The organism is Geodermatophilaceae bacterium NBWT11, from assembly GCA_014218215.1.
GTDB lineage: Bacteria > Actinomycetota > Actinomycetes > Mycobacteriales > Geodermatophilaceae > Klenkia.
In genome coordinates, this window is sequence record CP043652.1 from 744,144 (window position 1) to 801,814 (window position 57,671).

Sequence of the window (57,671 nt, forward strand, 5' to 3'; positions counted from 1 at the left end):
GTCCGGGGTCGGCGGCCGCGCACGCCGCCGGCGGCGCGGTGCACCTGACCGGGGACTGGCCCGGGCTGCGCCGCGACGTCGACACCCCGGCGCACCTGGTCGACGCACGCGCGCTGGGCACCGGTCCGCGCAGCCGGGCGGACGCCCGGCCCGGCGCGTGCGCGTGATCGTCTGCCGTTCACCCGCGTGCGGCACGATGACGGCGTGTCCGAGACCCAGACCCCGCCGCAGACCGACACGGTGCTGCACGCCGACCGCTTCCTGAACCGCGAGCTGTCCTGGCTCGACTTCAACGCCCGGGTCCTGGAGCTGGCCGAGGACGACGGGGCGCCGCTGCTGGAGCGGGTCAAGTTCCTCTCGATCTTCGCGAGCAACCTCGACGAGTTCTTCATGGTCCGCATCGCCGGTCTCAAGCGCCGGCAGAACACCGGCCTCACCGTGCGCTCCCCCGACGGGCTCACCATCCGGGAGCAGCTGCACCGGATCGCCGAACGCACCCAGGACCTCGTCGCCCGGCACGCCGCGGTGTTCGTGGAAGACGTCGGGCCGCGCCTTGAGGAGCACGGCATCAAGATCGTGCACTGGGGCGAGGTGGCCGACGGCGAGGCGATGCGGCTGCGCGAGTACTTCCGCGACCAGGTCTTCCCGGTGCTCACCCCGCTGGCGGTCGACCCGGCACACCCCTTCCCCTACATCTCCGGGCTCTCGCTGAACCTGGCCGTGTCGGTGCGCGACCCCGAGACCGGCGCGCCGCGCTTCGCCCGGGTCAAGGTGCCCGACAACGTGCCGCGCTTCGTGCCGGTGGCGACCACCGAGGACGAGTCGGTGTTCCTGCCGCTGGAGGACCTCATCTCCGCGCACCTCAACCAGCTCTTCCCGGGCCTGGACGTCATCGACCACCACCTGTTCCGGGTGACCCGCAACGCCGACGTCGAGGTCGAGGAGGACCGCGACGAGGACCTGCTGCAGGCCCTGGAGCGCGAGCTGGCCCGCCGCCGGTTCGGTCCCGCCGTCCGGCTCGAGGTCACCGAGACGATGGACCCGCAGATCCTCGACGTGCTGCTGCACGAGCTCGAGGTCTCCCCCAGCGACGTGCTGCACGTGCCGGGTCTGCTCGACCTGGCCTCGCTGATGGCCCTCTACGGCCTGGACCGGCCCGAGCTCAAGGACGAGCCGTTCGTGCCGGCCACCCACCCGCGGCTGTCCGAGGGCGAGACGCCCAAGAGCGTGTTCGCGACGCTGCGCGAGGGCGACGTGCTGGTGCACCACCCCTACGACTCCTTCGCCACCAGCGTGCAGCGGTTCATTGAGCAGGCCGCCGCCGACCCGCTGGTGCTGGCGATCAAGCAGACGCTGTACCGCACCTCGGGTGACTCCCCGATCGTGCAGGCGCTCATCGAGGCCGCGACCGCCGGCAAGCAGGTCGTCGTCCTGGTGGAGATCAAGGCCCGCTTCGACGAGGAGGCCAACATCAGCTGGGCCCGCTCGCTGGAGCGCGCCGGCTGCCACGTCGTCTACGGCCTGGTGGGTCTCAAGACGCACTGCAAGACCGCGCTGGTGGTCCGCCGGGAGAACGGCGTGCTGCGCCGCTACTGCCACATCGGGACCGGCAACTACAACCCCAAGACCGCCCGGATCTACGAGGACCTCGGCATCCTCACCGCCGACCCGCGGGTGGGCGCCGACCTCACCGACCTGTTCAACACCCTCACCGGCTACTCCCGGCAGACCACCTACCGGTCGCTGCTGGTCGCCCCGCACGGCATCCGCGCCGGCCTGGTGGAGAAGATCCGCCGGGAGGCCCGGCACGCCGCCGAGGGCCGCGCCTCGGGCATCCGGATCAAGGTGAACTCCCTCGTCGACGAGGAGCTCATCGACGCCCTCTACGAGGCCAGCAACGCCGGGGTGCCGGTGGAGCTGTGGATCCGCGGGATCTGCGCGCTGCGCCCGGGGGTGCCCGGGATGAGCGAGAACATCCGGGTGCGCTCGATCGTGGGCCGCTTCCTGGAGCACTCCCGGGTGTGCACCTTCCTCAACGACGGCACGCCGGAGTGGTGGCTGGGCAGCGCCGACCTCATGCACCGCAACCTGGACCGCCGGGTGGAGGTGCTGCTGCGGATCGGTGACGAGCAGGCCCAGGCCCAGCTGGAGCGGATGTTCCAGAACGCCATGGCGCCGGAGACCCGCAGCTGGCAGCTGCGCGCCGACGGCAGCTGGGAGCGCACCGGCGAGCGCGACCACCAGGCGATGATCATGGCCGGTGAGCTCGCTGGCTGAGCGCCTCACCCCGGCCGCCGGGGGTGCGCTCTGGCGGCGTGGTCCCGGCGGGGTGCTGGAGACCGCGGTGGTGCACCGGCCCAAGTACGACGACTGGTCGCTGCCCAAGGGCAAGCTGGACGCCGGGGAGCACCCGCTGCAGGCCGCCGTCCGCGAGGTCGTGGAGGAGACCGGGCTGCAGGTCGCCGTCGGCCGGCGCAGCGTGCAGACCCGGTACACCCACCGGGCCGGCCCCAAGCGGGTCGACTACTGGACGATGCAGCACGTCGCCGGGGACTTCGTGGTCAACGACGAGGTCGACGAGCTCCGCTGGCTGCCCGTGCCCGAGGCCAGCCGGCTGGTCACCCACCCGCACGACGCCGCGGTGCTCACCGACCTGGCCCGCGCCGACGTGCCCCGGACGCCGACCCTGCTGCTGGTGCGGCACGCCAGCGCCGGGGAGCGGTCGGACTTCGACGGCCCGGACGACGACCGCCCGCTGGACGCCCGCGGCCGCTCGCAGGCCCGCCGGCTGGCCCAGGTCCTCACCGCCTTCGGTCCCACGGAGATCCTGTCCGCTCCCCCGCTGCGCTGCCGGCAGACCGTCGCCCCGCTGTCCCGGGCGCTGGGCCTGCCGGTCGGCGAGGTGCCCGAGCTGGGCGAGGACGGCTTCGGCGCCGACCCGCAGGCCGGGCTGGACGTCGTCCGTCGTCTGCTCGAGCCGCGCAGCACCCCGGGGGTGACCGTGGTGGCCAGCCAGGGCGGCGCCATCCCGTCGGTGCTCATGGCGCTGGGGGTGCAGCACGCCACCACCGGCGGTGCGCTCTGGCCGCCGGCGGCCAAGGGCAGCGTGTGGGTCCTCGGCGGTCACCCGGGGGCGCTGCTGGCCGACTACTACCGGGACTTCCCGGTCGACCCGGACGCCCCGGCCTGAGGGGTCAGCGGCGGCGGCGCAGTGCGAGCGTGCCGCCGCCGGCAGCGAGCACCACGACGCCCACGGCGACCAGGGCGGCGGTGCTGCTCCCGCCCTCGTCGTCCTCGGTGCTGGCCGCGGCCTCGCTCGGCCGGGCCTGCTCCGGTGTCGCGGTGGCGGGCGCCGCCGTGGTCGCCGGCGCGGCCGTGGTGGGCACCGGTCCGGCGTAGCCGAAGGCGACCGTGCCCTCCAGCCGGTGGCCGTCGGCGGAGGTGACCGCCCAGGTGACGGTGTGCGGGCCGGTCGCCGTCGGCGCCACCAGCACGGTGACCACCGCGCCGTCGGCGGTGGCCTCCCCGGTGGCCACCGCTGCCCCGTCCGGGCCGGCCACGGTCACCTCGGGCCCCCGGACGGCGGCGCTGAACGTGAGCGTGACGGCCGCCAGCGGCTCGGTGACCGTGCTGCCCTCGGCCGGGGTGGACGCGGTCAGGCCGGTGTGCGCCTGGGCGGTGCCGGCGGCGGTCAGCCAGGCGGCCAGCGCGAGCAGGAGGACGAGGACGGACCGGCGGGGTCGGGAGGTGGACACGGGTGTCCAGTCGCCGCCCGACCCCGCCGGGTTCCCGACGGTCAGACGACCGGCAGGGTCCGCGGCAACCAGGCCGGGCGGGCGGCCTCGAAGGCGGTCACGTCCTCGAGGTGCCGCTCGGTGAGACCAACGTCGTCCAGGCCCTCCAGCAGCCGCCAGCGGGTGTAGTCGTCGATGTCGAACCCGACCGTCCGATCGGCCCAGCGGACCTCCTTGGCGACCAGGTCGACGGTCACCTCGAGGGTGGGGTCGGCCTCGCTGGCGTCCTGCAGCGCCTCGACGTCGGCCGCGGGCAGCTGCACGGTGAGCAGACCGGACTTCGTCGAGTTGTTGCGGAAGATGTCGGCGAAGCGGGCGCTGACCACGACCCGGAAGCCGCCGTCGAGCAGCGCCCAGTTGGCGTGCTCGCGGGAGGAGCCGGTGCCGAAGTCCGGGCCGGCGACCAGGATCGAGGCGCCGGCGTACTCGGGCTTGTTGAGCACGAAGTCCGGCTCGTTGGTGCGCCAGGCCACGAACAGCCCGTCCTCGAAGCCGGTGCGGGTGATCCGCTTGAGGTACTCGGCCGGGATGATCTGGTCGGTGTCGACGTTGGTGCGCCGCAGCGGGGCGGCGGTGCCGGTGTGGGTGGTGAAGGCGTCCATCAGAGCGCTGCTCCCTGCAGGTCGGCGGGGGCCGTCAGCCGCCCGGTGATCGCCGTGGCGGCCGCGACGGCGGGCGAGACCAGGTGGGTGCGCCCGCCCTTGCCCTGCCGGCCCTGGAAGTTGCGGTTGGACGTCGAGGCCGACCGCTCCCCCGGGGAGAGCTGGTCGGGGTTCATCCCCAGGCACATCGAGCAGCCCGCACCGCGCCACTCGGCCCCGGCGGCGGTGAAGACCGCGTCCAGGCCCTCGGCCTCGGCCTGCTGCTTGACCCCGATCGAGCCGGGGACGACCAGCATCCGGGTGTCGGCGGCGACGTGGTTGCCGCGCAGCAGCTCGGCGGCGACCCGCAGGTCCTCGATCCGGCCGTTGGTGCACGAGCCCAGGAACACGGTGTCCACGCTGATGTCCCGCAGCGGGGTGCCGGCGGTCAGGCCCATGTACTCCAGCGCGGACTCCGCGGCGGCCCGGTCACCGGCGTCGGCGATCTGCGCCGGGTCGGGCACCGAGGCGCCGATCGGCAGGCCCTGGCCGGGGTTGGTGCCCCAGGTGACGAACGGGGTGAGCGACGCGGCGTCGATGACGACCTCGCGGTCGAACACCGCGTCGTCGTCGGTGCGCAGCCGCGCCCAGGCCTCCAGGGCGGCGTCCCAGTCGGCGCCCTGCGGGGCGTGCGGGCGGCCGGCCAGGTAGTCGATCGTCGTCCGGTCGGGGGCGATGAGCCCGGCGCGGGCGCCGGCCTCGATCGACATGTTGCAGATGGTCATCCGCGACTCCATCGACAGCGCCTCGATCGCGCTGCCCCGGTACTCGATGACGTGGCCCTGCCCGCCACCGGTGCCGATCTCGGCGATGACTGCCAGGATGACGTCCTTGGCGCTGACGCCCAGGGGGAGCTTGCCGTCGACCCGGACCGACATCTGCTTGGCCGGGCGCTGGGGCAGCGTCTGGGTGGCCAGCACGTGCTCGACCTCGCTGGTGCCGATGCCGAAGGCCAGCGCGCCGAAGGCGCCGTGCGTGGAGGTGTGGCTGTCCCCGCAGACGATCGTCATACCGGGCTGGGTGAGCCCCAGCTGCGGGCCGATGACGTGCACGATGCCCTGGTCGCGGTCGCCCATCGGGGCGGTGCGCAGGCCGAACTCCGCGGCGTTGTCGCGCAGCGCCTGCACCTGGGCCCGGCTGACCGGGTCGGCGATGGGCGCGAGCAGGTCCGTGGTCGGGACGTTGTGGTCCTCGGTGGTCATCGTGAGGTCCGGACGTCGCACGGTGCGCCCGGCCGCGCGCAGGCCGTCGAAGGCCTGGGGGCTGGTGACCTCGTGGACGAGGTGCAGGTCGATGTAGAGCAGGTCCGGTTCGCCCTCGGTGCGCCGCACCACGTGCTGTTCGTAGACCTTCTGCGCCAGGGTCTGCCCCACGGCTGCGCCTCCTGTGTCCGGTGACTTGCCATCCCACTGTGCGGGATGAGAGTGTCAGCTCGTGGGACAGCCTAACCCCGTTGCCGTGTTGGACAAAGCCGTCGCGATCCTGCACGCCGTCGCGGCCGAACCGGCCACCCTCGCCGAGCTGGTGGCCCGGACCGGACTGCCCCGGGCCACCGCGCACCGGCTCGCCGTGGCCCTGGAGGGCCACCGCCTGGTGCGGCGCACCCCCGACGGCTCCTGGACCCCCGGCCCGGTGCTGGCCGAGCTCGCCCGGGGCGGCGCCGACCGCACCGAGCAGCTCGCCGGCGCGGCCACCCGGCACCTGGTCGCGCTGCGCGACCTCAGTGGCGAGAGCGCCCAGTTCTACGTCCGGGACGGCTCGGTGCGGGTCTGCGTCGCCGCTGCCGAGCGGCTCTCCGGGCTGCGCGACACCGTGCCCGTCGGCGCCCGGCTGCCGATGACCGCGGGCTCCGCGGCCCACGCGCTGCTCGCCTTCGCTCCCGCCGACGAGGTCACCCCGCTGCTGTCGGCGGCCAGCTTCACCGCCCGCACCCTCCTCGACGTCCGCCGCCGGGGCTGGGCGCACAGCGTGGCCGAGCGCGAGCCGGGCGTCGCCTCGCTGTCCGCCCCGGTCCGGGACGGCGCGGGCGGGGTGCTGGGCGCGGTGTCGGTCTCGGGCCCGGTCGAGCGGCTGGGCCGCCGGCCCAGCCCCGCGGTGGTCGGCGCCGTCCTCGACGCCGCCGTCGCCATCGGCCGCGCCACCCGCTGACGAGGGAAGGACCCCGTCGGTGACGAGAAGGGCGGCGGTCTCAACGGGTGTGTGCAACGGCCTCGTTGAATGCTTCGGCGGGAGTCTTCCAGTCCAGGGTCTGTCGGGGTCGGCCGTTGAGTCGTGCGGCGATGGCGTCGAGGTCGTGCTGGGTGAAGGCCGTGAGGTCGGCGCCCTTGGGCAGGTACTGGCGGAGGAGGCCGTTGGTGTTCTCGTTGCTGCCCCGCTGCCAGGGGCTCTTGGGGTCGCAGAAATAGACGTCGACGCCGGTGGCCACGGTGAACTGTGCGTGGGCGGCCATCTCCTTGCCCTGGTCCCAGGTCAGGGACCGGCGCAGCTGGGCTGGCACCCGCCTGATCGCTGCGGCCAGAGCCGGGTGGACCTGCTCGGCCTTCTTGCCTTCCGGTAGCGCCACCAACGCCACGAACCGGGTGGTGCGCTCCACCAGGGTGGCCACTGCACTGGGCAGCTTGCCCAAGACGAGGTCGCCCTCCCAGTGCCCGGGGACCGCCCGGTCGGTGGCCTCGGCGGGTCGTTCGGAGATCGGGACCATCCCGCGCAGCTGCCCACGCCCGGAAGGCAACTTGGCCCCGCGCGGGTGCCGGGTCGCCCGACCGGTGCGCAACGACCGGGTCAACTCACGGGCCAACCCGCCCCTGGCCTGCACGAACAAGGTCAGGTAGATCGTCTCGTGGGAGACCCGCATCGCCTCATCGTCGGGGAAGTCCACGACCAAGCGTGACGCGATCTGCTGCGGTGACCACTCCAGGGCCAGCCCACGCTGCACCTCCGCGCGAAGCCGCCCGTCGATCGCCAGCTTCGCCGGCTTGGGTCGCAGCGCCCGACGATCGGCCGCGGCATCGGCTGCTGCGGCCCGGTAGGCCTCCCGCCCGCCGTTGCGGGCCAGCTCCCGGCTGATCGTGGAGGGCTCCCGCCCCAACACACGCGCGATCGCCCGCACCGACGCCTCGGCGGCGATCCCGCGGCTGATCTCCTCCCGCTCGACCACGCTCAACGCCAGCGGCCCCCGCCGCCGCGCTACCGGCCGTCTGCCACCACACGCCGTGACATGCCGGTGCACCGTGGCATGCGACAGCCCCAATGACCGGCCGATGCCACGCAGTGACTCACCGGCCCGCCATCGCGCCCACAACTGATCCTGCTGCTCCACCGACAGCCCCGACGACCTCACCGGACCACCCCTCAGACCACGACACCGTGATCATCTGCAGAGGCTGTTGCATCCACCCGTTGAGACCGCCGCGCTTCTCGTCAGCTGAGGCGGTGGGCTCCCGGGCCGGGGACGGCGACGAAGGTGCGGTAGGTGCCGCCGGCGGGCTGGACGGCGGCGGTGACGGCGTCCAGGGAATCCGTGTCGACCAGCACGATCGCGCTGCCGCCGAAGCCGCCGCCCACCATGCGCGCGCCGTGCGCGCCCGCGGCCAGCGCGGTGTCGACGACGGCGTCGAGCTCGGGGGTGGAGATCTCGAAGTCGTCGCGCAGCGAGGCGTGCCCGGCGGTGAGCACGGGGCCGATCGCCCGGGGGTCGCTGCCGTCGGTGAGCAGCCGGACGACCTCGAGCACCCGGTCGTCCTCGGTCACGATGTGCCGGGCGCGGCGGCGCAGCACGTCGTCGGCGATCGTCGCGACGGTCTCCACGGTGGCGTCCCGCAGCGCGGTGACCCCGAGGTCGGCGGCGGCCGCCTCGCACTCCCGGCGCCGGTCGCCGTAGCCACCGTCGGCGTGGCTGTGGGTGTGCCCGGTGTCGACCACCAGCAGCGCCAGGCCGGCCGCGGCCAGGTCCAGGGGCACGTGGGCGGTGGAGCGGTCCCGGGTGTCCAGGAAGAGCGCGTGACCGGCCCGGCAGAGCAGCGAGGCCGACTGGTCGAGGATCCCGGTGGGCGCGCCGACGAAGTCGTTCTCGGCCCGCCGGGCGACGTCGACGAGGTCGTCCACGGCGAGGTCCGGGCGGAGCAGGTCGCGCAGCGCCAGGGCCACCGAGCAGGTCACCGCGGCCGAGGACGACAGGCCGGCGCCGGCCGGGACGTCGCCGTCGACGAGCACCGACAGCCCGCCGGGCAGCTCGAACTGGGTGGCCACGCCGGCGACGTAGCCGGCCCAGCCCCCGGGGTTGCCCGGTCGCAGCTCGGTCATCGGCAGCTCGACGTGCACGCCGGGCTGCTGCACCGACGCCACCGAGAGCAGTCCGTCGGTGCGGCGCCCGACCGAGGCCAGCACCCGGTGCGGCAGGGCGATGGGCAGCACGTAGCCGCCGTTGTAGTCGGTGTGCTCGCCGATCACGTTGGCCCGGCCGGGGGCCAGCCAGACACCCTCGGGGTCGGCGCCGAACAGCTCGCGGAAGGTCACGGCAGGACCACCTGGCGCAGCTCCTCCGCGACGCCCTCGGGCGAGGTGTCGGAGACGAAGGCGCCCATCCCGGACTCCGAGCCGGCCAGGTACTTCAGCTTCCCCGGGGCGCGGGTGAAGGAGAACAGCTGCAGGTGCAGCCACCAGTCCTCGCGTCCCTCGTGCACCGGGGCCTGGTTCCAGGAGGAGATGTAGTTCATCGGGGCCTCGAAGCGGTGCGCGAACCGGCCCAGCACGTCCAGGTACAGCTCGACGAAGGCGTCCCGCTCGGCGTCGGTGAGCGCCGCGACGTCGGGCACCCGACGGTGCGGGAAGAGCTGGAGCTCGTAGGGCCAGCGGGCGGCACCGGGCACGAACGCCGTCCAGTGCTCGTTGGCCGCGACCACGCGGGGGCCGGTGCGCTCGGCGGCGAGCACGTCGGCGAACAGGTCGCCGTCGTACGCCCGGGCCTGGGCCAGGACCCGCTGCACCCGGGGGGCGAGGAACGGGTAGGCGTAGACCTGCCCGTGCGGGTGACCCAGGGTCACCCCGATCTCCTCGCCGTGGTTCTCGAACAGGAACACCTGCTCCACCCCCGGCAGCGCCGACAGCACCTCGGTGCGCTGCGCCCAGGCGTCGACGACCAGCCGTGCCCGCTGGGCACCCAGGTCGGCGAAGGAGCGGTCGTGGTCGGCGGTGAAGACGATGACCTCGCAGCGGCCCTCCCCGGGCCGCAGGGCCACCAGCGGGTTCCCCTCGGCGTGCGTGGGCACGTCCCGGTCGACCTCGGTCGACAGCGAGGGGAAGCGGTTCTCGAACACCGCGACCTGGTAGTGGGCCTCGGGCACCTCGGTCGCCCGCTCCGGGGTCGAGGGACACAGCGGGCACTGGTCGGTCGGCGGCAGGAACGTGCGGGTCTGTCGGTGGGCGGCGATGACCACCCACTCCCCCAGCAGCGGGTCCCAGCGGACCTGGGAGCGCGTCGCCACCGGCGGGAGGTCCCGCGGGTCGACGGCGTCACGGGACACGGGCGCGTCGTCGAAGTAGACGATCTCGCGGCCGTCGGCGAGGTGGCGGGTGGTGCTGATCACGATTGTGAACGCTAACACCCGCCACCCGGACGCCCTAGATGGTGGACACGGACCCCGCGTCCACCCGGTAGTTGCTGCCGTTGACGAAGCTGGCGCGCTCGGAGCACAGGAAGGTGATCACGCTGGCGACCTCCTCGACCTCGCCACGGCGACCCAGCTCCATGCCCGGCCGCTCCTCCTCCAGGAAGGACTCGATGGCCTCGTCGACGGAGGTGCCGTTCTCCTCGGCCCGCTTCTCCATCATCGCGTCGGTCATCGGGCTGGCGATGAAGGCCGGGGACACGGCGTTGACCAGGACGCCGTCGGAGCCGTAGCTCTTGGACAGGCCCTTGGTCAGGCTGAGGACGGCGGCCTTGGCCGCGCAGTAGGGCAGCTCGTCGACGTAAGGCTGGACGGCGTCCTCGCTGGCGAGCAGGACGATGCGCCCCCAGCCGGCGGTGCGCATGCCGTCGACGAACGCCCGGACGACGCGGACGACGGCGAAGAAGTCGATCTCCAGGGTGGAGCGCCAGCCCTCCTCGTCGATCTCGTGGAAGAGCCCCTGCGCGCCGGTGATGCCGGCGGCGTTGACCAGGATCTGCGGGTCGCCGATGGCGGCGACGACCTCGGTCTTGAGGCGGTCGACGTCGGCGGCGTCGGTGAGGTCGGCGGCGATGGCGGTGACGCCGTCGCCCAGCTCGGCAGCGGCCTTCTCGAGGGCCTCGGCGTCCACGTCGGTGATGACGACGCGCACGCCCTCGGCGAGCAGCATGCGGGCGGTCTCGCGGCCGATGCCGGAGTCCGCTCCGGTGACGAGTGCGGTGCGGCCGCTGATGCCGAGGTCCATGGGGTCTCCCGTGGTCGTGCACCCGTGGGCCGGGTGCGTCCGGGGGTCTTCCTCCCCCGGACGCACCAGGCTGACACCCGGTGTCACCCGGCCACGCAGCCCCCATGACACAGAAACACCCTCCGACCCGGGTGGGTCGGAGGGTGTCTGGTGGTGCGGTGTAGCCCCGAAGGGATTCGAACCCTCGCTACCGCCGTGAGAGGGCGGCGTCCTGGGCCGCTAGACGACGGGGCCAGAACTGTGTGCAGATGTTACCTGAGGAGATCACGCTTCCTCGCTGGGGTACCAGGACTCGAACCTAGACTAACGGAACCAGAAACCGTCGGGCTGCCAATTACCCCATACCCCATGGGCTGTGCTGTTGTCAGCGCCTCTCAGCGCCGTCGGAGACACTACCCGATGCCCTCCCGGGCTTCACGCACCCCCTGCCGCGACCACCGCGGGTCGGGCGCCGGCGGACCCGGCGGCCCGCCGAACGGGGGCAGCGGCGGGGCCGGCACCCAGGTGGGCTGCCGGGCCTGTGTCCCCCGGAGGTCGACGGCCGGGCTGACGAGCTCGGGCCGCAGCACCGCGCGGGAGCGGGCGACGAGCCAGACGTAGGCGCCCATGGCGACCAGGTCGAGCAGGGTGACCAGCAGCCCGATGCCGGCCGGGGGCACCGCGGTGGCCACCTCGTCGCCGAGGAGCCCGATGGTCAGGAAGACCACCACGTTGTTCACCGCGTGCAGCACGATCGCCGCCTCCAGCCCCCCGGTGAGGTTCGTGACCCACGAGGCGGCGAGCCCGAAGGCGAACCGGTCTGCGAAGGTCAGCACGTCCGGCGGGGCGTGTGCGGCCGAGAAGAGCGTGGCCGTCACCAGCGCGGCGATGACCGGCCCGGCCTTCTCCGAGCGGATCCACGCGGTGAGGGCCTGGGTCAGGTAGCCGCGGAAGACGTACTCCTCGGCGGCGGACTGCAGCGGCGTGGTCAGCAGCACCACGAGCAGCAGCCAGACGTAGCTGGAGTCGGGGCCGGTGATCGTGCCGGACTCGGCGGTCAGGCTGATCCCGATGGTCACCAGCACGCCGACGCCCAGGGTGAGCAGGGCGCGCCAGGTGAGCGGTCGGAACAGCCGCCAGCGCAGCCGGCCGGTGACCGACGACGACCAGCCCGGCCGCATGCCGTGCGCGACCGCCCAGCAGGCCCAGACGATCGGGATCGCGACGATGAGCGACAGGTTGGTCATCAGCAGCACGCCGGGGTCGACCAGGTCGAGCAGGTTGGCCTCGGGCACCACGCCGGTGACCAGCACCGCGACCACGACGAGGACGGCGGCCACGGCGTAGAGCACGGAGAACAGCAGCAGGCCCAGCACCGGACGCCACCAGGCCCAGTCGCGGGCCCGCATCAGCCGCTCGTAGGGCTGCGGTCGGTCGAAGGGCGGGGCCCCGGGCGGGGTGACCGGTCGACCTCCCACCGGCCGTGGCGGCAGCGGTGGCGGCGGCGGGGCGGGCACCCAGCCGCGGGGCACCTGCGCCGGTGCCCCCCACCGGCCGGTGGGGGCGGGCCGCCGTACTGCCAGGGCTGCGCCTGACCCTGCTGGGAACCCGCTCCGCCGGGCATCACGCGCTCGCGCGCTCCCGGGCGACGGCGAGCCGGGCCAGGGTGGTCTCCCGGCCCAGCAGCTCCATCGACTCGTAGAGCGGCGGGCTGACCGTGCGCCCGCTGATCGCGACCCGGACGGGCCCGAAGGCCTGCCGCGGCTTGCGGCCCAGCTCCTCGACCAGGGCCTGCTTGAGCGCGGCCTCCAGCTCGGGGGTGGTCCAGTCGGTCAGTGCGGTCAGCGCCGCGGTCGCGGCGTCCAGCACCTCCACGGCGTCCGGTCCGGACAGCTGCTTGGCCACCGCCGCCTCGTCGAACACGACGTCGTCGGTGAAGAGGAACCCCAGCAGGCCGACGGCCTCGGAGAGCACGACCATCCGCTCCTGGGCCAGCGGCGCGATGGCGTCGAGCACCCGTTGCTGGTCGGCCGTCGGCGGCTCCGCGACCAGGCCGGCGCCGGCCAGGTACGGGGTCACCCGGGTGACGAACTCCTCCACCGGCAACGCGCGCAGGTGGGTGGCGTTGATCGCCTCGGCCTTCTTCAGGTCGAAGCGGGCCGGGTTGGGGCTCACCCGACGGACGTCGAAGGCCTCGACCATCTCCGCCATCGAGAACACGTCCCGGTCCTCGGCGATCGCCCAGCCGAGCAGCGCCAGGTAGTTGGCCAGGCCCTCCGGGAGGAAGCCCCGGTCGCGGTAGAGGTCCAGGTTCGACGTGGGGTCGCGCTTGGACAGCTTCTTCGCGCCCTCCCCCATCACCAGCGGCAGGTGCCCGAAGCGCGGGGCGCCCTGGGCCACCCCGACGGCGGTGAGCGCCTCGTAGAGCGCGAGCTGGCGGGGGGTCGAGGACAGCAGGTCCTCCCCGCGCAGGACGTCGGTGATGCCCATCAGGGCGTCGTCCACCGGGTTGACCAACGGGTACAGCGGCTGGCCGCCGGCCCGGGCGAGCACGAAGTCCGGCACGGCGCCGGCGGCGAAGGAGACCTCGCCGCGCACGAGGTCGTCCCAGGCCAGGGCGTGGTCGGGCATCCGGAGCCGGTAGACCGGCGAGCGGCCCTCGGCCCGGAACGCGGCCTTCTGGGCGTCGGTGGTCTCCCGGTCGGCGCCGTCGTAGCCCTGCTTGGGGTCCTGGCCGGCGGCGACCCGGCGGGCCGCGACCTCCTCGGGGGTGGAGAACGACTCGTAGGCGTGCCCGCCCTCCACCAGCTTGGCCAGCACGTCGCGGTAGACCTCACCGCGCTCGGACTGCCGGTAGGGCCCGTGCGGGCCACCGACCTCGGGGCCCTCGTCCCACTCCAGGCCCAGCCAGCGCAGGCTGTCCAGCAGGTGCCGGTAGGACTCCTCGGTGTTGCGCGCGGCGTCGGTGTCCTCGATGCGGAAGACGAACTGCCCGCCGGTGTGCCTGGCGTAGGCCCAGTTGAACAGCGCGGCCCGCATGACGCCGACGTGCACCGTGCCGGTCGGCGAGGGGCAGAACCGGGTGCGGACCGGAGCGGTGGGGGCCGTCACGACGCGGTGGAGACGGTGTCGGCGCCGGTGACGGTGTTGGTCAGCTCGCCCAGCCCCTCGATGGCGCAGGTGACCGAACCGCCGGCCCGCAGCGGGCCCACCCCGGCCGGGGTGCCGGTGAGGACGACGTCCCCGGGCAGCAGGGTCATCACCTGCGAGATGTAGGAGATCAGGGTGGGGACGTCGAAGAGCAGCTGGCTGGTGCGACCGTCCTGGCGGAGCTCGCCGTCGACGGTGGCGGTGACCGACAGGTCGGCGGGGTCCTTGCCGATGCCGGGCAGGTCGGTCTCGATCCACGGGCCGATCGGGCAGAAGGAGTCGAAGCCCTTGGCCCGGGTCCACTGGTTGTCGCTGCGCTGCATGTCCCGCTCGGTGACGTCGTTGCCGATCGTGTAGCCGAAGACGCTGGACAGCGCCTGCTCCGGGGTGACGTGCCGGGCCCCGCGGGCGCCGATGACGACGGCCAGCTCGGCCTCGTGGTGCACGTTGGTGCTGCCCGGCGGGATGCGGATCGCGTCGCCGGGCCCGATCACCGAGGTGGAGGGCTTGAGGAAGAGCAACGGCTCCTTGGGGGCGTCCCCGGTCTTCATCTCCGCCACGTGGTCGGCGTAGTTCTTCCCGACGCACACCACCTTGCTGGGCAGGATCGGGGAGAGCAGCCGGACGTCGGCCGCGGCGTGCCGCTGACCGGTGAAGGAGATCTGGCCGAAGGGGTGGCCCTCGATCTGGGCCACCTGGCCGTCCCCGTCGAGGACGCCGAAGGACATGCCGGACGGTGAGGCGTAACGGACGATGCGCACGGGTCGAGGTTACTGACCTGGTGCCACCGGCTCCCTGCGGCCAGGATCGGGCGATGGCCTCCCGCATCACCGCCGTCGCCGTCGACGCCCTGGACCCGCCCGCGCTCGCCGCCTTCTGGGCTGCGGTCCTCGCCTGGGAGGTGGTCGGCGAGGAGGACGGCGTGGTCAGCATCGCCCCGCCGGGGCAGCCGGAGAAGGGCCCGGTGCCGGGGCTGGACTTCCTCCCCACCCCCGACCCCACGCCCGGGAAGGTGCGGCTGCACCTGGACCTGAACGCCACCGACCGCGACCAGGCGGCCGAGCTCGGGCGGCTGCTGGCGCTGGGGGCGACCCGCGCCGACGTCGGTCAGGGCCCGCCGTCCGAGGAGATGACCTGGGTCGTGCTCGCCGACCCCGAGGGCAACGAGTTCTGCCTGCTCGCCTCCACGGTGGCACCGCTCAGCGCACGCTGACCCCGTCCGGCCGACCCGGGGCTCAGCCGGAGGCGAGGGCCGCCAGGCGGTCGCCGACCTCGGCGGTGCGCAGCGGGGAGCGCTTGTCCCGGGTGGAGAGGTCGAAGGCCACCGCGGCGTTGACCTTGCGGGCCTGCTCCGGGCGCCCCAGGTGCTCCAGGAGCAGCCCGACCGACAGCACCGTCGCGGTGGGGTCGGCCTTGCCCTGACCGGCGATGTCGGGCGCCGAACCGTGCACCGGCTCGAACATCGACGGGTTGGTGCCCGAGGCGTCCAGGTTGCCGCTGGCGGCCAGCCCGATGCCACCGGTCACCGCAGCGGCGATGTCGGTCACGATGTCGCCGAACAGGTTGTCGGTGACGATCACGTCGTAGCGGCCGGGGTCGGTCACGAAGAACATCGCGGCGGCGTCCACGTGCTGGTAGGCCACGGCGACGTCCGGGAACTCCGTGGAGAGCTCCTCCACCGTGCGCGACCACAGCGACCCGGCGTGGCTGAGCACGTTGGTCTTGTGCACCAGCGTCAGGTGCTTGCGCGGGCGGGTCACGGCGCGTTCGAAGGCGTACCGGACCACGCGCTCGACACCGAAGGCGGTGTTCAGGCTGACCTCGGTGGCCACCTCGTGCGGGGTGTCCTTGCGCAGCACGCCGCCGTTGCCCACGTAGGGGCCCTCGGTGCCCTCGCGCACGCACAGCATGTCGATCTCGCCGGGGGCGGCCAGCGGGCTGGTGACGCCGTCGTAGAGCTTGGCCGGGCGCAGGTTCACGTGGTGGTCGAGCTCGAACCGCAGCTTCAGCAGCAGCCCCCGCTCGAGGATGCCGGCGGGCACCGACGGGTCGCCCACCGCACCCAGCAGGATCGCGTCGTGCTGGCGCAGCTCGTCGAGCACCGTGTCGGGCAGGAGCTCCCCGGTGCGCTGCCAGCGGGCGGCTCCGAGGTCGTAGTGGGTGCTCTCGACGTCGGGGGCCACCTCACCGAGGACCTTGAGGCCCTCGGCCACCACCTCGGGTCCGATGCCGTCTCCAGGGATCACAGCCAGCCGCATGGGGCCCGAGGCTAGTGCCCGGCACGGACGGCGTCCCCACCCGGACACACCGGCGCCCCCCGCACGGGTGTGCGGGGGGCGCCGGGTGCGCGGTGGTGCTACCGGGTCAGCCGGCGGGCGGGGCGTCCGCGGGCGTCTCGACCGGGGCGTCGGCCGGGGTCTCGACGGGTGCCTCCGCGGGCTCCTCGGCCACCGGGGGCACCGTGGTGGTGTCCTCGGGCGCCGGCTCCACCGGGGTGGTGTCGGCCGGCGGGACCTCGGTGGTGGTCGAGGTGTCGGCCGCCGTCCCGGCGATCGGGACGGTCTGGGTGCGGCCCGCGCCGGTGCTGTTCTGGCTGAGCAGCACCATCGCGGCCTTCTCCCCGCCCACGGCGGTGTCCGCGGCGTAGGACGCGGCGTCCTGGGTCACCGTGATCTCGGTGCCGTCGGCGGCCGGGACCACGATCGCGGACTCGCCGTCGACGTCGAAGGACAGCCCGGGGGCGGTCGGGTCGAAGCTCATCGCCTGGGGCGCGAGCTCGGGCAGACCACCGGTGGTGACCGTGCCGACGTCGTCCACGGTGCCGTTGGCGCTGGAGGACTGGACACCGAAGGTGATCCGGCCCAGCGGCTCCGGGAACGCCGACAGCGGGACGCTGAGCACCTGGACGTCGGAGTCCATCGCGTTGGTGTCGACGAGGCCGTCGTAGACGTTCATCGGCGTCACGACGGGCTCACCGCCCGGCCCGACGAGGTTGAAGTCCCGGTCGGTCAGGACGACCAGCGGCACGTCGTAGTCCTCGATGCGAGTGGTGGTGACCTGGTAGTCCCAGACCCCGTCCCCGGTCGCGTCGAGGAACACCCCGTAGTTCACGGCCGTCTGCGCGGTGGTGAAGCGCCCGTGCGCGGAGACCGCGAAGTACAGGCCTGCGTCGTCGTACTGCAGCACGTCGGAGGCGACCCCGACGCCGGCCAGGTCGACCGACCGCTCGAGCTCGGTCTTGTAGCAGTCCGAGGCGGGGGCGGTGGTGCACTCGGGCAGCTCCGGGCTGTAGCCGAGCTGCTCGAACCCGCTGACCAGCGAGGTATAGCTGCTGGGGTCCAGGGCCGGGCCGTTGGCCACGCCCTCACCGGCGAGGGTGATGGACGAGCCGTCCTCGGCTGCCGTGGCGGCCAGCGTGGAGGAGGGCTTCGGGTTGGCGTGCACCGGCACCCGCAGGGTCTCCCCGCGGTTGTTCTGCGGGGTGAAGAAGACCCGACCGCTGGCCTCACCGACGAACTGGCGGCCGTCGTCGACGACCATCGTCGGGTCGGCGACCTTGAGCAGCTGGTCCTGGGTGGCGGTCATGGTGACCGTCACCGTGCGGCTCTGGCCCGGGGGCACGGTGAGCCGCTGGGCGGACAGCGCGTACCGGACGCCCGGCTGGGCGACGAGGGCGTCGTAGGACACCCGGTAGACCGCGGCCCGGTCACCGGTGTTCTCCACCGTGATGGTCCGGCTGTCGCTGACCTGCTCGGCGTCGACCTCGACGACCCCGAAGGACGCCGACACGACGCCCGAACCGGCCTCGGCGTAGGCGAGCACCTCGTTGGCCAGCGCCGCCGACGCGTCGATCCGGCCGGCGCCGACCCGGTTGGGCCCGTAGACCTCGCCGGTGCCGTCGGGGCCGGTGGTCAGGTCGTGGCCGGCGGTGTTCATCAGGTCGGCCTTGACCTGCTCGGTGCTCCACTCCGGGTGCGCCGCGCGGATCAGCGCGGTGACGCCGGCGGTGACCGGGGCGGCCATCGAGGTGCCGGAGAGGGTGGCCCCACCGGAGCCCTGCCCGACACCGGCGGAGAAGACGCTCACGCCGGGGGCGGCGACGTCGGGCTTGACGCCGTCGGCCTGGCGGACCCCGCGGGAGCTGAAGGACGCGAGCTGGTCGACCTGGCCCGGGTCGGTGGTGACCGAGGAGGACTTCAGGCCGGGGCCGAAGGTGACCGTGACGGTCGTGCCCGCGGCGACGGCACCGGCGAGGGCCGCACCGTCGGTGGCGGTGACCAGGATGCCCGGGATCTGCGGGACGCCGGTGATGCCGGTCTCCAGGGCGTCGCCGTCGTCGACGATGACGAAGCCGATGGCCCCGGCGTTCACCGCGTTGGTGCCCTTGGCGACCGAGCCGCAGGTGAACCCGTCGGCCTCGATCAGCAGGATCTGGCCGCTGGCGTAGCCGGGCGGCAGGGCCGCGCAGCCGGACTCGTTGCCGGCCGGTGCGGCGATCAGGTCACCGGTGACGTCGGGCTTGATCGTGCCGCCGTCGTCGGTGTCGCTGTAGGCGATGGACCGCAGGCCGGGGCGGGTGCCCTCGACCAGGCCCTCGGGCGAGACGACCTGCCAGCCGTCGAGCACCGCGTAGCCGTCGTTGCTGGCCGCCACCGCGATGCCGCGGGGGGCGTTGCCCGGCGAGCCACCGATGTCGTAGCTGTCGGCGGCGTTGCCGGCGGACAGCACGGCGAGCATGCCGAGCTCCATGGCCCGGTCGATGGCCATCGAGTCGGCGTCGTCGGCCAGGCCGTAGTCCGAGCCCAGGGAGAGGTTGACGACGTCGAGGTGGTCCTCGGGGTTGCCGTCACCGTTGGGGTCCAGCGCCCACTCGATCGCCTGCATGGTGACGTCGGTGGAGCCGTCGCAGCCGAAGACCTTCAGCGCGTACAGCTCGGCACCGGGCGCCATGCCCGGCCCGATGGACAGGTCCGAGGGGACGCCGTCGTCGTAGCCGCCGCGGTAGGTGGTGCCGTCGGCGTTCACGCCGTACCCGGCCGACGTGCCGGCGACGTGCGAGCCGTGGCCGTTGCAGTCCAGCGGGTTGTCGTCGGGCATGGCGACCGGCTGGTAGGCCGGGCTGGCCGGGTCGGCGTTGTAGCTGTCGCCGACGAAGTCCCGGCCGCCGACGACCTTGGCGTTGGGGTAGATGCCGGCCGGGGCGGGCTGCGCCTCGTAGGCCTGCAGGGTCTCGTACTGGTCGACGCTGCCGCTGCCACCGAAGTCGGTGTGGGTGTAGTCGATCCCGGTGTCGATGATGCCGATGGAGACGCCCTCGCCGGTGTTGCCGAGGTCCTCCCAGGCCTGCACGGCCTCGACGACCGACGCGGCACCGGTGTTGCTGATCTGCTTGGGCGCGATCGCGTGCACGGCCACCACGTCGGGCAGTGCGGCCAGCGTCTCGTAGTCCGCGGCGTCGGCGCGGACGGCGACCCCGGAGAGCACGGTGGTCGTGGAGTACAGCACCTCGGCGGCGGGCACCGCGGCCGGCACCTCGCTGGCGACGGCGGCCGCAGCGGCCTCGGCTGCGGGCTGTGCGGCCGCGGCGGCGACACCGGCGGCGGCCTCCCCCGAGCCGGGCAGCGTCTCGGCGAACACCTGGGACGTCGAGGGCGTGCCGGTCTCGACGAAGAAGGAGGTCGGTCCGCTGTCGGGCAGCCCGGCGGGGCGGCTGCCGTCGCGGCGGGCGTCGAGCTGGCCCTGGACCTGCTGCAGCTGGTCCCCGGTGAGGGTGACCGGCTGCTGGCCGGCGCGGGCCGCGATGTCGGCCGGGGCGGCCAGCGCGTTGCCGGCCCCCGCGGTCATGGTGAGGGCCGCCGCGATGGCGACGACCCCGCTCCGGGCGAGGACGCGGTCGCGTCCGGCCCGGGTGGTGCTGTTCGTCCTGGGAACCACGTGCACCCCTGTCAGCGATGAACCGGATGTGCCGGTGGCTGGGCCCCCCGTGCACACCCCGTGTGCACCTGGTCGCCACCTGCGAGGAAAAGCGTGGTCGTGAGCCTCGCTAATCGACAATGGGCCACCTGGCCCAGTCGCGACCCAGAAGTGCCTGCAGACGGCCCAACGGACCGTCCGGTGCCGGTCGAACCGCCCGGGAGTCGCGCAGACGGGGGTACGTGATGCGCAGACGGAGCAACCACGACCCGCCGGACGTCGTGGTCGACACGCGTTCAACCACCCGGCTGGCAGTCTGCTGTCCGTCCGGTGCACACCGGCCGGACACGCGGCAGCGGCGCCGACCCCGGGTGGGGTCGACGCCGCTGAGGGCCGCGCGGGTGGGTCAGATCGGGTTCAGGTCCGCCGCCCGGGCCTCACGGGCCCCGATGCGACCGGCGATGTCGGCGAGCAGCTCGCCGGTGACCTCGCTGTCGACGGTGACGGCCATCAGCGCCTCCCCGCCCTGTGTGGTGCGGCTGACCTGGGCGCCGGCGATGTTCACCCCGGCCTCGCCGAGCGCGGCCCCCACGGTGCCCACCACGCCCGGCCGGTCGGCGTAGGTGAAGAACAGCAGGTAGCCCTTGGCCTCGAGGTCGATCTCGAAGCCACCCACCTCGGTCAGCTTGGGCACCTGGTTCTTGCCGTACAGCGTGCCGGAGACGGTGACCCCGGTGCCGTCGGCCATCGCACCGCGCACGGTGATCAGGTTGCGGTAGTGCGGGCTCTCCACGTCCTTGGTCAGCGTGACGTCCAGCCCGCGCGCCTCAGCCAGCAGCGGGGCGTTGACGTAGCTGACCTGCTCCTCGACGACGTCGGTGAAGACCCCGCGCAGCACGGCCAGCTGGACGACGGAGACGTCGAACTCGGCGATCTTGCCCAGCACCTCGACCGACACCGACTGGGCCAGTCCACCGGCGACGGCGGTGAAGACCCGGCCCAGCTTCTCCGCCAACGGCAGGCCCGGACGCACGTCGGGGGCGACGACGCCACCGGCCTGGACGTTGACCGCGTCGGGCACGAAGTCGCCCTGCAGGGCCAGCCGCACGCTGCGGGCGACCGCCGTCCCGGCCTTGTCCTGGGCCTCGGTGGTGGAGGCGCCCAGGTGCGGGGTGACGACGACGTTGGGCAGCGCGAAGAGCGGGCTGTCGGTGCAGGGCTCCTTGGCGTAGACGTCGATGCCGGCCGCACCGACCTGGCCCGACTGCAGCGCCTCGGCCAGCGCGGCCTCCTCCACGAGCCCACCGCGGGCCGCGTTGACGATGATCACGCCCTTCTTGGTCATCGCCAGCTGCTCGGCACCGATCATCCCGAGCGTCTCGGGGGTCTTGGGCAGGTGGATGGTGATGAAGTCCGACTCGCGGAGGAGGTCCTCCAGCGACACCAGCCGGACGCCGAGCTGCGCGGCGCGCCCGGGCTGGATGTAGGGGTCGTAGGCGATCAGCGTGACGCCGAAGGCGGCCAGCCGCTGGGCCACGAGCACGCCGATCCGGCCCAGGCCGACGACGCCGACGGTCTTCTCGGTGACCTCGACGCCGGTGAACTTGGAGCGCTTCCAGGTGCCCTCGCGCAGCGAGGCGTCCGCGGCCGGGATGTGCCGGGCGGCGGCGAGGAGCAGGGCCACCGCGTGCTCGGCGGCGCTGACGATGTTGGAGGTGGGGGCGTTGACCACCATGACACCGCGGGCGGTGGCCGCCGGGACGTCGACGTTGTCCAGCCCGATGCCGGCGCGCGCGACGACCTTGAGGTGCGGGGCCGCGGCGAGGGCCTCGGCGTCCATGGTGGTGGCGCTGCGCACCATGACCGCCGCCGCGTCGGCGAGGGCCGGCAGCAGGGCGGCCCGGTCGGCGCCGTCGACGTGCCGGATCTCGAACTCCGAACCCAGCACCTCCAGCGCACTGGGGGCGAGCTCCTCGGCGATCAGGACGACGGGCGCAGGGGTGGTCACGGCTGGACAGCCTAGGGCGCGCGCCCCCGGCACCTCCCGGGGAGCCCGTGCCGGAGCTGCCCGGCGACACCCGGGAGGGTCGGCCCTGCTTGCCCGGTGGGGGTGCCACGGCCATCCTGGCTGTTCACCGCCGGTCCCCCGGGACCGGCCCCGCGTGGAGGAGACCATGAGCGACGAACGGGACGAGCAGGGCCGACCGGAGTCACCCCGGTACGGACAGGACCCGTCTCCGGGCTCGAGCGGCTGGGGCCGGTCCGCCGACCAGCCGTCGTACGGGCAGCCCCCGCAGGGCCAGTCCTCCTACGACCAGTCCTCGTACGGCCAGTCTCCCTACGGCCAGTCCTCCTACGGCCAGGGCGGGTACGACCCGTCCGCCTACGGCCAGGGCGGGTACGTGCAGCCGGCCTACGGCCAGGAGGCGTCCCCGTACGGCTACCAGGCCGCCTACGGCCAGAGCGGGGTGCAGGGCCAGGGCTGGGGCACCGCTCCCCCGGCCCGGCCCGGTGGCGTGATCACCGCCGCCGTCCTCGGCTTCGTCTTCGGCGCGATCGGCGTCCTGGTCACGGCCCTGTTCCTCATCGGCGGGGCCGCCCTCACCGGGGCCAGCTCCAGCGCGAACTCGCTGGACGACGAGTTCGGCCTCGGCCAGGTGTTCGGCAGCGGCTTCGCCGCAGCCGCGGGCGTGGTCTTCGTCTTCGGCCTGCTGGCCCTCGTCTGGACGGTGCTGGTCATCTGGGGCTCGGCGTGGGCGCTGACCGGCCGGAGCCGGGTGCTCCTGCTGGTCGCCGGTTCCGTCTCGATCGCGGCCACCGGGCTGGCCTTCATCGGTGCGCTGAGCGGCGCGGGACAGGAGGGCGCCGCCGGCGGGCTGGTGGTCACGCTGCTCTTCTTCGCCGGGGCGATCGCGATCGTGGTGCTGCTCTCGCTGGCACCGGCGAGCCAGTTCTTCGCCGCCCACCGGGCCCGTCGCGCCGCCCTCGGCTGAACAGCGCCCGGACGTGACCGACGGGGGGCCGGGGCCGGACGACGCGTCGACCGGCCCCGTGGCCGTGCCCCGGCAGGTCACGGCGCCCCTGTCGGTCCCGCCCCGGACCGCCGAGGGCTACGGGGGTCCACCGCCCACCCGGCGCCCGGTGCCGGCACGGGTGCCACCCCCGCCGTCCTGGGGGCAGGCTCCCCCGCCGTGGGCCGCCCCGCCCCCGCCCTGGGGAGGGTGGGGGCCGCCGCCCGGTCGGCCGTGGCAGCCGCCTCCCCCGCCCCCACCCCCGGGTCCCCGCCCCTGGACGACGACCACCGCCGTGGTGCTGGGCCTGGTGCTGGTCGGCTACCTGGGCTGGCTCACGGTCGACCTCGCGGCGACCGGTCTGGACGCCCGGGGCAGCGGGGGAACCGACCCGGACCTGGGCGAGAGCCTGCGCCGGGGTGTCGGGGGGTTCCTGGTGGCCCTCTCGGTCGGGCTGACCCTCGTCACGATCGGGGTCGCCGCGGCCGTGCTGGCCTGCGCCACCGGACGGACGAGGGTGCCGCTGCTCGTGGTCTCCGCCGTGGGCGGGGTCCTGCTGCTGCAGCCGGTGCTGTCGACGCTGGTGGGGGTCGGTGACCCGGGGGCGACCCGGGCGCTCACGCCGCCGGTGCTGCTGGCCTGCGTGCTGACGGTCGTGTTCCTGTCCTTGGCACCGTCCGCGCGTTTCGACGCCGCCCACCGGGCGCACCGGGGGTGGGCCGTCCATGATCGAGCCCCCGTACCCAGGTGAGAGTGAGCCGATGACCAGCCCGAACCCGCCCCAGGACCCGAACGCCGGCTGGCAGCAGCCGCAGCCCGGCTGGTCCCCCGCCCCGGACGGCCCCACCGCCGGCGTCCGGCCGCCCCAGGTGACCGGTGCCGCGGTCGCAGCCGTGGTGATCGGCGCCCTCGGTGCCCTGGGGGGCCTGCTCAACCTGGCCGTCATCGGCACCGTCTTCGACGTCAGCCCGCTGCTCGGTGTCCTGGTGCTCGTCTCGCTGGTCGTCGCCCTCGCCGTGCTGGCCGGCGGCATCCAGCTGCTGCGCGGAGGGGACGAGAAGCTCCTGCTGACGGCGCTCTACGCCTCGATCGCGCTCAACCTGCTCGTGGTGGTGCTCAGCCTGGTCGACGGTTCCTTCCAGTTCTTCAACCTGCTGGGCTTCCTCATCCCGTTGGTGATCGTCTTCCTGCTCCGCCAGCCCCCGGCGCAGCAGTACCTGGCCGGGCGCCGCGCCGCGTGACCGCCGGAGGCACGGGGCGTCCCCCGCCGGCGGTCGTCGCCGCGGCCGCCCTCGCCGGACTGCAGGCGCTCTTCTGCCTGCTCCCCGGGTTGTCCGGGCTGAGCCTGGGCGTCAACGGGCGACTGGACTTCCTCGCGCTGGGGCTGCTCTACCTGGTGCTCTCGGCCGGGGCGGTCTACGGCGCCGTGCTGGCGGTCCGCGGGCGCAACGGCCGGGTGCTGACCGTCGTGGGGGTGGCCCTGGTCGTGGTGTGGGCGGTCAACGAGGTGCTGTCGGTGGTGACCGGGATCGGCTTCGACGTCCTGTCGGCCCTGCTGCTGGCCCTCGCCGTGGCCGTCGTGGTGCTGATGCGCCGTCCCGACGTCGCCGCCTGGACCGCACCGGCCGCCTGAGCCCGGACGCACGACAGCCCCTCCCCGCAGGTCGCGGGGAGGGGCTGTCGTCGTCGTGCGGGGGTCAGCGCTGGGCGCTGCCGGTGTAGTCGTCGCTGGCGGAGACCCAGCTCATGAGGCCGCGCAGCTGGCGCCCGGTCTCTTCGATCGGGTGCGCCTCGGCGGCGGCGCGCTTGGCCGTGAAGTCCGGCGCACCGGCGTCCTGGTCGGCGATGAAGGCCGCGGCCCAGGTGCCGTCCTGGATGTCCTTGAGGACCTGGCCCATCGTCTCCTTGACGCGGGCGTCGACGACCCGCGGCCCGGAGGTGTAGTCGCCGTACTCGGCGGTGTCGGAGACCGACCAGCGCTGCTTGGCGATGCCGCCCTCGTACATGAGGTCGACGATCAGCTTGAGCTCGTGCAGGCACTCGAAGTAGGCGATCTCGGGCTGGTAGCCGGCCTCGGTGAGGGTCTCGAACCCGGCCTGCACCAGGGCGGACATGCCGCCGCAGAGCACGGCCTGCTCGCCGAACAGGTCGGTCTCGGTCTCCTCGGCGAACGTCGTCTTGATGACGCCGGCGCGGGCACCGCCGATGGCCTTGGCGTAGGACAGCGCCAGGGCCTGGGCCGAGCCGGAGGCGTCCTGCTCGACGGCGATGAGGCAGGGCACGCCCTTGCCGTCGACGAACTCGCGGCGGACCAGGTGACCCGGGCCCTTGGGGGCGACCATGGCGACGTCGACACCGGACGGGGGCTTGATGTAGCCGAAGCGGATGTTGAAGCCGTGGCCGAAGAACAGCGCGTCGCCGTCCTGCAGGTTGGGCTCGACGGACTCGGCGTAGAGCTTCCGCTGCACGTGGTCCGGCGCCAGGATCATGATCAGGTCGGCCTCGGCGGCCGCCTCGGCGGGGGTGACGACGCGCAGGCCCTCGGCCTCGGCCTTGGCCCGGCTCTTCGAGCCCTCGAGCAGGCCGACGCGGACGTCCACGCCGGAGTCGCGCAGCGACAGCGAGTGGGCGTGGCCCTGGCTGCCGTAGCCGATGACGGCGACGGTGCGCCCCTGGATGATCGACAGGTCGGCGTCGTCGTCGTAGAAGATCTCGGCGGCCATGTGCGGGTGACTCCTCTGGGTTGGGGTGGTGGGGTCTAGGCGGAGCGCTCGACGGGGCGCAACGTACCGGCGCCGCTCATCGAGCGTGGGCCGCGGCCCAGGGCCACGGTGCCGGACTGCGCCATCTCCTTGATCCCCAACGGGGCGAGGACGGCGAGCAGCGCCTGCAGCTTCTCGGGGGTGCCGGTGGACTCCAGGGTGACGGTGTCGGTGTTGACGTCGATCACCCGGGCCCGGAACAGCTCGGCGGTCTGCAGCACCTGGGCGCGGTCGGCCAGCGGGGCCCGGACCTTGACCAGCAGCAGCTCGCGCTGCACCGAGGCGCCGTCCAGCTCGACGATCTTGATGACCTCGATGAGCTTGTTCAGCTGCTTGGTGATCTGCTCCAGCGGCTGGGACTCGACGTCGACCACGATCGTCATCCGGGACAGGTCCGGGTTCTCGGTCGGTCCGACGGCGAGGGACTCGATGTTGTAGCCGCGGCGGCTGAACAGCGCCGAGACGCGGGCCAGCACACCGGACTTGTTCTCGACCAGCACCGACAGCGTGTGCCTCGGCATCAGACCTGCCCCTCTCCGAAGACCGGGCGGACGTCCCGCGCGGCGAGGATCTCGTCGTTGCTCGCACCGGCGGCGACCATCGGCCACACCTGGGCGTCGGAGCCGACGGTGAAGTCGATGACCACCGGCCGGTCGTTGATCGCCATGGCCTGCTCGATCGTGGCGTCGACGTCCTCGGCGGTCTCGCAGCGCAGCCCGACACACCCCAGCGCCTCGGCCAGCAGCACGAAGTCCGGGATGCGCACGCCGGCCCGGCGGGTGCCGTCCTCGTTCTGCACGTGCAGCTTGGTGTTGGAGTAGCGGCCCTCGTAGAACAGGGTCTGCCACTGCCGGACCATGCCCAGGTTTCCGTTGTTGATCACGGCGACCTTGACCGGGATGCCCTCGATGGCGCAGGTGGCGAGCTCCTGGTTGGTCATCTGGAAGCAGCCGTCGCCGTCGATGGCCCAGACCGTGGCCTCGGGCCGACCGGCCTTGGCGCCCATCGCGGCCGGGACGGCGTAGCCCATCGTCCCCAGGCCGCCGCTGTTGAGCCAGGTGCCCGGCTTCTCGTACTTGACGAACTGGGCGGCCCACATCTGGTGCTGGCCGACCCCGGCGCAGTACACGGCGTCCGGCCCGGCGATCGCACCCAGCCGCTCGATGACGTACTGCGGGGACAGCGCGCCGTCCTCGGGCAGGTCGTAGCCCAGCGGGTAGGTGGCACGCCAGCTGTCCAGCTGGGTCCACCAGGCGGACAGGTCGGGGCGGCCCTGGTCCTCCTGCAGGTCCCGCAGCGCGCCGACCAGCTCGGTGATGGTCTCCTTCGCGTCGCCCACGATCGGCACGTCGGCCTTGCGGTTCTTGCCGATCTCGGCCGGGTCGATGTCGGCGTGCACCACGGTCGCGCCGGGGGCGAAGGTGGACAGCTGGCCGGTGACCCGGTCGTCGAAGCGGGCGCCCAGGGCGACCAGCACGTCGGCCTTCTGCAGGGCGGTGACCGCGGTGACGGTGCCGTGCATGCCGGGCATGCCCAGGTGCTGGGGGTGGCTGTCGGGGAACGCGCCGCGGGCCATCAGGGTGGTGACGACGGGGGCCCCGGTCAGCTCGGCCAGCTCGGCGAGGACCTCGCTGGCGTGCGCCTTGAGCACCCCGCCGCCGACGTAGAGCACCGGCTGCCGCGCGGCCTGGACGACAGCCGCGGCCTCGCGGACCTGCTTGCCGTGCGGGCGGGTGGTCGGCTTGTAGCCGGGCAGGTCGATGCGCGGCGGCCAGGAGAAGTCGGTGGTGGCCTGCAGGACGTCCTTGGGGACGTCGACCAGCACCGGCCCGGGCCGCCCGGTGGAGGCCAGGTGGAAGGCCTCGGCGATCCGCTGGGGGATCTCGGCGGCATCGGTGACCAGGAAGTTGTGCTTGGTGACCGGCATCGTGATGCCGCGGATGTCGGCCTCCTGGAAGGCGTCGGTCCCGATCGCGCCAGAGGGCACCTGGCCGGTGATGGCCACGATCGGCACCGAGTCCATGTAGGCGTCGGCCAGCGGGGTCACCAGGTTGGTCGCGCCGGGCCCGGAGGTGGCCATGCAGACCCCGACCTTCCCGGTGGCCTGGGCGTACCCGGTGGCGGCGTGCCCGGCACCCTGCTCGTGGCGGACCAGGACGTGGCGCACGGAGGAGTCGAAGAGCGGGTCGTAGAGCGGGAGGATGGCCCCGCCCGGGATGCCGAAGACCATCTCCACCCCGACCGCCTCGAGGGAGCGGACCAGGCTCTGCGCACCGGTGATGCCGGTGGCCGGCTGGTGGGTGGCGGGGGCGGCGGCCTCGGCCACCGAGCCGGCTGCGGTCTCCAGACCGGCCAGCGACTCGGCGGCGGCGGCGGTCGGGGCTTCGGCGGTGGTGCTCATCTGGGTGGTTCTCCCTGGACGCGAGGGTGGGTGTGCGGAGCGGGTCCGGCGGGTTCCGGCCAACAAAAAACCCCTCGTGCCAGGAGGCACGGAGGGGTGAGCGCGTCGGTCGGTGGACCGACGCGCTAGTCGATGACTACGAGGAGCCGGGAGCGCAGCACGCCCACACTGTGCGCCCTGGCACGTGTCGCCGTCAACCACGTCGTCCCATTCAGTGGAACGACGGCGACCGTTCCGTGGGACGCAGGACCTCGGGGTCGAAGCCGTCCACCACCGCGGCGAGATCGGCGGCCCGGGTCGGGCGGGCGAGCAGGAACCCCTGCACGAACCGGCAGCCCAGCTCCTGCAGCGCGGCCAGCTCCCCCGGCGTCTCCACGCCCTCGGCGACGACGTCGATCTGCAGCTGCCGCCCGAGGGCGATGACGCTGCCCACGACGGCCGCGCCGCGGGCGTCGTGCTCGATGCCGGCGAGGAACTCCCGGTCCATCTTGAGCACGTCCACCGGCAGCCGGGCCAGGTAGGCGAAGGAGGAGTAGCCCCGCCCGAAGTCGTCCAGGGACACCACGCAGCCCATGTCGTGCAGGGTCTGCAGGTCGCTGTCGAGCCGGTCCTGCTCGCTCATCAGCACCGACTCGGTCACCTCGATCATCAGCCGGTGCGGGGGCAGCCCGGAGGCGGCCAGCGCCTGGGCGACGTCGGCCACCAGACAGCCCGCCTGCAGGTGCCGCACGCTGATGTTCACGCCCAGCTTGAGGTCGCGCCCCCCGGCCCGGAGCGCGGCCAGCTCGCCGCAGGCCCGGTCGAGCACCCAGCGCTGCAGCGGCACGATCAGCCCGTCGTCCTCGGCCAGCGGCACGAACTCGTCGGGCCCGACCTCCCCCAGCACGGGATGGTCCCAGCGGACGAGCGCCTCCACGCCGAGCACCCGGCGCTCGAGCACCCCGACCACGGGCTGGTAGTCCACCCGCAGCTGGCCCGCGGCCAGGGCCTGCGGGAGGTCCCGGGCGAGCCGGGTGCGCCGGGTGGTGGCGGCGTCCGCGGCGTCGCCGTGGCTGCGGACGCAGCTCTTGCCGGCGGCCTTGGCCGCCCGCAGCGCCAGGTCGGCCTGACGCAGGGTGGTCGCGACGTCGTCCTCGGCACGCAGCTCGGTGACCCCGATGCTGGCCGACAGCGCGAACACCGGACCGTCCGGTGACCCGTCGGGCGCCGAGGCACGGTGCTCGCGGTCCAGCCCGGCGACGACCCGCTCGGCCAGCGCGGCCGCCTCGGTCAGCCCCGACCGGACCAGGACGGCGAACTCGTCCCCACCGAGGCGGGCCACCAGGTCGGGCTCGCGGACCAGCCCGCGCAGCTCGTCGGCCACCTCGGCCAGCAGCCGGTCCCCCGCCTCGTGCCCGGCGACGTCGTTGACGGACTTGAAGCCGTCGAGGTCCAGCAGCAGCACGCTGGCCGGGCCGCCCTCCTGCGCGCGGGCCCGGGCCACACCGAGGGCGGCCATCAGCCGGGCCCGGTTGGGCAGCCCGGTCAGGAAGTCGGTGAACGCCATCCGCTGCAGCTCGCGTTCGGCGGCCCGGCGGTCGGTGACGTCGCGCAGGTGCAGCACCCGGCCCTCGACACCCGCCGCGCCGTCGGTGCCCCCACCGAGGGCCTCGACCTCACGCCAGGCGCCGGCCCGGGTGCGCACCCGGAAGGCGTGCGGGCCGGGCTCCCCGGCCACCGCGGCCGACAGCGCGGCGGCGTCCTCGGGGTGCACGAGGTCCGCGAACGCCCGGTCGGCGAGCTCTCGGGGCCCGTAGCCCAGCCGGCCCTGCACGGAGTCCGACACCCAGGCCAGCCGGGTGCCGCGGTGCAGGACCACGGTCACGTCGTCGGCGTCGAGCACGAGCGAGCGGAACCAGGCCTCGGCCCGGGCCAGCCGACGGGTCAGCCGCTCACCGTCGGCCACCCACAGCACGCTCCGGGCCGCGGTCAGCAGCAGCAACACCAGCGCTCCGACGCCCTCGACGAGACCCACCGGGCTCCCGGCGGCCACCCCGGCGACGAGCAGCACCCCCACGGCCGACGCCGAGCACCAGCTCAGCAGCACCCCGGACAGCGGTTGGGTGCCCGCCTCCGCACGGGGCGGCGGGACACCGGGCCCGGGGTCGGCAGCCGCGCCGAGCACCACCGCGACGAGCACGACGGCCCAGGCCACGACGGTGAGCAGGTCGAGGGTGGCCGAGTCCAGCGCGGCCGCGACCGCGCCGTTGACCGCGACCACGGCCGTGGCCAGCCACTGCACGGTCACCCAGGACCCGGTGGCCCGCCGCCCGGCGGGCAGCACCGCCGCGGTGAGCAACCCGATCGCGGCCAGCAGCGCCCCGACCGCAGGGAGAGCGGCGGCCACCAGGGGGTCCCCGGCCGTGCCGGAGCTGTCGAGTGCCCCGCCGACCACGACGGCGGCCACCACGGAGACGGCGACCAGCACGATCCCGGCGTCCAGCCAGGAGCGCGAGCCCACCCGGCTCCACCAGCGGCCGGGTCCCTCGCCACCCAGCAGCGCCACGCTGCCGGCCAGCACGAAGGGGACGGCGAGGACCAGGGGCAGGTCCTGCGGACCGCTGCGGCCCGGGTTGAGTCCCACGCCCAGCACGCCGGCGACCGCCTGGCCCGCCCCGACCAGCAGCAGCGCGACCCCGAGCAACCGCCAGGGCCGCCCGGCGCGCCCGGGCCGGGCGATCCGGCGCAGCAGGGCCGCGCCGGTGCCGGCCGAGACGACGGCGAGTCCGGCGGGCAGCACCCGGTCGGCGAGACCGGGGACGACCAGGCTGGACACGACGGCGACCACCAGGACGGTGCTCAGCGCGCCCAGCAGCGGCCCGACCCGGGGGCCGGCCGGGGCCGTGGGGTCGGGGGTGGTCGGTGCCGGCAGCGCGGTGCGCGACGCCATCGACTCAGACCCGCCCGACCAGTCCCGGCCACAGCTGGCCGGCGTCGGCCTCCAGCATCCCGACGAAGGGGGGCAGCGAGAGCGGGCGGGACAGCAGGAAGCCCTGGGCGAAGCCGCAGCCCATCGACCGCAGCACGGCGAGCTGGCTGGGGGTCTCGACGCCCTCGGCGACGACGTCGATGCCCAGCCGGGCGCCGATGCCGATCACCGACTCGCACAGCGCCCGGGTCTGGGTGTCCTTGTCCAACCGGGCCAGGAACGTGCGGTCGAGCTTGATGATGTCCACCGGGAGCCGGGTCAGGTGGGCCAGCGAGGAGTAGCCGGACCCGAAGTCGTCCAGGGCCAGGTGCACGCCCATCAGCCGCAGCGCGGCGAAGTCGGTCTCCACGTGCATGCCGTCGGCCAGCACGGTGGACTCGGTGATCTCGATGACCAGCCGCTCCGCGGGCAGCCCGCTGGCCTGCAGGGCCCGCGAGACGTCCCCGACGAGGGTGCCGCTGGCCACGTGCACGGCGGAGACGTTGATCCCCAGCTTGAGCGGGGTGTCCCCGGGCTGGGGCAGGGCGACCGCGGCGGTGGTGGCCTCGGCGAGCACCCAGCGCTGCAGGTCCCCGATGAGGCCCGAGCGCTCGGCGATCGGGATGAACTCCTCGGGCTCGAGCTCGCCGTAGGAGGGGTGCCGCCAGCGGGCGAGCGCCTCCACGCCGGTCACCCGCTGGGTGGCCAGGTCGACGATGGGCTGCCAGGCCAGCGCGAACTCACCGCGGGCCCGGGCGCCGACGAGGTCCTCGCGCAGCCGCTCCCGGCGGTCGCGGGCCGCGCCCATGGCCGGGTCGTACCGGCGCACCGACCCCGGCCCGGCGGTCCGGGCGGCGACGACGGCCAGCTCGGCCCGGTCGATGACCCCGGCAGGGGTGTCCCCGGCGGCCAGGGGGACGAGCCCGACGGCCGCGGAGAGGTCGACCAGGCCCAGCTCGGTGGTGACCGGCTGCTCCACGACCGACAGGCAGCGGGCCGCCACCAGGTCGGGCTCGCCGTCCACCCCGTGGGCCAGGACGGCGAAGAGCTCGGGCCCCACGCGGGCGACCTGGTCGTCACCGCGGACGGTGGCGCGCAACCGGCGGCCGACCTCGACCAGGGACACGTCGACCACGTCGCGGCCCACGTTCTCCCTGGCCTCGGCCAGCCCCTCCACCTCGAACAGCAGCAGGGCCACCCCGGGGGTGTCCCCCACCTCGCGGAGCTCCTCGGTCAGGGCCCGGACGTGGGCGGCACGGTTGGGCAGGCCCGTGACCGGGTCGCTGAAGGCCAGCGACCGCAGCTCGTCCTCGGTGTCCAACCGGGCCGTGATGTCGCGGCACTGCAGGACCAGGGCCGCGACGTCGGCGTCGGCCCGCAGGTCGGTGATGCCGACCTCCAGCACACGCCAGGTCCCGTCGGCGCCGGGCAACCGGAAGCTGCGCAGGCCGGTGAGCCGGCCGACCGGCACCGCCGGGTCGGTGAGCCAGGCGCGGACGGCGTCGACGTCCTGCGGGTGCACCCGGTCCAGGACCGGGGCGCCGGTGAGCGGCAGGCCCGACCGCTCGGCCGGCCCGGCCAGCGCGGGCGCCGCCCAGGTGACGGTCAGGTCGGCGTCGAGCACCAGGACGGCGTCGCTGCTGGAGCGCACGAGGGAGCGGAACCAGGCCTCGCTGCGCTGCAGGCGAGCGCCGACCCGGACCTCGTCGCGGGCCGAGACGCCTCGGTGCACGGCGGTGAGCACGAGCCCGAGGGCCACGGCGACCAGGGCGGCGCCGGTCGGGGGGTGGCCGAGCAGGGCGGAGCCCAGCAGCAGGACCGCGGCCACGACGACGACCACGTGCGGCAGCAGGTGCCCGGCCATGGTCAGCCGGTCGGTGAGCCGGTGCTGGTCCCCGGGCGCGGCGTCGTCGTCGCCGTCCCCGTCGTCCCGACCGGGATCGGCCGCCGAGGCGGCCAGGAGGAGCGTCGCACCCACCAGCAGCAGCGCGCGGGCCGCCAGCGCGGTGCCGGTGAAGGGGGCCTCGGAGCCCAGCGCGCCGAGGGCGTCGCCGACGGTGAGCGTGACCAGGGCGGCCAGCACCAGGGCACCGGTGACCCGGCGGGTGGCGTCGGCGGCGGTGGCGAGGGTGAGTCCGGCGCCCAGGAGGACCGTGGCGGCCAGGCAACTGGCCTCCAGGGCGACCCGGGAGGTGGTGTCCAGGTCGGCGGCCAGCGGGCTGACCACCAGCACCTGGCCCAGCACGAAGGCAGCCGTGCAGAACAGGGCGATCTCGGTGAGCAGCCGGGCACCGCCGGCCCGCAGCCGGCCGCGGCCCAGCAGCACCAGCACGCCGAACGCACCGAGCAGGTGGGCGGGGACCGAGGCCGCGGTGCGCCAGGCGTCCACCTGGCCGGTGCCGCCGGAGACCAGTTCGGCCAGCCCCGCGGTGGCGAGACCGACGAGCAGGGCGACGCCGAGGGTGCGCCACCCGCGGGCCGCGCCGACCCCGCCGCGGCGCAGCAGGAGCAGACCGGTCAGCGCCGTGACCGCGGCCACGAGGGCAGCAGCAGCGAACCGGCGGTCCTCGGCCGGGAGGGCGAGGACGCCGGCGAGCAGCACCAGGGACGCCAGTCCCAGCGGTGCCGCTCCTCGACGCAGATGATCCACACGCTCAGTGTCGGCAGCTCTACTGAGCGTGAACAGGCGAGGCTCGCCGGGAGTCACCCGTTCGGGCGGTCCCGGTGGTCACCGGAGTGTGACCACCGGGACCGGTGACTCACCCGCAGATGGCGCCCTGGGCGGCCGAACCGACGAGCTTGGCGTACTTGGCGAGGACGCCCCGGGTGTAGCGCGGGGCCGGCGGGGCCCAGCCCTCGGCCCGGCGGGCCAGCTCGTCGGCGTCGACGTGCAGGTCCAGGGTGCGGGCGGCGAGGTCGAGGACGATCCGGTCGCCGTCGCGGATGAAGGCGATCGGACCGCCGTCGGCGGCCTCGGGGGCGATGTGGCCCACGCACAGCCCCGTCGTCCCCCCGGAGAACCGGCCGTCGGTGAGCAGCAGGACGTCCTTGCCCAGCCCGGCGCCCTTGATCGCCCCGGTGACGGCCAGCATCTCGCGCATGCCGGGCCCGCCCCGGGGGCCCTCGTAGCGGATGACCACGACGTCGCCGTGCTTCAGCGTGCCCTCGGTGACCGCGGCCATCGCGCCGGCCTCACCGTCGAACACCCGGGCGGTGCCGTCGAAGACCTCGGCGTCGAAGCCGGCGCTCTTGACGACCGCGCCGTCCGGCGACAGCGAACCGCGCAGGACGGTGAGGCCACCGGTCTTGTGGATCGGGTCGTCCATCGCCCGGATGATCGCGCCGTCGGGGTCCTGCGGGCCGATGTGCGCGAGGTTCTCGGCCATCGTCCTCCCCGTGACGGTCAGGCAGTCCCCGTGCAGCAGCCCGGCGTCCAGCAGCGCCTTCATGACCACCGGCACCCCGCCGATGCGGTCGATGTCGGTCATCACGAAGCGGCCGAAGGGCTTCACGTCGGCCAGGTGCGGGGTCTTGTCGCCGATCCGGTTGAAGTCGTCGAGGGTGAGGTCGACGTCGGCCTCGTGCGCGATGGCCAGCAGGTGCAGCACGGCGTTGGTCGAGCCACCGAGGGCCATGACCACGGTGATGGCGTTCTCGAACGCCTCCTTGGTCATGATGTCGCGGGCGGTGATGCCCTGGCGCAGCAGCTCCACGACGGCCTTGCCGGACTCCACGGCGTAGCCGTCCCGGCGCTTGTCCGGGGCCGGCGGGGCGGCGCTGCCGGGCAGGCTCATGCCCAGCGCCTCGGCGGCCGAGGCCATGGTGTTGGCGGTGTACATGCCGCCGCAGGCACCCTCACCGGGACAGGTCGCCTTCTCGATCGCGGTGAGCTCCTCGCGAGTGATCTTGCCGGCCGCGCAGGCGCCGACGCCCTCGAAGACGTCGATGATCGTGAGGTCCCGGTCACCGAGCTTGCCGGGCATCGTGGCGCCGGCGTAGAGGAACACCGCGGCGAGGTCCAGGCGGGCCGCGGCCATCAGCATGCCGGGCAGCGACTTGTCGCAGCCGGCCAGCAGCACCGAGCCGTCCAGCCGCTCGGCGAACACGACGGTCTCCACCGAGTCGGCGATGACCTCGCGGGACACCAGCGAGGCGCGCATGCCCTCGTGGCCCATGGAGATGCCGTCGGAGACCGAGATGGTGCCGAACTCCAGCGGGAACCCGCCGCCCTCGTGCACGCCGGTCTTCACGGCCTTGGCCAGCCGGTCCAGGCTCAGGTTGCAGGGGGTGATCTCGTTCCACGACGAGGCCACACCGATCTGCGGCTTCGCGAAGTCGTCGTCGCCCATGCCCACCGCGCGCAGCATGGCGCGGGCCGGGGCCTTGGCGTCACCGTCGGTCACCTCGTGGGAGCGGGGCTTGATCGAGGCGTGCGTCGGTGCAGGAGTGCTGGTGTGCGGTTCGTCGACGGTCGTCACGCCCGGGATCGTATGCCCGCACGGCGACCCGCCGTCTGGGAGCATCGACGGACGTGAACACAGCACAGCTGCGGATGAGCCGCACGGCGTTGGTCCCCGTCGTGATCCTGCTGGTGTGCGTCGTCCCGATCGCCGGCGCCGCGTGGTGGGGTCTCCCGCTGCTGCTGGTGCCCGTCGTCGCCGCGGCCTGGGTGCTGCGGGTCGGCGTCGACGTCGGCGCCGCCGGGGTCACCCCGCGCAGCCTGCTGACCGCCCGCACCGTGCCCTGGGACCAGGTCGCCGGCATCCGGGTCGGCGAGGACCAGGACCTGTGGCTGGTGCGCACCACCGGCACCGAGGTCCGGCTCCCCGTCGTCCGCGCCCGGGACCTGCCCCAGCTGTCCGCCGCCTCCGCGGGCCGCATCCCCGACCCCAGCGCCCCCTGACCCCGGCGGAGGAAGCTCCACACCCCCTCAGCGGCCCATCAGGGGGTGCAGGGGTTCCTCCGCCTCAGTAGGCGTCGACGACGTTCTGCAGGGGCTGGCCGGCGAGCACCCGGTCGAGCTGGTCGAGGACGGCGTCGGTCGCCCGCTCGGCTGTCTGCGGCACGGCTCCGCCGACGTGTGGGGTGAGCAGCAGGTTCGGGGCGGCGAACAGCGGGTGGCCCTCGGGCAACGGCTCGGGCTCGGTGACGTCCAGGGCGGCGCGCAGCCGGCCGGAGGTGAGCTCGGCGAGCAGCGCGTCGGTGTCGACGACGACGCCGCGCGCGGCGTTGACCAGCAGGGAGTCGTCGGGCATGGCGGCCAGGAACGCCGCGTCGACCATGCCGGTGGTCTCCGGGGTGACCGGGACGATGAGGACGACGACGTCGGCCTCGGGCAGCAGCTGGGGCAGCTCGTCGGTGGAGCGGACGCCGTCCCGGGCGGTGCGGGCCACGAAGGTGAGGTCGACGTCGAAGCCGGCCAGCATCTCCCCGATGGTGCGGCCGATGTCCCCGGCGCCGACGACGAGCACCCGGGCCCCGACCATCGAGTGGTGGGTGCCCGGCGTCCAGCGCCCGGCGTCCTGCTCGCGGACGAAGGTCGGGATGCCGCGCTGGGCGGCCAGGGCCGCGGTGACCGCCCACTCGGCGGTGGCCGGGGTGTGTGCGCCCCGGGCGTTGCACAGGGCGACGCCGTCGGGTGTCTTCCCGACGAACCGCTCGGCGCCGGCGCTGGTCAGCTGGACCAGGCGCAGCCGGGGCAACGCGTCGAAGAGCCCGTCGGGCACGCCGCTGCCATCGGGCACCCAGACCTGGGCACGGGCGGCCTCCCCGGTGGGCGGGCCGTCGGCGGGGTCGAACCGGTGCGCGCGGATGCGGGAGGACAGCCCCTCCAGGGCCTCCCCCATGGCGCGCGAGGGCACCAGCACGTGCAGCGTCTCGTCGTCGGACAGGTCGATCGTCAGGGCGTCGGGCACGGTTCCCGACCGTAGGGGGCTCCTGCGTCCACGGCGATCCCGGCCCCGACCCCCGTACCCTCGCAGGCGTGACCGGGGGGACGAGACGCGCGCCGTGGCTGGTGGCCGTGGCGGCGTCCTGCCTGCTCGTCACCGCGTGCAGCAGCGGGTACGAGCCGGCCGGCCCGTTCCGCGCCGTGCCCGAGGGCCCGGGCCCGCAGGTGGCCCCGCCGACCGACACGGCGCCCGGCCCGCTCCCGGAGGACCCCTCGACGCCGGGCACGGAGGACGAGCAGCCCGGTGACCCGAACGTGCTGGCCACCGACCTCGCCGTCCCCACCGGACTGGTGCTGCTGCCCGACGGCACCGGCATCGTCGCCGAGCGGGAGACCGGCCGGTTGCTGCAGGTCTACCCCGACCGCTCCCCCGCCCGGGAGCTGATGACCGTCGCCGGGGTCGACACCACCGGTGACGGCGGCCTGCTGGGCCTGGCCCTCTCGCCCACCTACGCCGAGGACGGCCTGCTCTACGCCTACCTGTCCACCGCGACCGACAACCGGGTGGTGCGCTTCCCGCTCGGCGGTCAGCCCAACGAGGTGGTCACCGGCATCCCGCGCGGGGAGACCCGCAACGGCGGCGGCCTGGTCTTCGGCCCCGACGGCACGCTGTACGTGGGCACCGGCGACACCGGCAACGCCGCGCTCGCCCAGGACCCGGCCTCGCTGGCCGGGAAGGTGCTGGCCTACGACGTGTTCGGCCAGCCCGTCGGCGCCAGCGCGGTCTACAGCCAGGGTCTGTCGAACGTGACCTCGCTGTGCGTCGGCGACGACGCGGTCTACGCCACCGACGACGCCGCGACCGGTCCCGACGACCTCGAACGGCTCGTCGCCGGCGGCGACTACGGCTCCCCCACGGCGCTGCCCGGGTCCAACGCCCCGGTCCTCGCGGTGCCCGAGGCCGTCGCCGGGCTGGCGGGCTGCGCGGTCTCCGGGGACTTCGTCTACCTCGGGGCCCTGGACGGCCGGCAGGTGCACCTGGTCACCCTCGGCCCGGACGGCGCACCGACCGGTGACCCGGTGCCCTTCCTGGCCGAGGAGTACGGCCGGCTGCGCACGGTGGTCGTCGACGCCGAGGGCGCACTGTGGATCACCACGTCGAACACCGACGGCCTGGGCACCCCCGCCGAGGACGACGACAAGGTGCTGCGCATCCAGCCCCCGAACTCCGACGCCGACAGCCCGCTCTAGAGCTCCAGCCGGTAGACCACGTGGTCGCGGCTGTCGGCCGGGTCGTCCGGCTCGAGTTCGCCCTCGGCGACCCGGGTTAAACCGGCCTTCTCCAGGGCGCGCCAGGAGCGGCGGTTCTGTGCGTGCACGGGGACGACGACGTCGCGCGCGTCGGGGTACAGCGCCTGCAGCTCGCCGACCGCGGCCGAGACCAGGGCCGGCCCGACCCCGCGCCCCCGCGCACTCGGCACCCCGAGGAGGTAGTCGACGCTCACCGCGCCGTCGGGGACCGGCCAGACCGTCGCGATCGCCGCGAGCTCGGCGGGCTCGTCGGCCCAGCGGTACCCCTGCACCAGGCCGACGGGCGCCCCGTCGTCGAGCACCACCCACACGCGGGTCGGGTCGGTGCCGTCGACGGACGGGCCGTACTGGGCCTCCACGGCCTCGGCCGAGCTGTCGTCGGCCCACCAGCGCCGGACCAACGGCTCGTCCAGCCACGACCGCAGCAGCACGAGGTCCTCGCGCTGCAGCGGCCGCAGCGTGATCACCCGAGCACGCGCTCCTCGAGCATCCGGCGCACGGTGGCGGCGTCGGCCTTGCCGCGGGTCTCCTTCATGACCGCACCGACCAGGGCACCCAGCGCCGCGGTCTTTCCTCCCTTGACCTTCTCGACCACGTCCGGAGCGCCGGCGATCGCGGCGTCCACGGCGGCACCGAGCTCGTCGGAGTCGCCCATGACGGCCAGCCCGCGGCCCTCGACCACCTGACGCGGGGAGCCCTCACCGGCGAGCACGCCGTCGAGCACCTGGCGGGCCAGCTGGTCGTTGACGGTGCCCTCGCCGACGAGCGCGACCAGTTCGGCGACCTGCTCCGGGGTGACGGCGAGCTCGGTGAGCTCGACGCCGGCGTCCTTGGCGCGGCGGGAGAGCTCGCCCAGCCACCACTTGCGGGCGTCGGCGGGGGGTGCGCCGGCGGCCACGGTGTCGGCGACCAGCCCCAGGGCGTTGGCGTTGAGCAACCAGGCCATCTCGGTGTCGGAGAGCCCCCACTCCTCGCGCAGCCGCACGCGACGGGCGGCGGGGAGCTCGGGGAGCCCCGCGGTCAGCTCCTCGACCCAGGTGGCGTCGGGTGCCATCGGGACCAGGTCGGGCTCGGGGAAGTACCGGTAGTCGGTGGCCTCCTCCTTGCTGCGCCCGGAGGACGTGGAGCCGGTGTCCTCGTGGAAGTGCCGGGTCTCCTGGACGATCCGGCCGCCGTCGTCGAGCACGGCACCCTGCCGACGCATCTCGTAGCGCACCGACCGCTCGACCGAGCGCAACGAGTTGACGTTCTTGGTCTCGGTCCGGGTGCCCCACTCGAGGCTGCCGGTCGGGGCCAGGGAGATGTTGACGTCGCACCGCAGGCTGCCCTGCTCCATGCGCACGTCGGAGACCCCGAGGGCCTGGACGATCTCGCGCAGCTCGGTGACGTAGGCGCGGGCGACCTCGGGGGCCTTGGCGCCGACGCCCGGGACCGGCCGGGTGACGATCTCCACCAGCGGGATGCCGGCCCGGTTGTAGTCGACCAGCGAGTGGTCGGCACCGTGGATGCGCCCGGTGGCACCGCCGACGTGCAGGTTCTTGCCGGTGTCCTCCTCGAGGTGCACCCGCTCGATCTCCACCCGGTAGGTCTCGCCGTCGACCTCGACGTCCAGGTGCCCGGCCGTGCAGAGCGGCTCGTCGTACTGGCTGGTCTGGAAGCCCTTGGGGATGTCGGGGTAGAAGTAGTTCTTCCGGGCGAAGCGGCACCAGGTCGCGATCCGGCAGCCCAGGGCCAGCCCGATCTTGATGGTGGCCTCGATCGCGGCGGCATTGGCCACCGGCAGCGAGCCGGGCAGGCCCAGGCAGACCGGGCAGGTCTGGGTGTTGGGCTCGGCGCCGAAGGTGGTGGCGCAGCCGCAGAACATCTTCGACGCGGTGCCCAGCTCGACGTGGGTCTCCAGCCCGATGACCGGCTCGTACCGGGTCAGGACGTCGTCGAACTCCAGCAGGCGGTCAGTGCTCACGACGTGCCACCGATCCCGCTCTGCGCGGCGCTCTGCTTGCTGATCGACCGGGCGGTCAGCACCGCGCCGACGGCAGTCACGACGCCCAGGACGACGAAGACGGCGAAGACCGGGCGACCGGTGAACACCCAGAGCAGGACGCCGGCGACGGCGACCAGGTCGGCGAGGAAGAAGGCGAGCATCAAGGGACGGTTCACGGTGCGACCTCCTGGGTGGGGACCGGCTGCGGGCGCTGCTGGCTGAGGAACGTGCCCCCGCGGGCGGCGTCCCCGGCTGCCTCGAGCGCCGCGGCGACCCGGTAGCAGCGGTCGTCGGCGAGTGCGGGTGCCATCACCTGGAACCCGACGGGCAGGCCCTCGCTCAGGCCGCAGGGCACCGAGATGGCCGGGGTGCCCGCGAGGCTGGCGGGCAGGGTGCAGAGGTCGGCGGCGTACATCGACAGCGGGTCGTCGACCCGGGCGCCGAGGGGGAACGCGACCATCGGCGAGGTGGGGCTGACCAGCACGTCGACGCCTGCTCCCTCTGCACCGAACGCCGCCGCGAAGTCCCGGCCGATGAGCGTGCGGACCTTCTGCGCCTGGCCGTAGTAGGCCTCGTAGTAGCCCGAGCTCAGGGCGTAGGTGCCCAGGATGATGCGGCGCTTGACCTCCGGCCCGAAGCCCTGCTCACGGGTCAGTGCCATGACCTCGTCGAGGTCCCGGCTGCCGTCGTCGCCGACCCGCAGGCCGAAGCGGACGCCGTCGAAGCGGGACAGGTTGGACGAGGCCTCGCTGGGCGCGATCAGGTAGTAGGCGGCCAGCGCCAGGTCGAAGCTGGGGCAGGACACCTCCCGGACCTCGGCACCCAGGGCGCGCAGCTGGTCGACCCCGGCGGAGAAGGCGGCCAGCACGCCGGGCTCGTAGCCGTCGGTGTGCCCCTCGCCGCCGAGCTCGCGGACGACGCCGACGGTCACCCCGGTCAGGTCGCCGGTGGCACCCTGCCGCGCGGCCGCGACGAACGGCGCGGCCGGGGCGTCGATGCTGGTGGAGTCGCAGGGGTCGTGCCCGCCGATGACCTCGTGCATGAGGGCGGCGTCGGCGACGGTGCGCGCCATCGGGCCGGCCTGGTCCAGGCTGGAGGAGAACGCGATCAGGCCGTAGCGGGACACCGAGCCGTAGGTGGGCTTGTGCCCGACCAGGCCGGTGACGGCCGCGGGCTGGCGGATCGAACCACCGGTGTCGGTGCCGATCGCCCACGGCGCCAGGTGCCCGGCGACCGCGGCCGAGGACCCACCGGAGGACCCGCCGGGGATGCGGTCGTGGTCCCACGGGTTGCGGGTCGGGCCGTAAGCGGAGTTCTCCGTGGAGGAGCCCATCGCGAACTCGTCCATGTTGGTCTTGCCCAGCAGCACGGTGCCGGCGGCCTTGAGCCGGGCGGCGACGGTCGCGTCGTAGGGCGGGGTCCAGCCCTCGAGGATCTTCGAGCCGCTGGTGGTGGGCACGCCCTCGGTGACGACGACGTCCTTCAGGGCGACGGGGACGCCGGCCAGGCGGCCCAGCTCCTCCCCCGCGGCGCGACGGCGGTCGACGTCGGCAGCCGTGGCCAGCGCCGCCTCGCCGTCGACGAACAGGTAGGAGTTCAGCGCGCCGTCCTGGGCGGTGATCGCGTCCAGGTGGGCCCGGGTGACCTCGACGGCGCTGGTGCTGCCGTCGGCCAGGGCGGCCTGCAGCGCGGTGACGTCCAGCCGGGTCAGCTCGGTGGCGCTCATGCCTCGTCCTGCAGGATCCGCGGGACCCGGAAGCGGTCGTCCTCGGCCGCGGGCGCGCCGGCGAGCACCTGCTCGCGGGTCAGGCTCGGGGTCACGACGTCGGGCCGGTACACGTTGGTCAACGGCACGGCGTGCGTCGTCGGGGTGACGTCCTCGGTGGGGGCGTCCTGCACCCGGGCGACGGCGCCCAGGACGACGCCGAGCTGACCGGCGTAGAGGTCGAGCTCCTCGTCGGTGACGGCGAGCCGGGACAACTGCGCGAGGTGCGCGACGTCCTCTCGGGAGAGGCTGCTGGGAGTGCTCATGCGCTGGCGGGACCCCACTGTCGGTCTGCTCGGTGCGGTGGCTGGTGTGCTGCGTCGTACGGGTGCTGGGCCGGGACGGACCGTGGTCCGCTCCAACCCGGGCAGTCTACGTGGGGCGGACGACGTCCCCCGTCCGCGAGCCGGGTTGGCCTCGACGGGGGCTGATGGGGCAGGGTGGGCGCCGTCCCTCGATCGACGGAGATCGGCTGCCCGAGTCGTCGCGCTGGTGTCCCCGCGGAGGATCACGTGTCCTACCTGCTCCGGCTGGTCGTGCCCGACCGTCCCGGCATCCTGGGCGCGGTGGCCACCGCACTGGGCCTGGCCGGCATCGACATCGTCTCGGTCGACGTGCTGGAACGGGGCAACGGCGTCGCGGTCGACGACATCGTGGTCGAACTGCCCGCCGACCGGGTGCCCGACGGCCTGATCACGGTGGTCATGAGCGTGCCCGGGGTCGAGGTCGAGTCGCTGCGGCCGTACTCCGGGCCGCTGGACACCCACCGCGAGCTGGAGCTCCTGGAGGCGCTCGCCCGCGGTGGTGGCGGCACCGCGCAGCTGCTGGCGACCGAGCTCCCCCGGGTGCTGCACGGCGGGTGGGCGGCGGTGCTCAGCGGCGGCCCGGACGACGTGCGTGTGCTGGCCGCCTCCGACGCCGCGCCGGCCCTGGCTGCCCTCACGCTGCCCTGGCTGCCGCTCACGTCGCCGGTGCTGCTGCCCAGCGAGGACGACTGGGTGCCCGAGCGCTGGCGGGAGATGGCCATCGAGATGATGGCCGCACCCTTCGACGGCTCGGGGACCGCGGTGCTGCTGGGCCGCTCGGGCGGGCCGGCGTTCCGACGCTCGGAGCTGCTGCGGCTGGCACACCTGACCGGCATCGCGGCCACGGTGGCTCAGCTCCCCCCTGCCTAGGCCTCCTCCTCGGCCGGGGCCTCCTTCTTCTTCCTCGGGGCTCGCTTCTTCGGGGCGGGTGCCTCGGCGTCGTCGGCGGCGGGCGGCTCGGGCTCGCTGCCGTCGCCGATGGTGGCCACCTCGCGGGCGGCCTCGGGCCCCTGCTCGAGGAGGACGGTGAAGCCGTCGTCGTCGAGCACCGGGGCCTTGACCTGCACCGCCTTGTCGTACTTGCTGCCCGGGTCGGCGCCCACGACGACGAATCCGGTCTTCTTCGACACCGACCCGGTCACCTTGCCGCCGCGCTCCTGGATGGCGGCGATCGCCTGGTCCCGGCTGTGGTCGCGCAACGAGCCGGTGACCACGACGGTCACCCCGGTGAGCGGGCCGGGCCCGGCATCGGACTCCTCGTCGGCCATCCGGACGCCGTCCCGGGCCCACTTGTCCACGACCCCCCGGTGCCAGTCGACGGCGAACCAGTCGCGCACCGCGGCGGCGATCGTGGGGCCGACCCCGTCGGCGGCCGCGAGCTCCTCCTCGGAGGCGGCCACCAGCCGGTCCATGGTGCGGAACTCCCGGGCCAGGGCCTGCGCGGCGGTCGGCCCGACGTGCCGGATGGACAGGCCCACGAGCACCCGCCAGAGCGGGACGTCCTTGCGGGTCTGCAGGTTGGTGAGCAGCCGGGCCCCGTTGGCCGACAGCGTGCCGTCCTTCTTGGTGAAGAACGGGGCGCGCTGCAGCTTCTCGGCGTCGAGGGAGAACACGTCGCCCTCGTCCTCGAGCAGGTGGCTCTCCAGGAGCGCGATCGAGGCCTCGTAGCCGAGCACCTCGATGTCGAAGGCGCCCCGGCCGGCGACGTGGAACACCCGCTCCCGCAGCTGCGCCGGGCACGACCGGGCGTTGGGGCAGCGGATGTCGGCGTCGCCCTCCTTCTCGTGCCGGAGCTCGGTGTGGCACTCGGGGCACTCGCGCGGCATCTCGAAGGCGACCTCGTCGCCGGTGCGTACGTCGACGACCGGACCCAGGATCTCCGGGATCACGTCGCCGGCCTTCCGGATGACCACGGTGTCGCCGATGAGCACGCCCTTGCGGACGACCTCGCTGGCGTTGTGCAGGGTGGCGAGCTGCACCGTGGACCCGGCGACCTTGACCGGCTCCATGTAGCCGAACGGGGTGACCCGCCCGGTGCGCCCGACGTTCACCCGGATGTCCAGGAGCTTCGTCGTCGCCTCCTCCGGCGGGTACTTGAAGGCGATCGCCCACCGCGGGGCACGGCTGGTCGAGCCCAGCCGGCGCTGCAGCGCAACCTGGTCGATCTTGACCACGACGCCGTCGATCTCGTGCTCGACGGAGTGCCGCTGCTCCCGGTACCGCTCGATGTAGGCCCACACGGCCTCGAGGTCGGGGACCACCTCGAAGCGGGTGCTGGTGGGCAGCCCGAACGCCGCCAGCTTCTCGTAGGCCTCGGACTGCCGTTCGAGGTCGAAGCCGGTGCGGGCGCCGATGCCGTGCACGAGGAGCCTGAGCGGGCGGGTCGCCGTCACCCGGGGGTCCTTCTGCCGCAGCGAGCCGGCGGCCGCGTTGCGCGGGTTGGCGAACGGCGCCTTGCCCGCCTCGACCTGCGCGGCGTTGACCTCGGCGAAGGCGGCGACCGGGAAGTAGACCTCCCCCCGGACCTCGACGAGCTCCGGCACGTCGTCCCCACGGAGCTGCTGGGGGACGTCGGCCATCGTGGCGACGTTGGCCGTCACGTCCTCCCCCGTCGTCCCGTCGCCCCGGGTGGCGGCACGGACCAGCCGGCCGCGCTCGTAGACCAGGTCGATGGCGAGCCCGTCGATCTTCAGCTCGCAGAGGTACCCCGCTCCCCCGGCGCCGTCGCGGTCGGCCCGGGCGGCCCAGGCCGACAGCTCGTCGGAGCTGAACGCGTTGTCCAGGCTCTGCATGCGCTCGAGGTGGGTGACCGGGGAGAAGGTGGCGCCGAAGCCGCCGTTGACCTTCTGGCTGGGCGACTCGGGGGTGACCAGCGCGGGGTGCGCGGCCTCCAGGGCCTTCAGCTCGCCCATCAGCTCGTCGTACTGGCCGTCGCTGACGTGCGGGGCGTCCTTGACGTAGTAGGCGAAGGACAGCCGGTCGAGCTCCTCGGACAGCTCGGTGTGCCGGGTGCGGGCGTCGTCGGGGACCTCGGTGACGTCGGCGCGCTCGCTCGCAGCTGTCACGTCAGGGGTGTCGGCGGGGTCCACCACGGCCTCGGTGCTCACGGTCGAGACGGTAGCCGGGGGGTACGACAGGACGCCCTCCTCACTCGGGGAGCAGGTACCTCGCCGCCTCGCGCACGTGCGCCATCGCCGCGCGTGCGTAGGCCGGGCTGGCCCCGGCCAGCCCGCACGAGGGGGTGAGCGTGACGGCCTCGTGCAGGGACTCGGCGGGGAAGCCGAGCTCGTTCCACCAGGCCTGCAGCCGCGTGGCCGTCGCCTTGGGTGCGGGCAGCTGCCGGTCGGTGCCGGGGACCACGCCCAGGAACAGGTGGGTCCCCGCCTCCACCGCCTGCCCGATGTCGTCGAGGTCCTGGACGAGGCCGTGGTCGAAGGAGAGCGCGTCGGCCCCGGCGGCCCGGATCAGGCCGAGCGGGGCGCGGGTGGCGCAGCAGTGCACGACGGTGCGGTGGCCGAGGGCGGAGAGGAAGCCCTCGAGCTCCTCCTGGACGACCTGGGCCTCGATCGCGGCGAGCTTGCCGAACCCGCTCTGGGTGGGCAGCCCGCCCAGCAGGACCGCGGGCAGCGAGGGCTCGTCGACCTGGACGACGACGTCCGCGCCGGGCAGCCGGGCGGCGACCGCGGCGGCGTGCGCCCGCAGGCCCTCGGCGAGGGACTGGGCGATGTCGCGGCGGGCGCCGGGATCGGTGACCGCCCGGTCGCCCCGGGTGCGCTCGAGTCCGGCGGCCAGGGTCCAGGGTCCCGCGGACTGCACCTTGAAGGGCCCGGTCCAGTCGGCGGCGACGTCGTGCAGGGCGTCGAGGTCCCGGTCGAGGAACTCGTGTGCGCGCTGCTCGTCCCGACCCGGGCGGGGCACCAGCCGCCAGCCGGCCGGGGTCAGGTCGACGTGCACGTCGACGAGCAGGCCTGCGCTGCGGCCCAGCACGTCGGCGCCCACCCCGCGGGCGGGCAGCTCGGGGAGGTGCGCGAACCCGGGGAGCTCGCCGACGACCAGGCGGACCGCCTCGGCCGGGTCCGTGCCGGGCAGGGACCCGACGCCGGAGGCCGGCCCCCAGGGTGCGGGGACCGGCCTCGGGTCGTCGGTACCGTTCTCGGTGGTGCCGTGCTCAGGGGTGCTGTTACTCGGCGAGGCCACGCCGGCGACGGTAGCCCGCCGCGGTGGCGACCCCACCGGTCAGGAGCAGCAGCGCACCCAGGCCGAGCATCTGCCCGGTGGCCGCGCCGGTGTTCGCCAGCTGACCGGTGCCGATCCCGTTGCCGGGATTCGCCACCGGGTCCACACCCGGGGTGGGCGTGGTCGGCGGGGTGGTCGGCGGGGTGGTCGGAGCAGCCGGGCACGGGTACCCCGCAGCAGCGGTGCCGGTCGTGCCGGTCGGACCGGTGGCAACGGCGTTGCCGCCGTTCTCCCCAGCCCCGGAACCGCCACCGGCAGGCGGCGTCGCCGGGTTCGCGGCCCGTCCGTCGGTGACAGCCGTGCCGTGTCCGATGGGCGGCGCGGTGTACGGGTCGTTGTCGCCGAAGAACGCGATGGCGGTCTCCACGTCGACCGGCCCGGTCACCTGCAGCGTCCCGTTGCGGAAGGCGGTGAAGCTGTCACCGCCGCCGGCGAGGAAGGAGTTCGCCACGACGCGGTAGGTGGTCGTGGGGACGACGACCTGCGGGTCGAGCGCCGGGGTGCTCGGGTCGTCGAGCTGGATCGAGGCCGGGTCCACCCGGTCGTAGGCCGGGCGGGCCAGGTCGTAGGAGTAGGAGAAGCCCTCCGACGTGCCCAGCCACAGCTGCGACGTCCGCCCCGGGGTGGCGAACTGCTGCTCCAGCAACAGCCGGATGTCGGCGCCGGTCAGGGTGATCGCGTTGGCGTAGTTGCCGAACGGCTGGACGGCGAACGCCTCGGCGTACGTGATCGCGCCGGTGTCGATGTTGGCCCGCAGACCCCCGGGGTTCATGAACGCCACCGCGGGCAGACCCCCGCCGAAGGTGGCGGCCGGGTCCCCGTAGGTGGTGGGGTCGTCCTGCAGGCCGACCAGCTGCGCCTGGGCGACGGTGTTGCCCAGCACGGACTCCGCTCCGCGGTTCTCGGTCCCGGCGGAGTTGACAGCGCGGGCGAGGGGGGTCGTCGTGGACCCGACCTGACGGCTCCCGACAGCGGTCGCCTGGCGGCTCCAGAAGGAGACGATGCCCGCGGTGGCCGCATCCGGCGTCCGGGCTGCGCGGTCGGTCGGCACGTTGGTCACCGAGTAGGTGCCGCAGAGCCGGTCGACGTCGCCGGTGGCACCGTCGATGACAAAGCGGACGTCACCGACGAGCCGGCCGTAGTAGCCGGACTGGGCCACCAGCCGGGGCTGACCGGCCGGGTCCTGGAGGTAGCAGCTGTAGTTCTGGTGGGTGTGGGCCGACAGGACGACGTCCACGGCGGGGTCGGTGCGGTCGTTGATGTCCACGATCGAGCCGTTGAGCTGACCGCAGCCGTTGACGTCGGCCGGGGTGGCCGGCGTCCCGCCCTCGTGCACCAGGGCCACGATGGCCTCGATGCCCTGCGCCTGGAGCACCGGCACCCAGCGGTTGATCGCGGTCGCCTCGTCGATGAACTCGACGTCGGCGATCCCGGTCGGGGCGACGATGCCCGCGGTGGTCTCGGTGACGACTCCGATGAAGCCGATCCGCTGGCCGTCGACCTCCTGGACCGCGTAGGGCGGCAGCATGGGCTCGTCGGTGCCGGCCCGCAGGACGTTGGCGGCGAGGTACGGGAAGTCGGTGCCGGCGAAGGGTGCCCCGGTGCTGTCGGTGAAGCAGCCGTCGACGCCGGCGGTCACGCCCTCGCACGCCGTCTGGTCGTCGGAGAAGGTCCGGTCGGTGGGCCCGGAGAGGCGGCGGAGCTCGGTGGTCCCGCGGTCGAACTCGTGGTTGCCCACCACGCTGACCGCCATGTCGAGGCCGTTGAGCACCTCGATGGTCGACTCGTCACGGAAGCCCGCGGAGTCGAACGGGGAGGCGCCGACCAGGTCACCCAGTCCGATGAACAGCGAGTTGTCCGCCGCGCCACCGCCGGCCACGAAGGCCTGCCGACTGGCGTTGACGGTGCTCGCCACGTTCGCGGCACCTCCGACGGTCGCGGTGCCCAGGGTCGCGTCGGCAGCGGTGGTGTCGGCGATCCGGCCGTGGAAGTCGTTGATCGTCAGCAGCTGGACCGGGACGTCGGGTGCGACGGCCGGCGCCGGCGCGGCAGACGCCACCGACGGAATGCCGACGACGGCGGCCGAGGCCACCAGGGTCAGCGCGAGAGAGAGGCGCGTACGGCGCAAGGGTCCTCCGAGGTGTGGGCCCGGCCCGACGACTCCCCGTGGTCGTCCGGTCACAGAGCTTGACTAAGTAGCGGAGCTCACGAAGAGCGCCCGCCGAAAGCTAGCCCGGACCCGTGACGAATCCAAGAGTCAGCTGAGAACTGACGCCTGTCGTTCACCTGCGCGGAACACGGTGGCCTGCCCGAGCACCCGGTCGCCGCGCTCGGCGTCGGGGGCGTAGAGCACGGCCGACTGGCCCGGGGCGACACCCCGCTGCTGGTCGTGCAGCTCGAGCTGCAGCCCGGCCGACCCGTCCCGCGCCGAGACCGTGCACGGCACCGACGCCCCGTGCGCGCGTAGCTGCACGACCGCGGAGAAGGGCAGCTCGGGCGCCGGACCGGTCCAGGTCGGCGCACCGGTCAGCACCTCGTCGACGCCGGCCTGGTCGGCCGTGCCGATGGTGACCGTGCGCGACACCGGCTCGATGCCCAGCACGTAGCGCGGCCGCTGGTCCCCGACCGTCACGCCCAGGCCCTTGCGCTGCCCGATGGTGAAGCCGTGGGTGCCCTGGTGCTCCCCCACGGTCGCGCCGGTCGCGGCGTCCACCACCGGTCCGGGGGCCACGCCGAGCCGGCGGTCCAGGAAGCCGCGGGTGTCGCCGTCGGGGATGAAGCAGATGTCGTGGCTGTCGGGCTTGGTCGCCACGGCGTACCCGCGCTCGGCGGCGATCTCCCGCACCCGCTCCTTGGTCATCTCCCCCAGCGGGAAGACCGCCCCGGCCAGCTGCCGCTCGGTGAGCACCCCGAGCACGTAGCTCTGGTCCTTGGCGGCGTCCACCGACCGCCGGAGCTCGCCGTCGACCAGCCGAGCGTGGTGGCCGGTGACGACGGCGTCGAACCCCAGGGCCTGCGCGCGGTCCAGCACGGCGGCGAACTTGATCTTCTCGTTGCAGCGCAGGCACGGGTTCGGCGTCCGGCCGGCGGCGTACTCGGCGACGAAGTCGTCCACGACGTCCTCGGCGAACTGCTCGGCCATGTCCCACACGTAGAACGGGATGCCCAGCTCGCCGGCCACCCGACGGGCGTCGTCGGCGTCCTCGACGCTGCAGCACCCGCGGGACCCGCTGCGCATCTGCTGCCGGTGCTGGCTGAGCGCCAGGTGCACCCCGGTCACGTCGTGCCCTGCCTCGACGGCCAGCGCGGCGGCGACGGCGGAGTCCACCCCGCCGCTCATCGCGGCGATCAGCTTCACGCCGACCGCCGGCCCAGGCCCGCCCGCCGGGCCCGCTCGACGACCGGGGCGATCACGTCGAGGACGGCGTCCACGTCGGCGTCGGTGGAGGTGTGACCGAGGCTGAACCGCAGGGAGCTGCGCGCCCGGTCGGGGTCGGCACCGGTGGCCAGCAGCACGTGGCTGGGCCGGGCCACCCCGGCGCTGCAGGCCGAGCCGGTCGAGCACTCGATGCCGTTGGCGTCCAGCAGCATCAGCAGGGCGTCGCCCTCGGCACCGGGGAAGGACAGGTGGGCGTTGCCCGGCAGCCGCCCCGGTCCACCGGCCACCACGGCGTCCAGCGCGGGGCCGTTGAGCTGCACGTCGGGCACGCGCGCGACGACCCCGGCCACCAGCCGGTCGCGCAGCGCGGAGACCCGGGTGGCGCGCTCGACCCGGTTGCCCACGCTCGTCGTCGTCGCCACGGCGAGCCCGACGATCGCGGCGACGTCCAGCGTCCCGGAGCGCACGTCACGCTCCTGCCCGCCGCCGTGCAGCAGCGGGGTGCAGTCCGCGTCCCGGCGGAGCACCAGCAGACCCGCGCCCATCGGGCCGCCGAGCTTGTGCCCGGTCATGGTGAGCGCGTCGACGCCGCTGGCCGCGAAGTCCACCGGCACCTGGCCGACGGCCTGCACGGCGTCGGTGTGCAGCGGGACGCCGACGGCGTGCGCGACCTCGGCCAGGGCGGCCAGGTCGCTGACCGCGCCGATCTCGTTGTTGGCCCACATGACGCTGACCAGCGCGACGTCGGTGCCGTCGCCGAGAGCCTCGGCGAGCGCGGCGGGGGTGATCTCACCGCTGGGCGCGACGTCGACCCAGGTGATCTCCGCGTGGTCGTGCTCGGCCAGCCACTCGACGCTGTCCAGGACGGCGTGGTGCTCGGCCGGGCTCACGACGACGCGGGTACGGCGCGGGTCGGCGTCCCGGCGGGCCCAGAACAGGCCCTTGACCGCCAGGTTGTCGCTCTCGGTGCCGCCGCCGGTGAACAGCACCTCCGACGGGCGGGCGCCGAGCGCCTCGGCCAGCCGCTCGCGGGACTGCTCGGCCGTGCGCCGGGCACCGCGGCCGCTGGCGTGCAGGGACGAGGCGTTGCCCACCCGGGCCAGCTGATCGGTCATCGCCGCGACGGCCTCGGGCAGCATCGGCGTGGTCGCCGCGTGGTCGAGGTAGGTCATGACGTGGCCAATGTAGTCGCGCGGACCGGTTCGGCCGACGGGGCCGCAGCCCGGCCGGCGACCAGCGACCCGAGCAGTGCCAGTCCGCTGAACACCGCGATCGCGACGAGCAGGGCGGTGGTGAGCGACAGCACGCCGGTGGCGGCGGCGGCCACCAGCACGCCCCCGAACCCGACGCACAGCGCCGAGCCCACGACGTCGGAGATCTGCAGGGACGCCGAGTCGGCACCCCGCCGGTGCTCGGGCGACTGGTCGAGCAGCAGGACGCCCACGCTCGGCATGCCCAGGCCCATGCCCAGCCCGGCGACCGCCCAGCTCACGTAGGCGGTCCACCCCCCGGTCGAGGGCAGCGCGGCGAACGCGGTGCCGGCCAGACCGATCGCGAGCAGGACGAAGCCGATCTGCAGCAGTCGCACCCGGGAGACGTCGGGACGGCGGGCCGACAGCGTGGAGGCCAGCGACCAGCCGATCGCCCCGGTGGTCAGCGGGATGCCGGCAGCGGTCGCGCTGAAGCCGTGCACCTCGGTGAGGGTCAGCGGCAGCAGGGTGTCGATGCCGAAGAACGACCCGGCCAGCAGCCCGCGGGAGGCGACCACGGTGGGCAGGCCGCGGCGGGCGGTGACCGTGCCGCGGGGCAGCAGCGGCCGGAGTCCCGCAGCCAGCGCGACCACCCCGACGACGGCGACCGCCAGGGCCACCAGGTCCAGCCGCTGCCCGGCGTACTGCAGGGCACCGATGCCGACCCCGGCGAGCACCGCCCACCATCGCCGGGAGACCGCCGGCCGCGCGGTGCCGTCGGGCACGGCGAGCCGGGCGATCGAGGGCAGCACCAGGACCAGGCCGACCGCGACCAGCGGCAGGATGCCGAGGAACACCCAGCGCCAGGACGTGTGCGTGGTGATGGCGCCGGCGATCAACGGGCCGAAGAGCGCGGGGAACACCCAGGCCGCCGAGAACGCCCCGAACAGCTGGGGCCGCAGCTCCGGGGCGTACGCCTGCCCGGCGACGACGTAGAGCGACACCGCGATGAGCCCCCCGCCCAGGCCCTGGACGGCGCGGCCGGCGATGAACAGGGTCATGTCGGCGGCCGCCCCGGACGCGACCAGGCCCAGGGCGAAGAAGCCCACGCCCCACAGCAGCGCGACCCGGGCGCCCCGACGGTCGCTGACGTCCCCGCCCAGGACCATCCCGACGACCTGGGCGACCAGGAACGCGGTGAACGGCCACGCGTACCAGGCCAGCCCGTCCAGCTCCCGGACGACGGTGGGCATCGCGGTGGCCACGGCCATCGACTCGAACGCGATGAAGGTGACCAGCATCAGCAGCCCGGCCGTGGTGAGCCGGTGCCCGCGGTCGAAGACGCCGACCGTGCTCGCGTTGCTCACCCGGCCCCCAACGCCTCGGCGTCCCCGCCTCTTCCCGCCAGCAGCGCTCGGACGGCGTCGATGGTGTCGGCGTCGGCGGGCTCCTTGTCGGGCCGGTAGCGGAGCACCCGGGCGAAGCGCAGTGCGACCCCGCCGGGGTAGCGCGGGCTGCGCTGGACCCCGTCGAGCTCGATCTCCACGACCAGCTCCGGACGCAGCAGCACCGACGCGCCGCGGTCCTCCCGCACCAGCCCGGGGAAGGTGGCGGTCTGCCAGGCCAGCAGCTCGTCGGTCATCCCCTTGAAGGTCTTGCCGACCATCACCGGCTCGCCGCCGTCGGGGTCGCGGGCGCCCAGGTGGATGTTGGACAGCGACCCGGTGCGCCGGCCGTAGCCCCACTCGGCGCCGATGACGACCAGGTCCAGGGTGTGCACCGGCTTGACCTTGCGCCAGGCCTTCCCGCGCCGGCCGGCCGCGTAGGGGCCGGCCAGGTCCTTCACGACGACACCCTCGTGCCCGGCAGCCAGCGCGGCGGCGGAGAACTCCTCGGCCTGCTCGGGCGTGGGGCGGACGACGCCGGGCATCCGGTGGTCCGGCGCGACCCGGGCCAACGCCTCGTGCCGGGCGGTCAGCGGCTCGTCGACCAGGTCGGTGCCGTCAACGTGCAGGCAGTCGAAGAAGAAGGGCTGCAGCAGCAGGGCGTGGGTGTCGGCGCCGAAGCGCGCGGCGGTCTCCTGGAAGGGCCGGGGCCGGCCGTCGTCGGTGAGCGCCAGGGTCTCCCCGTCCAGGACCAGGGTGCGGACCGGCAGTGCGCGCACGACCTCGACCAGCTCCGGGACCCGGGCGGTGACCTCCTTGAGCGTGCGGGTCCAGACCCACACCTCGTCGCCGTCCTTGTGCACCTGGATGCGGGCGCCGTCCATCTTCTGCTCGACCACCACGTCGCCGTCCCCCAGCGACTCGGCCAGGGTGTCGGCCGGCGAGGCGAGCATCGGCCGCAGCGGCCGGCCGACCTGCAACCGCACCTCCTCCAGCGCGGGCACTCCCCCGGTCAGCGCCGTGACGGCGACGTCGGCGAGCACCCCGGAGAGGAAGAACGCGCGCCGGACGACGGGTGCCGGTGCACCGGCGGCCGCGGCGACGGCGTCCAGCACCACGCCCTCCAGCGCACCGTGCCGCAGCTCCCCGCCGAGCAGCCGGAGCAGGAAGGACTGCTCGTCGGCCGTGGCCGCCCCCAGCAGCTCGGCCAGCAGCGCGGAGCGGCGGGCGGTCGAGCCGGTGCCGGCGACCCCGGCCAGCGCGCCGAGGGCCGACTGGACCTCGGTGACGGTGAGCGTCGGCTCGGCGGCGGGGTCTGCGTCGACGGCGGACAGCGTCCGCCAGCCGGCTCCGAGCCTGCCCTGGGTGGTGGCCCCGGACAACCACGCGGTGACCGGTCCGATCTCCTCGGGCCCGGCTGCGCGGAGCAGGGCCGCGACGGTGGCGCTCTTCGCCGTCCGGGCTCGGGTGGCGCCCACCTGGGCGGACGCGGTGACGACGTCGGCGAACAGCACGGGCCCATCCTGCGCTCAGTCACCGGGGGTGTGCTCGGCGATGCAGAACAGGTGCCCGCCGGGGTCGGCCAGCGTCGTCCAGCGCACCCAGGGCATCTCGTCGAGGACGTCCCACCGGTGCTCGGCCCCCAGCGACACCGCACGGGCGACCTGGGCCTCCCGGGCGCCCCAGGCGACGGTGAGGTCGAGGTGCTGGTCGGGGTGCTCGGGGGCCGGGCCCTGCCGCGGGCGCACCAGCACGGAGAACCCGCCCGGCGGCCCCTGCACGAAGAGCATGCCGTCGGCCTCGCCGGCGATCTCACCTCCGGTGAGCGCGGCCCAGAAGGCAGCGAGCCGGGGCGGGTCGTCGGTGTCGAGCGCGACGGCGCCGAGGGTGATGGCGGGCGTGATGGCGGGGGTGTCGGTCATGTCCGGGACCGTAGGGGCGGGCACCGACACCACGTGCTCCACCCTCACCAACAGCTGTCCCCCCTCACCAGCGTTGGTGAGGGGGGACAGACGTGGATCAGGAGACCTGATCCACGCTGGGGTGCCTGGACGCGTTACTTGCGGGCGGAGATCTGCTCCGTCGCGGCCGGGACGACGGTGTTCAGGTCGCCCACGACGCCGAAGTCGGCCAGCTCGAAGATCGGCGCCTCGGTGTCCTTGTTGACCGCGATGATGGTCTTGGAGGTCTGCATGCCGGCCCGGTGCTGGATGGCCCCGGAGATGCCGACCGCCACGTAGAGCTGCGGGGACACCGTCTTGCCGGTCTGCCCGACCTGGAAGGAGTGCGGGTAGAAGCCGGAGTCGACGGCTGCGCGGGAGGCACCGACGGCGGCACCGAGGGAGTCGGCGAGGCCCTCGATGACCGAGAAGTTCTCCGCCGAGGCGACGCCGCGGCCACCGGAGACCACGATCGCGGCCTCGGTGAGCTCCGGGCGCGAGGACTTCTGCTCGACGACCCGGTCCAGCACCTTGGTCTGCTTGGCGGCCTCGGAGATCGAGACGGTGACCGTCTCCTCCTCGGCCGCACCGGCGGCGGCCTCGGGGGTGACCGAGTTGCCGCGCAGGGTGTAGATCGGGGTGCCGACGGTGACCTTCGAGTGCACGATCGTCGCCCCGGCGAAGGCCACCTGGGTGGCGGTGCCGTCGGCGGCGATCTCGGTGACGTCGGTCAGGAAGCCCGAGCCGGTCTTGATCGCCAGGCGGCCGGCGATCTCCTTGCCCTCCGGCGTGGAGGGGATGACCACGGCAGCCGGGGACTTCTCGCCCACCAGCTGGGCGAGCACCTCGGCCTTGGGGGCCACGAGGTAGGCGTCGACGTCGTCGGACTCGGCGACGTAGACCTTGGCCGCGCCGTACTCGGCGAGGGTGTCCTTCACGCCCGCGGCGGTGCCGGGGGCACCGAGCACGACCGCGGAGGGCTCGCCGAGGACGCGCGCTGCGGTGAGCGCCTCGAGGGTGGTCTTGCGGACGCCGGATCCGTCGGGGGCGACCTCGACCAGGACCAGTACTTCAGCCACGACTGTTCTCCTGTCTCTCTGGGTGCGGGGTCAGACGATCTTCTGGGCGGCCAGGTAGCCGACCAGCTTCTCGGCGCCGTCGCCCTCGTCGACGACCTTCACGCCCTCGCCCTTGGGCGGGCGGCCGGCGAAGTCCAGCACCTGGCTGGTGGCCGAGGCCAGGCCGACGGTCGACGGGTCCACCCCGAGGTCGGCCAGCGACATGGTCGTGACCGGCTTCTTCTTGGCGGCCATGATCCCCTTGAAGGAGGGGTAGCGGGGCTCGTTGATGGTGTCCCAGGTCGACACGATCGCCGGGGTCTGCGCCTCGAGGGCCCAGTAGCCGCCGTCGGTCTGCCGCTCGACGTGCAGCGTGGTGCCGTCGACGGTGAGCTTGCGGGCACCGGACAGGTGCGGGATGCCCAGGCGCTCGGACAGCAGCGCCGGCATCACCGAGACCTGGCCGTCGGTGGACTCCGCGCCGCAGACGACGAGGTCGTACTCGAGCTGGGACAGCGCGGCGGCGATCACCGCGGAGGTCTGCACGGCGCACGAACCGTGGATGGCCTCGTCGGTGACGTGCACGGCCTTGTCAGCGCCCATGGACAGGGCCTTGCGGATGGCGTCGGTCGCGGTGGAGGGGCCGATGGTCAGCACGGTGACCTCACCGCCCTGCGACTCCTTGACCGTCAGCGCCTCCTCGATGGCGTACTCGTCCATCTCGTTGATGACGTTGTCGGCGCTGGCGCGCGCGACGGTGTTGTCCGAGCTGTCCAGCGCGCGCTCGCTGCCGGAGTCGGGGACCTGCTTCACAAGAACGACGATGTTCATCGCACCTCCGCGGGTGGGATCGAGGTGGGGGCGGACGCACGAGCGCCCGCACTGGCTCCGATGATGGACGTTACCCGCGGGTAACGTGCGGCCGGACGGGGCTCGTCGGTGACCCCGCTCACGACCACTCCCCCGTGGCGGCGAAGTGCTCCAGCGTCGCGGTGTGCGGCGCGAGGTCCAGGCCCTGCCCGGCGATCCAGTCGTCGGAGTAGTAGGTGTGGGCGTACCGCTCGCCCCCGTCGCAGAGCAGCGTCACGATGCTGCCGGTGCGCCCGGCCGCGACCAGTTCGGCCACCAGCTGGAAGGCCCCCCACAGGTTGGTGCCGGTGGAGCCGCCGGCCCGCCGGCCGGTCACCTGCTCCAGGTGCCGCATCGCGGCCAGCGATGCGGCGTCGGGCACGCAGAACATCCGGTCGACGATCGTCGGCACGAACGAGGGCTCCACCCGCGGTCGCCCGATGCCCTCGATCCGGGAGGGCCGCCCGGTCGCGGTCGGGTCGGCGTCCCGCCAGCCGGGGAAGAACGCCGAGCCCTCGGGGTCGACGACGGCCAGCCGGGTGGGCAGTCGGCGGTAGCGCACGTACCGGCCGATGGTCGCGCTGGTGCCCCCGGTGCCCGCACCGACGACCACCCAGTCGGGCACCGGGTGCTCCTCGGCCGACAACTGCTCGAAGACCGACTCGGCGATGTTGTTGTTGCCCCGCCAGTCGGTCGCCCGCTCGGCGTGGGTGAACTGGTCCAGGTAGTGCCCGCCGGTCTCGCCGGCGATCCTGCGGGCCTCGTCGTAGACGGTGCCGGCGTCGGTGACCAGGTGGCAGCGGCCACCCTGGCCCTCGATCAGCGCGATCTTCTCCCTGCTGGTGGAGGCGGGCATGACCGCGACGAAGGGCAGCCCGAGCATCCGGGCGAAGTAGGCCTCGCTCACCGCCGTCGACCCGCTCGAGGCCTCCACCACCGTGCTCCCCCGGCAGATCCAGCCCGAGCAGAGCGCGTGCAGGAACAGCGAGCGGGCCAGCCGGTGCTTGAGGCTGCCCGTCGGGTGGGTCGACTCGTCCTTGAGGTAGAGGTGCACGCCCCACTCCGGCGGCAACGGGTACACCAGCAGGTGGGTGTCCGCGCTGCGCCGGGCGTCGGCCTCCACCAGCGCGACCGCCCGCTCCAGCCAGGCCCGTCCGTCGTCGTCGCAGCGGTCGAGGTGGGCGGGGCGATCGGGGGCACTCACCCGTGCATCCTCACACCGCGCTGACGAGCACCGGCCGCTCGGCGGGGGTGACCGTGACCGCGGTGCCCGGGGTCAGCCGCTGGCTGTCGGCACTGGCCACGTCGGCCACCACCTCGCTGCCGTCGGGCAGCGCCACCGCCAACCGGGTGGAGGCACCGGAGAAGGT

The 57,671-nt window shown here is 74.1% G+C and carries 49 protein-coding genes and 2 tRNA genes (2 of these 51 cut by a window edge); 12 read left to right on the plus strand and 39 right to left on the minus strand.

What is annotated here, in order from left to right; genetic code table 11:
• The 3 genes in view from cofC to F1C76_03550 are tightly spaced (at most 19 nt apart) and all read left to right on the plus strand, a layout consistent with a single transcriptional unit that may run on beyond the window.
• On the plus strand, positions 1–167 hold the final stretch of the coding sequence (gene cofC / locus F1C76_03540) for a 2-phospho-L-lactate guanylyltransferase (GenBank protein QNG35786.1). The gene continues 451 nt to the left of window position 1, outside the view; the window shows 167 of its 618 coding nt (coding positions 452–618); its start codon lies off the left edge, out of view; the stop codon is at positions 165–167.
• A gap of 19 nt (positions 168–186) precedes the next feature.
• Complete coding sequence (locus tag F1C76_03545; GenBank protein ID QNG35787.1) at positions 187–2,277, plus strand: RNA degradosome polyphosphate kinase; 2,091 nt, start codon at positions 187–189, stop codon at positions 2,275–2,277.
• Positions 2,261–3,190 carry an NUDIX hydrolase gene (locus F1C76_03550; protein QNG35788.1) on the plus strand — a complete coding sequence of 310 codons (930 nt, stop codon included), beginning with the start codon at positions 2,261–2,263 and terminating at the stop codon, positions 3,188–3,190. The genes F1C76_03545 and F1C76_03550 overlap by 17 nt, the downstream gene beginning before the upstream one ends.
• A gap of 4 nt (positions 3,191–3,194) precedes the next feature.
• Here F1C76_03550 and F1C76_03555 read toward each other — a convergent pair whose 3' ends face one another.
• From F1C76_03555 to leuC, 3 genes are read right to left on the minus strand one after another with little or no spacing between them, the layout of a single operon-like run.
• Positions 3,195–3,755, minus strand: coding sequence for a copper resistance protein CopC (locus tag F1C76_03555; GenBank protein ID QNG35789.1), 561 nt, complete (start codon positions 3,753–3,755; stop codon positions 3,195–3,197).
• A gap of 41 nt (positions 3,756–3,796) precedes the next feature.
• The gene (leuD, locus tag F1C76_03560) at positions 3,797–4,396 is read right to left on the minus strand and encodes a 3-isopropylmalate dehydratase small subunit (protein QNG35790.1); all 600 of its coding nucleotides are present in this window, start codon (positions 4,394–4,396) and stop codon (positions 3,797–3,799) included.
• The gene (leuC, locus tag F1C76_03565) at positions 4,396–5,808 is read right to left on the minus strand and encodes a 3-isopropylmalate dehydratase large subunit (protein ID QNG35791.1); all 1,413 of its coding nucleotides are present in this window, start codon (positions 5,806–5,808) and stop codon (positions 4,396–4,398) included. Before leuC ends, leuD begins: the two co-directional genes overlap by 1 nt.
• 61 nt (positions 5,809–5,869) lie before the next feature.
• Here leuC and F1C76_03570 point away from each other — a divergent pair, with 61 nt between their 5' ends.
• Positions 5,870–6,583, plus strand: coding sequence for an IclR family transcriptional regulator (locus F1C76_03570; protein ID QNG35792.1), 714 nt, complete (start codon positions 5,870–5,872; stop codon positions 6,581–6,583).
• A 40-nt stretch (positions 6,584–6,623) separates the two neighbouring features.
• On the opposite strand, the gene F1C76_03575 is transcribed toward F1C76_03570, so the two are convergent.
• The 9 genes from F1C76_03575 to F1C76_03615 all read right to left on the minus strand — a co-directional run bounded on the left by F1C76_03575 (position 6,624) and on the right by F1C76_03615 (position 14,736).
• Entirely contained in the window at positions 6,624–7,775 is a 1,152-nt protein-coding gene (locus F1C76_03575) for an IS30 family transposase (protein ID QNG35793.1), read from the minus strand.
• A gap of 80 nt (positions 7,776–7,855) precedes the next feature.
• On the minus strand, positions 7,856–8,950 hold the full coding sequence (galK, locus tag F1C76_03580) for a galactokinase (GenBank protein ID QNG35794.1): 1,095 nt from the start codon (positions 8,948–8,950) through the stop codon (positions 7,856–7,858).
• Positions 8,947–10,020, minus strand: a complete 1,074-nt coding sequence (galT, locus tag F1C76_03585) for a galactose-1-phosphate uridylyltransferase (GenBank protein ID QNG35795.1) — start codon at positions 10,018–10,020, stop codon at positions 8,947–8,949. The genes galK and galT overlap by 4 nt, the downstream gene beginning before the upstream one ends.
• 34 nt (positions 10,021–10,054) lie before the next feature.
• Positions 10,055–10,846 (minus strand): SDR family oxidoreductase, encoded by a 792-nt coding sequence (locus F1C76_03590; GenBank protein ID QNG35796.1) that lies wholly within the window; start codon positions 10,844–10,846, stop codon positions 10,055–10,057.
• Positions 10,847–11,007: 161 nt separating this feature from the next.
• Positions 11,008–11,080 (minus strand) — tRNA-Glu (locus tag F1C76_03595).
• Between the two features lie 43 nt (positions 11,081–11,123).
• A tRNA-Gln gene (locus tag F1C76_03600) sits at positions 11,124–11,195 on the minus strand.
• A gap of 43 nt (positions 11,196–11,238) precedes the next feature.
• Positions 11,239–12,303 carry a CPBP family intramembrane metalloprotease gene (locus F1C76_03605; protein ID QNG35797.1) on the minus strand — a complete coding sequence of 355 codons (1,065 nt, stop codon included), beginning with the start codon at positions 12,301–12,303 and terminating at the stop codon, positions 11,239–11,241.
• Between the two features lie 145 nt (positions 12,304–12,448).
• A complete protein-coding gene (locus F1C76_03610) occupies positions 12,449–13,936 on the minus strand; it encodes a glutamate--tRNA ligase (protein QNG35798.1) in 1,488 nt (495 codons plus the stop codon).
• A complete protein-coding gene (locus tag F1C76_03615; protein QNG35799.1) occupies positions 13,933–14,736 on the minus strand; it encodes a fumarylacetoacetate hydrolase family protein in 804 nt (267 codons plus the stop codon). Before F1C76_03615 ends, F1C76_03610 begins: the two co-directional genes overlap by 4 nt.
• A gap of 53 nt (positions 14,737–14,789) precedes the next feature.
• Between F1C76_03615 and F1C76_03620 the strand changes: the two genes are divergently transcribed.
• Entirely contained in the window at positions 14,790–15,188 is a 399-nt protein-coding gene (locus F1C76_03620) for a VOC family protein (protein ID QNG35800.1), read from the plus strand.
• Between the two features lie 22 nt (positions 15,189–15,210).
• On the opposite strand, the gene F1C76_03625 is transcribed toward F1C76_03620, so the two are convergent.
• From F1C76_03625 to F1C76_03635, 3 genes are all read right to left on the minus strand, one after another.
• Positions 15,211–16,233, minus strand: coding sequence for a 3-isopropylmalate dehydrogenase (locus F1C76_03625; protein QNG35801.1), 1,023 nt, complete (start codon positions 16,231–16,233; stop codon positions 15,211–15,213).
• Between the two features lie 106 nt (positions 16,234–16,339).
• A complete protein-coding gene (locus tag F1C76_03630; GenBank protein ID QNG35802.1) occupies positions 16,340–19,909 on the minus strand; it encodes a S8 family serine peptidase in 3,570 nt (1,189 codons plus the stop codon).
• A 385-nt stretch (positions 19,910–20,294) separates the two neighbouring features.
• The gene (locus F1C76_03635; GenBank protein ID QNG35803.1) at positions 20,295–21,896 is read right to left on the minus strand and encodes a phosphoglycerate dehydrogenase; all 1,602 of its coding nucleotides are present in this window, start codon (positions 21,894–21,896) and stop codon (positions 20,295–20,297) included.
• Between the two features lie 166 nt (positions 21,897–22,062).
• Here F1C76_03635 and F1C76_03640 point away from each other — a divergent pair, with 166 nt between their 5' ends.
• The 4 genes from F1C76_03640 to F1C76_03655 all read left to right on the plus strand — a co-directional run bounded on the left by F1C76_03640 (position 22,063) and on the right by F1C76_03655 (position 24,532).
• Entirely contained in the window at positions 22,063–22,881 is an 819-nt protein-coding gene (locus F1C76_03640; GenBank protein ID QNG35804.1) for a hypothetical protein, read from the plus strand.
• Between the two features lie 160 nt (positions 22,882–23,041).
• Entirely contained in the window at positions 23,042–23,650 is a 609-nt protein-coding gene (locus tag F1C76_03645) for a hypothetical protein (protein QNG35805.1), read from the plus strand.
• Between the two features lie 10 nt (positions 23,651–23,660).
• Entirely contained in the window at positions 23,661–24,140 is a 480-nt protein-coding gene (locus F1C76_03650; protein ID QNG35806.1) for a hypothetical protein, read from the plus strand.
• Positions 24,137–24,532: a hypothetical protein gene (locus F1C76_03655; GenBank protein QNG35807.1), complete on the plus strand. Its 396-nt coding sequence runs from the start codon at positions 24,137–24,139 to the stop codon at positions 24,530–24,532. The genes F1C76_03650 and F1C76_03655 overlap by 4 nt, the downstream gene beginning before the upstream one ends.
• A gap of 64 nt (positions 24,533–24,596) precedes the next feature.
• Here the strand turns inward: F1C76_03655 and ilvC are convergent, their stop codons facing one another.
• From ilvC to ilvD, 6 genes are all read right to left on the minus strand, one after another.
• Entirely contained in the window at positions 24,597–25,622 is a 1,026-nt protein-coding gene (ilvC, locus tag F1C76_03660) for a ketol-acid reductoisomerase (protein ID QNG35808.1), read from the minus strand.
• 35 nt (positions 25,623–25,657) lie between these two features.
• Positions 25,658–26,182, minus strand: a complete 525-nt coding sequence (gene ilvN, locus F1C76_03665; protein ID QNG35809.1) for an acetolactate synthase small subunit — start codon at positions 26,180–26,182, stop codon at positions 25,658–25,660.
• A complete protein-coding gene (locus tag F1C76_03670) occupies positions 26,182–28,062 on the minus strand; it encodes an acetolactate synthase large subunit (GenBank protein ID QNG35810.1) in 1,881 nt (626 codons plus the stop codon). The genes ilvN and F1C76_03670 overlap by 1 nt, the downstream gene beginning before the upstream one ends.
• A 211-nt stretch (positions 28,063–28,273) precedes the next feature.
• Positions 28,274–30,991 (minus strand): EAL domain-containing protein, encoded by a 2,718-nt coding sequence (locus F1C76_03675; protein QNG35811.1) that lies wholly within the window; start codon positions 30,989–30,991, stop codon positions 28,274–28,276.
• Positions 30,992–30,995: 4 nt separating this feature from the next.
• Positions 30,996–33,659 (minus strand): EAL domain-containing protein, encoded by a 2,664-nt coding sequence (locus F1C76_03680; GenBank protein QNG35812.1) that lies wholly within the window; start codon positions 33,657–33,659, stop codon positions 30,996–30,998.
• 109 nt (positions 33,660–33,768) lie between these two features.
• A complete protein-coding gene (gene ilvD, locus F1C76_03685) occupies positions 33,769–35,532 on the minus strand; it encodes a dihydroxy-acid dehydratase (GenBank protein ID QNG35813.1) in 1,764 nt (587 codons plus the stop codon).
• 8 nt (positions 35,533–35,540) lie between these two features.
• Here ilvD and F1C76_03690 point away from each other — a divergent pair, with 8 nt between their 5' ends.
• Positions 35,541–35,912, plus strand: coding sequence for a PH domain-containing protein (locus F1C76_03690; GenBank protein QNG35814.1), 372 nt, complete (start codon positions 35,541–35,543; stop codon positions 35,910–35,912).
• Between the two features lie 64 nt (positions 35,913–35,976).
• Here F1C76_03690 and F1C76_03695 read toward each other — a convergent pair whose 3' ends face one another.
• Positions 35,977–36,855: a 2-hydroxyacid dehydrogenase gene (locus F1C76_03695; protein QNG38988.1), complete on the minus strand. Its 879-nt coding sequence runs from the start codon at positions 36,853–36,855 to the stop codon at positions 35,977–35,979.
• A gap of 137 nt (positions 36,856–36,992) precedes the next feature.
• On the opposite strand from F1C76_03695, the gene F1C76_03700 reads away from it, so the two are divergent.
• Positions 36,993–38,150: an oxidoreductase gene (locus F1C76_03700; protein QNG35815.1), complete on the plus strand. Its 1,158-nt coding sequence runs from the start codon at positions 36,993–36,995 to the stop codon at positions 38,148–38,150.
• Here the strand turns inward: F1C76_03700 and F1C76_03705 are convergent.
• From F1C76_03705 to gatC, 5 genes are read right to left on the minus strand one after another with little or no spacing between them, the layout of a single operon-like run.
• Positions 38,147–38,677, minus strand: a complete 531-nt coding sequence (locus F1C76_03705) for an acetyltransferase (GenBank protein ID QNG35816.1) — start codon at positions 38,675–38,677, stop codon at positions 38,147–38,149. The genes F1C76_03700 and F1C76_03705 overlap by 4 nt on opposite strands.
• Entirely contained in the window at positions 38,674–40,173 is a 1,500-nt protein-coding gene (gene gatB, locus F1C76_03710) for an Asp-tRNA(Asn)/Glu-tRNA(Gln) amidotransferase subunit GatB (protein QNG35817.1), read from the minus strand. The genes F1C76_03705 and gatB overlap by 4 nt, the downstream gene beginning before the upstream one ends.
• Positions 40,170–40,355 (minus strand): hypothetical protein, encoded by a 186-nt coding sequence (locus F1C76_03715; GenBank protein QNG38989.1) that lies wholly within the window; start codon positions 40,353–40,355, stop codon positions 40,170–40,172. The genes gatB and F1C76_03715 overlap by 4 nt, the downstream gene beginning before the upstream one ends.
• Positions 40,356–40,366: 11 nt before the next feature.
• Positions 40,367–41,920 carry an Asp-tRNA(Asn)/Glu-tRNA(Gln) amidotransferase subunit GatA gene (gatA, locus tag F1C76_03720; GenBank protein ID QNG35818.1) on the minus strand — a complete coding sequence of 518 codons (1,554 nt, stop codon included), beginning with the start codon at positions 41,918–41,920 and terminating at the stop codon, positions 40,367–40,369.
• On the minus strand, positions 41,917–42,225 hold the full coding sequence (gene gatC, locus F1C76_03725; GenBank protein QNG35819.1) for an Asp-tRNA(Asn)/Glu-tRNA(Gln) amidotransferase subunit GatC: 309 nt from the start codon (positions 42,223–42,225) through the stop codon (positions 41,917–41,919). Before gatC ends, gatA begins: the two co-directional genes overlap by 4 nt.
• A 246-nt stretch (positions 42,226–42,471) precedes the next feature.
• Here gatC and F1C76_03730 point away from each other — a divergent pair, with 246 nt between their 5' ends.
• Entirely contained in the window at positions 42,472–43,134 is a 663-nt protein-coding gene (locus F1C76_03730) for an ACT domain-containing protein (protein QNG35820.1), read from the plus strand.
• Here the strand turns inward: F1C76_03730 and ligA are convergent.
• The 12 genes from ligA to F1C76_03790 form a co-directional block, all read right to left on the minus strand.
• Positions 43,131–45,371 carry an NAD-dependent DNA ligase LigA gene (ligA, locus tag F1C76_03735; protein QNG35821.1) on the minus strand — a complete coding sequence of 747 codons (2,241 nt, stop codon included), beginning with the start codon at positions 45,369–45,371 and terminating at the stop codon, positions 43,131–43,133. The two genes, F1C76_03730 and ligA, sit on opposite strands and share 4 nt — an antisense overlap.
• Before the next feature lie 40 nt (positions 45,372–45,411).
• Positions 45,412–46,461, minus strand: a complete 1,050-nt coding sequence (locus F1C76_03740) for a methionine synthase (protein ID QNG35822.1) — start codon at positions 46,459–46,461, stop codon at positions 45,412–45,414.
• The gene (locus F1C76_03745; GenBank protein ID QNG35823.1) at positions 46,445–48,628 is read right to left on the minus strand and encodes a bifunctional metallophosphatase/5'-nucleotidase; all 2,184 of its coding nucleotides are present in this window, start codon (positions 48,626–48,628) and stop codon (positions 46,445–46,447) included. The genes F1C76_03740 and F1C76_03745 overlap by 17 nt, the downstream gene beginning before the upstream one ends.
• Before the next feature lie 129 nt (positions 48,629–48,757).
• The gene (gene mnmA, locus F1C76_03750) at positions 48,758–49,840 is read right to left on the minus strand and encodes a tRNA 2-thiouridine(34) synthase MnmA (protein ID QNG38990.1); all 1,083 of its coding nucleotides are present in this window, start codon (positions 49,838–49,840) and stop codon (positions 48,758–48,760) included.
• 14 nt (positions 49,841–49,854) lie between these two features.
• Positions 49,855–51,051 (minus strand): cysteine desulfurase, encoded by a 1,197-nt coding sequence (locus F1C76_03755; GenBank protein QNG35824.1) that lies wholly within the window; start codon positions 51,049–51,051, stop codon positions 49,855–49,857.
• Positions 51,048–52,370, minus strand: a complete 1,323-nt coding sequence (locus F1C76_03760; GenBank protein ID QNG38991.1) for an MFS transporter — start codon at positions 52,368–52,370, stop codon at positions 51,048–51,050. Before F1C76_03760 ends, F1C76_03755 begins: the two co-directional genes overlap by 4 nt.
• Positions 52,371–52,432: 62 nt before the next feature.
• Positions 52,433–53,968, minus strand: a complete 1,536-nt coding sequence (locus tag F1C76_03765; protein QNG35825.1) for an ATP-dependent DNA ligase — start codon at positions 53,966–53,968, stop codon at positions 52,433–52,435.
• A 15-nt stretch (positions 53,969–53,983) separates the two neighbouring features.
• The gene (locus F1C76_03770; protein ID QNG35826.1) at positions 53,984–54,376 is read right to left on the minus strand and encodes a VOC family protein; all 393 of its coding nucleotides are present in this window, start codon (positions 54,374–54,376) and stop codon (positions 53,984–53,986) included.
• Positions 54,377–54,510: 134 nt separating this feature from the next.
• Positions 54,511–55,473 carry an electron transfer flavoprotein subunit alpha/FixB family protein gene (locus tag F1C76_03775; GenBank protein ID QNG35827.1) on the minus strand — a complete coding sequence of 321 codons (963 nt, stop codon included), beginning with the start codon at positions 55,471–55,473 and terminating at the stop codon, positions 54,511–54,513.
• 30 nt (positions 55,474–55,503) lie between these two features.
• Positions 55,504–56,283 (minus strand): electron transfer flavoprotein subunit beta/FixA family protein, encoded by a 780-nt coding sequence (locus F1C76_03780; protein ID QNG35828.1) that lies wholly within the window; start codon positions 56,281–56,283, stop codon positions 55,504–55,506.
• 118 nt (positions 56,284–56,401) lie between these two features.
• On the minus strand, positions 56,402–57,505 hold the full coding sequence (locus F1C76_03785) for a PLP-dependent cysteine synthase family protein (protein ID QNG35829.1): 1,104 nt from the start codon (positions 57,503–57,505) through the stop codon (positions 56,402–56,404).
• A 10-nt stretch (positions 57,506–57,515) separates the two neighbouring features.
• Positions 57,516–57,671, minus strand: partial view of an ABC transporter ATP-binding protein gene (locus F1C76_03790; GenBank protein QNG35830.1) — the 3' end only. It continues 930 nt past the right edge of the window; the window shows 156 of its 1,086 coding nt (coding positions 931–1,086); the start codon falls outside the window, past its right edge; its stop codon occupies positions 57,516–57,518.

Bases quoted from the DNA above. Each gene is read 5' to 3' on its own strand.
- ilvD (QNG35813.1), bottom strand. From the start codon at position 35,532: ATGCTCCCAGACGGCGGGTCGCCGTGCGGGCATACGATCCCGGGCGTG.
- F1C76_03755 (QNG35824.1), bottom strand. From the start codon at position 51,051: ATGACCTACCTCGACCACGCGGCGACCACGCCGATGCTGCCCGAGGCC.
- gatA (QNG35818.1), bottom strand. From the start codon at position 41,920: ATGAGCGCCACCGAGCTGACCCGGCTGGACGTCACCGCGCTGCAGGCC.
- F1C76_03780 (QNG35828.1), bottom strand. From the start codon at position 56,283: ATGAACATCGTCGTTCTTGTGAAGCAGGTCCCCGACTCCGGCAGCGAG.
- gatC (QNG35819.1), bottom strand. From the start codon at position 42,225: ATGAGCACTCCCAGCAGCCTCTCCCGAGAGGACGTCGCGCACCTCGCG.
- ilvC (QNG35808.1), bottom strand. From the start codon at position 25,622: ATGGCCGCCGAGATCTTCTACGACGACGACGCCGACCTGTCGATCATC.
- F1C76_03670 (QNG35810.1), bottom strand. From the start codon at position 28,062: ATGAGCACCACCGCCGAAGCCCCGACCGCCGCCGCCGCCGAGTCGCTG.
- mnmA (QNG38990.1), bottom strand. From the start codon at position 49,840: ATGAGCGGCGGGGTGGACTCCGCCGTCGCCGCCGCGCTGGCCGTCGAG.
- ilvN (QNG35809.1), bottom strand. From the start codon at position 26,182: ATGCCGAGGCACACGCTGTCGGTGCTGGTCGAGAACAAGTCCGGTGTG.
- F1C76_03770 (QNG35826.1), bottom strand. From the start codon at position 54,376: ATGACCGACACCCCCGCCATCACGCCCGCCATCACCCTCGGCGCCGTC.
- F1C76_03590 (QNG35796.1), bottom strand. From the start codon at position 10,846: ATGGACCTCGGCATCAGCGGCCGCACCGCACTCGTCACCGGAGCGGAC.
- F1C76_03650 (QNG35806.1), top strand. From the start codon at position 23,661: ATGACCAGCCCGAACCCGCCCCAGGACCCGAACGCCGGCTGGCAGCAG.
- F1C76_03620 (QNG35800.1), top strand. From the start codon at position 14,790: ATGGCCTCCCGCATCACCGCCGTCGCCGTCGACGCCCTGGACCCGCCC.
- F1C76_03625 (QNG35801.1), bottom strand. From the start codon at position 16,233: ATGCGGCTGGCTGTGATCCCTGGAGACGGCATCGGACCCGAGGTGGTG.
- F1C76_03675 (QNG35811.1), bottom strand. From the start codon at position 30,991: ATGGCGTCGCGCACCGCGCTGCCGGCACCGACCACCCCCGACCCCACG.
- F1C76_03760 (QNG38991.1), bottom strand. From the start codon at position 52,370: ATGCTGGTCACCTTCATCGCGTTCGAGTCGATGGCCGTGGCCACCGCG.
- F1C76_03715 (QNG38989.1), bottom strand. From the start codon at position 40,355: ATGCTCGCCTTCTTCCTCGCCGACCTGGTCGCCGTCGCCGGCGTCCTG.
- leuD (QNG35790.1), bottom strand. From the start codon at position 4,396: ATGGACGCCTTCACCACCCACACCGGCACCGCCGCCCCGCTGCGGCGC.
- F1C76_03640 (QNG35804.1), top strand. From the start codon at position 22,063: ATGAGCGACGAACGGGACGAGCAGGGCCGACCGGAGTCACCCCGGTAC.
- F1C76_03695 (QNG38988.1), bottom strand. From the start codon at position 36,855: ATGGGGGAGGCCCTGGAGGGGCTGTCCTCCCGCATCCGCGCGCACCGG.